General features: G+C 61.1%; 50 protein-coding genes (2 of these 50 cut by a window edge). 46 read left to right on the top strand and 4 right to left on the bottom strand.

Annotation, left to right across the window (positions count from 1 at the left end):
- From argJ to E4633_RS16660, 38 genes are all read left to right on the top strand, one after another.
- Nucleotides 1-723 carry the 3' portion of a bifunctional glutamate N-acetyltransferase/amino-acid acetyltransferase ArgJ gene (gene argJ / locus E4633_RS16845; protein WP_135871911.1) on the top strand. It extends 453 nt beyond the left edge of the window, so only the last 723 of its 1,176 coding nucleotides appear in the window; its start codon lies beyond the left edge, outside the window; the stop codon is at nt 721-723.
- A gap of 82 nt (nt 724-805) precedes the next feature.
- Nucleotides 806-1,210: a DUF2914 domain-containing protein gene (locus tag E4633_RS16840; protein ID WP_135871909.1), complete on the top strand. Its 405-nt coding sequence runs from the start codon at nt 806-808 to the stop codon at nt 1,208-1,210.
- A gap of 44 nt (nt 1,211-1,254) precedes the next feature.
- Nucleotides 1,255-2,433, top strand: coding sequence for a serine hydrolase domain-containing protein (locus E4633_RS16835; protein WP_407925463.1), 1,179 nt, complete (start codon nt 1,255-1,257; stop codon nt 2,431-2,433).
- Nucleotides 2,434-2,671: 238 nt separating this feature from the next.
- Entirely contained in the window at nt 2,672-3,985 is a 1,314-nt protein-coding gene (locus E4633_RS16830) for a response regulator (RefSeq protein WP_135871907.1), read from the top strand.
- A gap of 122 nt (nt 3,986-4,107) precedes the next feature.
- Entirely contained in the window at nt 4,108-6,774 is a 2,667-nt protein-coding gene (locus tag E4633_RS16825; RefSeq protein WP_135871905.1) for a valine--tRNA ligase, read from the top strand.
- Between the two features lie 135 nt (nt 6,775-6,909).
- Nucleotides 6,910-7,731: a prepilin peptidase gene (locus tag E4633_RS16820; RefSeq protein WP_135871904.1), complete on the top strand. Its 822-nt coding sequence runs from the start codon at nt 6,910-6,912 to the stop codon at nt 7,729-7,731.
- A 9-nt stretch (nt 7,732-7,740) separates the two neighbouring features.
- The gene (locus E4633_RS16815; protein WP_135871902.1) at nt 7,741-9,213 is read left to right on the top strand and encodes a sensor histidine kinase; all 1,473 of its coding nucleotides are present in this window, start codon (nt 7,741-7,743) and stop codon (nt 9,211-9,213) included.
- A 97-nt stretch (nt 9,214-9,310) separates the two neighbouring features.
- Nucleotides 9,311-10,681 (top strand): sigma-54-dependent transcriptional regulator, encoded by a 1,371-nt coding sequence (locus tag E4633_RS16810; protein WP_135871901.1) that lies wholly within the window; start codon nt 9,311-9,313, stop codon nt 10,679-10,681.
- Between the two features lie 202 nt (nt 10,682-10,883).
- A complete protein-coding gene (locus E4633_RS16805; RefSeq protein ID WP_135871899.1) occupies nt 10,884-11,663 on the top strand; it encodes a DsbC family protein in 780 nt (259 codons plus the stop codon).
- 55 nt (nt 11,664-11,718) lie between these two features.
- Nucleotides 11,719-16,833 (top strand): pilus assembly protein, encoded by a 5,115-nt coding sequence (locus E4633_RS16800; RefSeq protein ID WP_162605019.1) that lies wholly within the window; start codon nt 11,719-11,721, stop codon nt 16,831-16,833.
- Nucleotides 16,833-17,321 carry a pilus assembly FimT family protein gene (locus E4633_RS16795; RefSeq protein ID WP_135871895.1) on the top strand — a complete coding sequence of 163 codons (489 nt, stop codon included), beginning with the start codon at nt 16,833-16,835 and terminating at the stop codon, nt 17,319-17,321. Before E4633_RS16800 ends, E4633_RS16795 begins: the two co-directional genes overlap by 1 nt.
- A complete protein-coding gene (locus E4633_RS16790) occupies nt 17,293-17,706 on the top strand; it encodes a type IV pilus modification PilV family protein (RefSeq protein ID WP_135871893.1) in 414 nt (137 codons plus the stop codon). The genes E4633_RS16795 and E4633_RS16790 overlap by 29 nt, the downstream gene beginning before the upstream one ends.
- A gap of 20 nt (nt 17,707-17,726) precedes the next feature.
- Complete coding sequence (locus E4633_RS16785) at nt 17,727-18,932, top strand: prepilin-type N-terminal cleavage/methylation domain-containing protein (RefSeq protein WP_135871891.1); 1,206 nt, start codon at nt 17,727-17,729, stop codon at nt 18,930-18,932.
- A gap of 14 nt (nt 18,933-18,946) precedes the next feature.
- Nucleotides 18,947-19,570, top strand: coding sequence for a pilus assembly PilX N-terminal domain-containing protein (locus E4633_RS16780; RefSeq protein ID WP_135871889.1), 624 nt, complete (start codon nt 18,947-18,949; stop codon nt 19,568-19,570).
- 167 nt (nt 19,571-19,737) lie between these two features.
- Nucleotides 19,738-20,232, top strand: coding sequence for a pilus assembly FimT family protein (locus E4633_RS16775; protein ID WP_135871887.1), 495 nt, complete (start codon nt 19,738-19,740; stop codon nt 20,230-20,232).
- A complete protein-coding gene (locus E4633_RS16770; protein WP_135871886.1) occupies nt 20,198-20,617 on the top strand; it encodes a type IV pilus modification PilV family protein in 420 nt (139 codons plus the stop codon). Before E4633_RS16775 ends, E4633_RS16770 begins: the two co-directional genes overlap by 35 nt.
- The gene (locus E4633_RS16765) at nt 20,614-21,795 is read left to right on the top strand and encodes a PilW family protein (protein ID WP_135871884.1); all 1,182 of its coding nucleotides are present in this window, start codon (nt 20,614-20,616) and stop codon (nt 21,793-21,795) included. The genes E4633_RS16770 and E4633_RS16765 overlap by 4 nt, the downstream gene beginning before the upstream one ends.
- Nucleotides 21,796-21,807: 12 nt before the next feature.
- The gene (locus E4633_RS16760) at nt 21,808-22,425 is read left to right on the top strand and encodes a pilus assembly protein PilX (RefSeq protein WP_135871882.1); all 618 of its coding nucleotides are present in this window, start codon (nt 21,808-21,810) and stop codon (nt 22,423-22,425) included.
- Between the two features lie 281 nt (nt 22,426-22,706).
- Nucleotides 22,707-22,904, top strand: a complete 198-nt coding sequence (locus E4633_RS16755) for a helix-turn-helix transcriptional regulator (protein ID WP_129127701.1) — start codon at nt 22,707-22,709, stop codon at nt 22,902-22,904.
- 17 nt (nt 22,905-22,921) lie between these two features.
- The gene (pilM, locus tag E4633_RS16750) at nt 22,922-23,974 is read left to right on the top strand and encodes a type IV pilus biogenesis protein PilM (RefSeq protein WP_135871880.1); all 1,053 of its coding nucleotides are present in this window, start codon (nt 22,922-22,924) and stop codon (nt 23,972-23,974) included.
- Nucleotides 23,971-24,519: a PilN domain-containing protein gene (locus E4633_RS16745; protein WP_135871878.1), complete on the top strand. Its 549-nt coding sequence runs from the start codon at nt 23,971-23,973 to the stop codon at nt 24,517-24,519. The genes pilM and E4633_RS16745 overlap by 4 nt, the downstream gene beginning before the upstream one ends.
- Before the next feature lie 65 nt (nt 24,520-24,584).
- Nucleotides 24,585-25,196, top strand: coding sequence for a type IV pilus inner membrane component PilO (locus tag E4633_RS16740; RefSeq protein ID WP_135871876.1), 612 nt, complete (start codon nt 24,585-24,587; stop codon nt 25,194-25,196).
- Nucleotides 25,171-25,701: a pilus assembly protein PilP gene (locus E4633_RS16735; protein WP_198419464.1), complete on the top strand. Its 531-nt coding sequence runs from the start codon at nt 25,171-25,173 to the stop codon at nt 25,699-25,701. Before E4633_RS16740 ends, E4633_RS16735 begins: the two co-directional genes overlap by 26 nt.
- 12 nt (nt 25,702-25,713) lie before the next feature.
- Entirely contained in the window at nt 25,714-28,485 is a 2,772-nt protein-coding gene (gene pilQ, locus E4633_RS16730; protein WP_135871872.1) for a type IV pilus secretin family protein, read from the top strand.
- Between the two features lie 9 nt (nt 28,486-28,494).
- A complete protein-coding gene (locus tag E4633_RS16725; RefSeq protein ID WP_135871870.1) occupies nt 28,495-29,070 on the top strand; it encodes a hypothetical protein in 576 nt (191 codons plus the stop codon).
- Between the two features lie 41 nt (nt 29,071-29,111).
- Entirely contained in the window at nt 29,112-33,269 is a 4,158-nt protein-coding gene (locus tag E4633_RS16720) for a putative Ig domain-containing protein (RefSeq protein ID WP_135871868.1), read from the top strand.
- A gap of 40 nt (nt 33,270-33,309) precedes the next feature.
- On the top strand, nt 33,310-33,612 hold the full coding sequence (locus E4633_RS16715) for a disulfide isomerase DsbC N-terminal domain-containing protein (RefSeq protein ID WP_135871866.1): 303 nt from the start codon (nt 33,310-33,312) through the stop codon (nt 33,610-33,612).
- Between the two features lie 79 nt (nt 33,613-33,691).
- Complete coding sequence (gene aroC / locus E4633_RS16710; RefSeq protein WP_135871864.1) at nt 33,692-34,876, top strand: chorismate synthase; 1,185 nt, start codon at nt 33,692-33,694, stop codon at nt 34,874-34,876.
- A 108-nt stretch (nt 34,877-34,984) separates the two neighbouring features.
- On the top strand, nt 34,985-35,500 hold the full coding sequence (locus E4633_RS16705; protein WP_135871862.1) for a shikimate kinase: 516 nt from the start codon (nt 34,985-34,987) through the stop codon (nt 35,498-35,500).
- Nucleotides 35,497-36,585, top strand: a complete 1,089-nt coding sequence (gene aroB, locus E4633_RS16700) for a 3-dehydroquinate synthase (RefSeq protein ID WP_135871860.1) — start codon at nt 35,497-35,499, stop codon at nt 36,583-36,585. The genes E4633_RS16705 and aroB overlap by 4 nt, the downstream gene beginning before the upstream one ends.
- A 1-nt stretch (nt 36,586) precedes the next feature.
- Entirely contained in the window at nt 36,587-37,807 is a 1,221-nt protein-coding gene (locus E4633_RS16695; protein ID WP_135871858.1) for a tetratricopeptide repeat protein, read from the top strand.
- Nucleotides 37,797-38,159 (top strand): roadblock/LC7 domain-containing protein, encoded by a 363-nt coding sequence (locus tag E4633_RS16690; RefSeq protein WP_135871856.1) that lies wholly within the window; start codon nt 37,797-37,799, stop codon nt 38,157-38,159. The genes E4633_RS16695 and E4633_RS16690 overlap by 11 nt, the downstream gene beginning before the upstream one ends.
- An 11-nt stretch (nt 38,160-38,170) precedes the next feature.
- Nucleotides 38,171-38,605 (top strand): type II 3-dehydroquinate dehydratase, encoded by a 435-nt coding sequence (gene aroQ / locus E4633_RS16685; RefSeq protein ID WP_198419472.1) that lies wholly within the window; start codon nt 38,171-38,173, stop codon nt 38,603-38,605.
- A gap of 21 nt (nt 38,606-38,626) precedes the next feature.
- Entirely contained in the window at nt 38,627-39,694 is a 1,068-nt protein-coding gene (locus E4633_RS16680) for a M24 family metallopeptidase (protein WP_135871852.1), read from the top strand.
- A 206-nt stretch (nt 39,695-39,900) separates the two neighbouring features.
- Nucleotides 39,901-40,380 carry an acetyl-CoA carboxylase biotin carboxyl carrier protein gene (gene accB, locus E4633_RS16675; protein WP_135871850.1) on the top strand — a complete coding sequence of 160 codons (480 nt, stop codon included), beginning with the start codon at nt 39,901-39,903 and terminating at the stop codon, nt 40,378-40,380.
- 82 nt (nt 40,381-40,462) lie between these two features.
- Entirely contained in the window at nt 40,463-41,803 is a 1,341-nt protein-coding gene (gene accC, locus E4633_RS16670; protein WP_135871848.1) for an acetyl-CoA carboxylase biotin carboxylase subunit, read from the top strand.
- A 3-nt stretch (nt 41,804-41,806) separates the two neighbouring features.
- Entirely contained in the window at nt 41,807-42,196 is a 390-nt protein-coding gene (gene gcvH, locus E4633_RS16665; RefSeq protein ID WP_135871846.1) for a glycine cleavage system protein GcvH, read from the top strand.
- A gap of 88 nt (nt 42,197-42,284) precedes the next feature.
- Entirely contained in the window at nt 42,285-43,106 is an 822-nt protein-coding gene (locus tag E4633_RS16660; RefSeq protein ID WP_135871844.1) for a menaquinone biosynthetic enzyme MqnA/MqnD family protein, read from the top strand.
- A 545-nt stretch (nt 43,107-43,651) separates the two neighbouring features.
- Here the strand turns inward: E4633_RS16660 and E4633_RS16655 are convergent.
- A complete protein-coding gene (locus E4633_RS16655; protein WP_135871842.1) occupies nt 43,652-44,110 on the bottom strand; it encodes an NUDIX domain-containing protein in 459 nt (152 codons plus the stop codon).
- A gap of 86 nt (nt 44,111-44,196) precedes the next feature.
- Nucleotides 44,197-44,490 carry a PxxKW family cysteine-rich protein gene (locus E4633_RS16650; RefSeq protein ID WP_129127722.1) on the bottom strand — a complete coding sequence of 98 codons (294 nt, stop codon included), beginning with the start codon at nt 44,488-44,490 and terminating at the stop codon, nt 44,197-44,199.
- A gap of 237 nt (nt 44,491-44,727) precedes the next feature.
- Here E4633_RS16650 and E4633_RS16645 point away from each other — a divergent pair, with 237 nt between their 5' ends.
- The 4 genes from E4633_RS16645 (at nt 44,728) to modF (ending at nt 50,101) form a co-directional block, all read left to right on the top strand.
- Nucleotides 44,728-46,149 carry a phosphoglucomutase/phosphomannomutase family protein gene (locus E4633_RS16645; RefSeq protein WP_135871840.1) on the top strand — a complete coding sequence of 474 codons (1,422 nt, stop codon included), beginning with the start codon at nt 44,728-44,730 and terminating at the stop codon, nt 46,147-46,149.
- A gap of 370 nt (nt 46,150-46,519) precedes the next feature.
- Nucleotides 46,520-47,380, top strand: coding sequence for a Fe-S cluster assembly protein NifU (gene nifU / locus E4633_RS16640; RefSeq protein WP_135871838.1), 861 nt, complete (start codon nt 46,520-46,522; stop codon nt 47,378-47,380).
- A complete protein-coding gene (gene nifS / locus E4633_RS16635; RefSeq protein ID WP_135871836.1) occupies nt 47,377-48,549 on the top strand; it encodes a cysteine desulfurase NifS in 1,173 nt (390 codons plus the stop codon). Before nifU ends, nifS begins: the two co-directional genes overlap by 4 nt.
- A gap of 94 nt (nt 48,550-48,643) precedes the next feature.
- Entirely contained in the window at nt 48,644-50,101 is a 1,458-nt protein-coding gene (modF, locus tag E4633_RS16630; RefSeq protein WP_135871835.1) for a molybdate ABC transporter ATP-binding protein ModF, read from the top strand.
- A gap of 2 nt (nt 50,102-50,103) precedes the next feature.
- On the opposite strand, the gene E4633_RS16625 is transcribed toward modF, so the two are convergent.
- The gene (locus E4633_RS16625) at nt 50,104-54,570 is read right to left on the bottom strand and encodes a DEAD/DEAH box helicase (protein ID WP_135871833.1); all 4,467 of its coding nucleotides are present in this window, start codon (nt 54,568-54,570) and stop codon (nt 50,104-50,106) included.
- A 227-nt stretch (nt 54,571-54,797) separates the two neighbouring features.
- Between E4633_RS16625 and E4633_RS16620 the strand changes: the two genes are divergently transcribed.
- Nucleotides 54,798-55,013: a tetratricopeptide repeat protein gene (locus E4633_RS16620; RefSeq protein WP_135871831.1), complete on the top strand. Its 216-nt coding sequence runs from the start codon at nt 54,798-54,800 to the stop codon at nt 55,011-55,013.
- Nucleotides 55,014-55,102: 89 nt separating this feature from the next.
- Here the strand turns inward: E4633_RS16620 and E4633_RS16615 are convergent, their stop codons facing one another.
- A complete protein-coding gene (locus E4633_RS16615; RefSeq protein WP_135871829.1) occupies nt 55,103-55,510 on the bottom strand; it encodes a c-type cytochrome in 408 nt (135 codons plus the stop codon).
- 159 nt (nt 55,511-55,669) lie between these two features.
- Between E4633_RS16615 and E4633_RS20435 the strand changes: the two genes are divergently transcribed.
- The 3 genes from E4633_RS20435 to E4633_RS16605 all read left to right on the top strand — a co-directional run.
- Nucleotides 55,670-55,996 carry a hypothetical protein gene (locus E4633_RS20435; protein WP_162605017.1) on the top strand — a complete coding sequence of 109 codons (327 nt, stop codon included), beginning with the start codon at nt 55,670-55,672 and terminating at the stop codon, nt 55,994-55,996.
- A 68-nt stretch (nt 55,997-56,064) separates the two neighbouring features.
- The gene (locus E4633_RS16610; protein WP_162605016.1) at nt 56,065-56,955 is read left to right on the top strand and encodes a DUF4123 domain-containing protein; all 891 of its coding nucleotides are present in this window, start codon (nt 56,065-56,067) and stop codon (nt 56,953-56,955) included.
- Nucleotides 56,952-57,671, top strand: partial view of an alpha/beta hydrolase family protein gene (locus E4633_RS16605; protein WP_162605015.1) — the 5' portion only. 510 nt of this gene lie beyond the right edge of the window; the window shows 720 of its 1,230 coding nt (coding positions 1-720); it begins with the start codon at nt 56,952-56,954; the stop codon falls past the right edge of the window. Before E4633_RS16610 ends, E4633_RS16605 begins: the two co-directional genes overlap by 4 nt.

The raw sequence follows: 57,671 nt of genomic DNA, 5'->3' as shown, positions 1-57,671 counted from the left end.
GGCGAGGCCGGTGGGAAGCCGTACAGCATCAGGGGGATCGCAAAAGGGGCGGGGATGATCCATCCCAACATGGCCACCATGCTCTCTTTCCTGGTCACCGACGCGGAGGTCGACGGCGCCTTCCTGAAGAGCGCCTTCACCGAGGCGGTGGACGGCTCCTTCAACGCGATCACGGTCGACAACGACACCTCGACCAACGATACGGCTGTCATCTTCGCCAACGGCGCCGCGCAGAACCCGTCGATCAAGGCGGGTACGCCGGAAGGTGCCGCCTTCGCCGCTCTCCTGCACGACGTACTCCTCTCCCTGGCGAAGCTTATCGTCAAGGACGGCGAGGGTGCGACCAAGTTCGTCGAGATCAGGGTGAAAGGTGCGGCAAACCAGGCCGACGCCAAGAAGGCGGCGCTCGCCGTCGCAAACTCCATGCTGGTTAAGACCGCCTTCTTCGGGCAGGACGCCAACTGGGGCAGGATCATCGCCGCCATCGGCTACTCAGGTGCCGATGTGCAGCAGGATAGGGTGGAGATCCGCTTCGACGACGTGGTCATGGCAACCGGCGGCGTCTTCGCGGGAGGCGATGCCGAGGCGGCCGGGACCCGCGTCCTGCAGCAGAAGGAGTTCCGCGTCACCATCGATCTGAAACTCGGCGCCGGTGAGGCCGTCGTTTTTACGAGCGACCTCTCCTACGACTACGTCCGCATCAACGCGGATTACCGGACCTAGAAAGGCAAACGACGCCGCCTCACTGGGCGGCACCGGCGGCACGCCGGCATCCCACTCTCCGCCACACGCTGCTGGAGGAACAATGATCCGCACCAGGATGTTACCCGTCATCGCTGCATTGGCTGCCACCCTCGCCGCACCGGGCCTTTCGCGCGCGGGCGACTTGAAGATAACGGAGATGGCGGTCACCACGAAGATCGTCAAGGGAAATCCCATCGATTCGGTGCGGCGCATCTCCTCGACCTCGGTCAAGGCGCTTTACTGCTTCACCAGGTTCTCGGCGCCTGAGGATACCGACACCACGATCAAACAGGTGTGGTATCTGGACGACCAGGTGGTCGCCGAGTACGAACTCCCGGTCAAGGGGGCTCACTGGCGCACCTACAGCCGCAAGGCGGTGGAGAAGGGGAACTCGGGCGAGTGGCGCTGCGACGCCGTGGACATGGAAGGCAAAGTTCTCAAATCGGTCAGCTTCAGGATGAACTAGCTTAGAAACGGTCACGTTCGGGTAACGCAGCAAGAGAGTACACATTGAGATCAGTCACACGTTTCCGGGGGCGCCTGAGCCCCTTAATCAGAAGCATCTGCTTTATCCTGCTGGTCGTCGTCTTCGCCACCGATACCCATGCCGGCGATCAGCCCCGCATCGACTCGCTGATGAACGAGGCCATCTCGCGCAACCTCATTGCCGGTGGCGTCGTAGTCATCGGCAACAGGGACCGCATCCTCTTCGAGAAGCCCTACGGGCGCATCTCCCCGTTTCCCGACGCTCCTCCCATGGCCGTTTCCACCATCTTCGACATCGCCTCGCTCACCAAGGTGACCGCCACCACTCCGTCGGTGCTGAAACTCGCCGAGGAAGGGAGGATCTCCCTCCTGGACCCGGTCGTCAAGTGGTTCCCGGAGTTCGCCGGGAAGGGTAAGGACGCCATCTTAGTGATGAACCTCCTGACCCACACCTCGGGGCTCGATGACATACCCCTTTCCAGTGCCAACCCGATGCAGAGTGCCGTCGAAGGCGCCGCCGCGCAGAAGCTGAAGGGGGAGGTGGGGCACCGCTTCCGCTACGCGGACTTGAACTTCATCCTCCTGGCCGAGCTGGTGCGCCGCGCCACCGGTGCTCCCCTCGACCTCTTCGCCCAGGTCTCCTTCTACCGCCCTCTCGGCATGGTCGACACCTCCTTTCATCCCAGGGAGACGGGGCGCTGTTCCGGGACCATCAGCGACGAGCGGGTCCTTTTCGGGGAACCGCAGGACTACCTCTGCCGCCAGTTGGGCGGGGTCGCCGGTCACGCCGGGCTCTTCACCACTGCGGGCGACCTCGCCCGCTTCTGCCGCATGATGCTCGCCGGCGGGGTGCTCGACGGCAAGAGGGTGCTTGCCCAGCGCACCGTGGACCAGATGACCGCGCCTTATTTCTCGCGCGGCGGACTCGTCGTTCGCGGCCTCGGGTGGGACATCTCATCCCCCTTCTCGGCCCCACGCGGTCAGGGGTTCTCGAGGGTCTCCTTCGGGCATACCGGTTACTCGGGTTCCTCGATCTGGATCGACCCGGTATCGGATACCTTCGTCATCCTCCTCACCTCGCGGCTGGAGTATAAAAAGGTACATGATTTCAACAAGCTGCGCGGTGATCTCTCCACGCTCGCCTCGCAGATCTTCGGCATTCCGCCGGAGCTCGGCGAGATGGCCAGGTTCAATGACGAGTGATTAATAAGAAAGGGCAAAAACCTTGACACCCTTTGCCCTTTATGCTAGCTTTTTTTACCATTTTGGCTTGATACTGGATCTATTTGCGCTCACTTAGCAGACTGTCTTTTCTGTCAGACCAGACACAGAGAGAACCTTTGATCCTGCTTTGTTGTTCTCTATGTCTTAGCCGCGTGGCATGACATCTTCAGTGCAAGATAACTCCTATAGATAAGCTTCCTAGTTACAGGGGGAATCGATGGGCAACAGACTGCTCCTCGCCGATGACAGCATCACTATCCAGAAGGTCGTGGCGATCATCTTCGCCAATGAGGAGTTTGAACTTACCGTTGTAGATAACGGTACTGCTGCCCTTGAAAAGGCGCGGGAGATCAAACCCGACGTGATGCTCGTCGACGCGCTGATGCCGGGCAAGACAGGCTACGAGGTCTGCGCAGAGATCCGTCGTGATCCGGTGCTCGGTGCCGTTCCGGTCATCCTCCTGATCGGCGCCTTCGAACCGCTGGACGAAGAGAAATCCCGCCAGTGCGGTGCCGATGCCACCATCTCGAAACCGTTCGAGTCGCAGCAGCTGATCGATCGGGTGAAGGAGATGCTGGAACTCGGCAAGACCCGCAAGACCGCCCCCCCCGTTGCAGCCCAGCCCGCTCCCGCCGCGGAAGAGATCTGGGGTGACCTCTCCTCGTTTGATGCCATGGCACAATCGGCACCTGCTGCTGCAGCTCCAGTTGCGGCACCCGCTGCGGCGCCTGCTGCAGCACCCGCGGACGAGGACCTCTGGGAAGGTGTTACCGCCGCCGCGGAGCCCGCATGGGAACTCCCCGCGGTCGAGGAACCGGCATGGGAGGCGCCGTCGGCGCCGGCACAGCCCGCCGCTGCACCCGCCGCTGCCGTGGAGATGGTGGAGGCGACCATGGAAGACGACCTGTGGGGCGCCTTCGAACTGGAAGAGGAGGCCCCGGCCGCGCCTGCCGAATCCCCAGCCCAGCTTTTCGGGGTGGTTGAGCCGGAGGCCGAGTACGAGGCCGAGGAGATCTTCAGCTTCGACGAGGCGGAGGAAATCGAGGAGACCGGCCCGCCGCTCGACCTCGATGAGCCGGCCGCGGATTCCGCACTCACCGTTTCCGAGGAGGAGTTCTTCGCCTTTGCCGAGGAGCCCGAGGCGGCACCGGCGGTCCCCGCCGAGGCCGAAGCGGAAGCCGAGGCCGCGGCCTTCGGAGTTCCCGAGTACGAGCCGTTCGAGTTCGGACTTGAGGAGCCCGCATCCGAGGCAGCACCTGCCGCACCCGTTGCCGCCGCGCAGATGGCGCCGGTTGTCCCCGCCGCACCCGCTGCACCTGCCGCACCAGCGGTCGCCGCACAGGTCCAGGCGGCCCCCGCGGCCGCATCGCCCGCAGCGGTCCCTGAGTTGACCGAGGACCAACTGGTCGCCGCGCTCTCCAAGGTTTCCCGCGAGGTGATCGAGCGGATCGTGTGGGAAGTGGTGCCCGACCTGGCGGAAGTGATCATCAAGGAAGAGATCCGCAAGTTGAGGAGCGGCGTACGCGGTTAAAGCGGACGTCGTACGCGCATCCGCTTATGAAACAGGGGATTTCACGATCCCCTTTTTTCATTACTTAATACAAGCTGTGCGGGGTGAGCCCTGCTAGAGCATTTTCCTGAAGAGGTAATCAGATGGCAAACAAAGAGCTGGAAAAGGTTTACGAGCCGAAAAGCGTTGAGCAGAAGTGGTACCAGGAGTGGGAAGGGAAGGGATACTTCCATGCCACCGTCCCGTCGGACAAGCCGGGTTACTCCATCGTCATCCCCCCGCCGAACATCACCGGCGTCCTCCACATGGGGCACGCCCTGAACAATACCCTGCAGGACATCCTGTGCCGCTGGAAGAGGATGAGCGGCTACAACGTGCTCTGGATGCCGGGCACGGACCACGCCGGCATCGCCACCCAGAACGTGGTCGAGCGTCAGCTGGCCGCCGAGGGAAAGGATCGCTTCGAGCTTGGCCGCGAGGCCTTCATCGAGCGCGTCTGGCAATGGAAGGGTGAATCCGGCGGGCAGATCATCGGGCAGTTGAAGCGCCTGGGCGCCTCCTGCGATTGGGAGCGCGAGCGCTTCACCATGGATGCCGGTCTTTCCAAGGCGGTGCGCGAGGTCTTCGTGCGCCTGTACGAAGAGAAGCTCATCTACCGCGACAACCGCCTGATCAACTGGTGCCCGCGCTGCCACACCGCGCTTTCCGACATCGAGGTCGAGCACGAGGAGAAGGCGGGGCACCTGTGGCATCTGCGCTACCCGGTGGTGGGCACCGACGAGCATGTCATCGTCGCCACCACCCGTCCCGAAACCATGCTGGGCGACACCGCCGTCGCGGTACACCCGGAGGACGAGCGCTACAGCCACCTGATCGGCAAGATGGTCATGCTTCCGCTCGTGAACCGCGAAATCCCGGTCATCGCCGACGACTACGTCGACCGCGAGTTCGGCACCGGCGTCGTGAAGATCACCCCGGCCCACGACTTCAACGACTTCGAGATGGGCCTCCGGCACAACCTCGACCGCATCAACGTCTTCGACGAGTCCGGCGTGGTGAACGCCGCCGGCAAGCAGTACGAGGGGATGGACCGCTTCGCCGCGAGAAAGCAGGTTGTTGCGGACCTCGAGGCGGCCGGGCTCCTCGAAAAGATCCAGGACCACGGCCTCTCCGTGGGTGGCTGCTACCGCTGCAAGACCGTCGTCGAGCCGTACATGTCGCTGCAGTGGTACGTGAAGGTTGGACCGCTCGCGGAGCGTGCGCTTGGCGCCGTCAAGGACGGCCGCACCAAGATCGTGCCGCAGCAGTGGGAAAACACCTACTACGACTGGATGGAGAACATCCGCGACTGGTGCATCTCGCGCCAGATCTGGTGGGGGCACCGCATCCCGGCCTGGTACTGCGACCACTGCGGCCACATCACCGTGGCCAAGGAAGACCCGACTTCGTGCAGCCAGTGCGGCTCCGATGAGATCCGCCAGGAGACCGACGTGCTCGACACCTGGTTCTCCTCGGCGCTTTGGCCCTTCTCCACCATGGGATGGCCGGAGAAAACCCCGGAGCTCGCCGCCTTCTACCCGACCTCCTGCCTCGTCACAGGTTTCGACATCCTCTTCTTCTGGGTCGCCCGCATGATGATGATGGGGCTGCACTTCATGGACGAGGTCCCCTTCACCGACGTCTACATCCACGCCCTCGTGCGCGATGCGCAGGGGCAGAAGATGTCCAAGTCGAAAGGGAACGTCATCGACCCCCTGACCGTGATCGAGGCCTACGGCACCGACGCCTTCCGCTTTACCCTGGCCGCCTTCGCGGCGCAAGGGCGCGACATCAAGCTCGCCGAGGAGAGGATCGCCGGGTACCGCAACTTCGCCAACAAGATCTGGAACGCCTCGCGCTTCGCCATGATGAACCTGGAAGGGTTCGACCCGAATAAGGTGGACCCGGCATCCTTGAAGCTTTCCAACGCCGACCGCTGGATCCTTTTCCGCCTGAACGAGGCGGCCGCCTCGGTCGACTCCGCCCTCGAAGGGTTCCGCTTCAACGAGGCGGCGAACGAGCTGTACCGCTTCACCTGGAGTGAGTTCTGCGACTGGTACATCGAACTCGCCAAGGACGACCTCTACAAAGGGGACGCCGAGCGCCAGGCTGCGACCAGGTACGTGCTCTGGCTCGTGCTCGAGAACCTCCTGCGCCTTCTGCACCCGTTCATGCCGTTCATCACCGAGGAGATCTGGCAGGCGCTTCCGAAGAAGGACGGCGCGGCCGACTCCATCATGATCTCCGACTTCCCGACCCCGTGCGAGGAGTGGCAGGGTTACGCCGCGGCCGCCTCCGAGATGGAGCTGGTCATGGAAGTGATCAAGGGGATCAGGAACATCAGGGGCGAGATGGAAGTGGCCCCGAGCAAGCAGATCGCCGCCATACTCGACTGCAAGTCCGAGGCGAGCCTCGCGCTTTTGAAGAAGAACGAAGTCTACGTGATGAGCCTTGCGCGCCTTTCCGATCTCGCCATCGGTCAGGGGATCGAGCGTCCCGCCGAGGCCTCGCTGCAGGTGGCAGGTGACGTCGAGATCATCGTTCCGCTTAAAGGGCTCGTGAACGTCGAGGAAGAGGAGAAGCGCCTCGGCAAGGAGATCGCGAAGATCGAGAAGGACATCGAGTTCCTGTCCAAGAAGCTCACCAACCCGAGCTTTGTAGAGCGTGCACCGGCCGACGTGGTCGAGAAGGAGCGCGAGAAGATCGCCGAGTTCGAGAACAAGAAGAAGCTCCTCGAGGAGAGCCTGGAGAAGATCCAGAGGCTCAAATAGAAACAAAACGTTCTAAGTTCTATGTTCTACGTTCTACGTTGAATACGCATCTGCACGGTAAACAGCCGCTCAGGCCGTTCAGCTTTTAACGTAGAACGTAGAACGCAGAACGTAGAACTCAGTTAAGAGGTCGCATTGACTCCTTACATTCTCTACGCCTTATTCGCCTTCCTGCTGGGGGCAGTGGTCGGTTCCTTTCTGAACGTCTGCATCTGCCGGATGCCGCACGGCGAGTCGGTGGTGTCGCCGCCGTCGCACTGCCCTAAGTGCGACTACCAGATCCGCTGGTACGACAACATCCCGATCCTCAGCTACCTGGCACTCGGCGGTAAGTGCCGCTCGTGCGGGACGCGCATTTCCATTCAGTACCCGCTCGTCGAGGCTCTGAACGGGCTTTTATCGCTCGCCCTCTTCGTCAAGTTTTTCCCCCCCGCTTTCCTGGACATGGCGCCGCTGGAAGCGATGGGGCGGCCGGCCTTCTATTTCCTCGTCCTCTTCGTGTTCTGCTGCGCTCTCGTCGTGATAACCTTCATCGACCTCGAACACCAGATCATCCCCGATACGATCTCGCTTCCCGGCATCGTCGTCGGGTTCCTCGTCTCGTTCTTCATCCCGCACATCGGCTGGCTCAACTCGCTGATCGGCATCGTGGCCGGCGGCGGAAGCCTGCTCCTCATCGCCTGGGTCTACCAGGCCGTAGCCAAAAAGGACGGCATGGGCGGGGGCGATATTAAGCTTCTGGCCATGATGGGGGCGTTCCTCGGCTGGAAATCGATCCTCTTCATCATCTTCGTCTCGTCGCTGCTCGGCTCCGTCATCGGAGTTACCCTGATGGCGATAAGGAAGAAGGACTCCACCCTCGCCATACCCTTCGGCCCCTTCCTGGCTAGCGCCGCTGTCCTCTACATCTTCTACGGCCGACGCATCATCAACTGGTACCTGAACATGGGAGGGTGAGCGCGGGCCATGAAACCTCTCCGTTTCAGCCTCACCTTCTACATCCTCTCCGCCGTGAGCCTGCTGCTCGTGCTCGCATGGCTACTCCTCTCGCTGATCTCATTCAAGACCGCAGAAAAAGACCTGCTGACCCAGAAAGGGGAAGACACCCGGCTTCTTCTGGGTGCCATCGTCTCCGTCCTGCCGCGTCCCTTGGCCCCGCCCGACCCGGAAAGCCCCGTGGCGCGTTATCTGGCACAGCTGAGGCAGGATGGCAGCTTTGAGGGGCTGCTCGTGGTGGACGATACCGTGCGGCCGCTCTACGCGTATCCTGCCGGCAGTGCGGTGGACGACAGTCTTCTCAGCGTCTTGAACAACGGGCGCCCGCTTTTTCAAATCTCTGCCGATCATGCCACGTGCCGCTCATACTCAGCGATAGTGGAGCAGGGGAAGGTCATCGGGGCGGCCCGGCTCACGTTGTCGCTTCGCCCCGCACAGGAGCGGCTCCTATCGTCGCGCCGTCTTTTTCTCGCCTACTTCGCGCTCGATTTTCTGCTGCTGCTGGTGCTTGGATCCTATCTGCTTTCCCGCACCGTGGTCTCTCCGTTCAAGAAGCTACTCCAGGCCACGCGGAGGATCACCGCCGGGGACCTCGGCGTTTCCGTCAACGTGGCCGGGAGTGCCGAGGTCGCGGAGCTCTCCGAGGCATTCAACAGCATGCTGGTGGCGTTGAGGGAGAAGAGGGTGGAGGTCGAGGAGAAGGTAGCCGCGCTGACCTGGGCCAACAAGGAACTGGTCGAGGCGCGCAGCGAGGCGGTCCGATCCGAGAAGATGGCCTCTGTCGGGCTTTTGGCTGCGGGTATGGCGCACGAAATCGGCACCCCCCTTGCGGCGATCATGGGGTACAGTGCGATCCTCACCGAGGATCTTGCCGCGGACCCGGAAAAGACGGATTACCTGCGGCGGATCATCGAGGAATCGCAGCGCATCGACCGGATCGTCAGGGGGCTTTTGGATTACGCCCGCCCGAAGGACGCGCAACGCGAAGAGGTGGTGGTTCGCACTCTGCTGGAAAAGGTGGTTCAACTGCTTTCCCCCCAGGGGGTGTTGAAGCACCTGGAAGTGTCGATCGAGGTCGAGGCGGACCTCCCGTTGATCTTTGCCGATCCTTATCAGCTCGAGCAGTTGCTGATCAACCTGATTATGAACGCGAGAGACGCCATGCCGCGAGGTGGGAAACTGTGGCTAAAGGGAAGCAGTCGAGGAGCCGATGTGGTCGTCGAGGTGATCGACAGCGGCCACGGCATGCCGCCCGAACACATCGGGAAGGTGTTCGACCCGTTCTTCACCACGAAGGAGCCCGGGAAAGGAACGGGGCTAGGTTTGGCCATCGCCGCCCGGATCGCCGAATCCTGTGGCGGTAAGCTTGAGGCCCAGAGCGAGCAGGGTAAAGGAAGCCGCTTTATTCTGACCCTTCCGGCGAAGGCAGAGCGTAAAGGCTAGGCGGCGCGGGTGGTGCAGAGAGACGGTAGTTGGCGGGCTACCTGGGCGTCAGTCTGACCAGTCTGACCAGTCTGACAGAATACTGAAGGAGCTGCATTTGACCGAGAAGAAGAAAATCCTGGTTGTGGACGACGAGGAAAACCTGCGCCACATGCTGCAGGTTCTCCTCAAAAAGCAGGGCTACCTGGTGGAGCAGGCGCCGGACGGCGCCGAAGCCCTCACCAAGGCACGCGAGGGGAACTACTCCTTCATCCTCTGCGACATCCGCATGCCGGTCATGGATGGCAAAAGCTTTCTCACCGCCTGCACCAAAGCAGGCGTCGGCGCCACGGTGATCATGATGTCCGCCTATGGTACCGTCGATGACGCCATCGAGTGCATGAAGCTCGGGGCCTACGACTACATCTCCAAACCTTTCAACAGCGACGAGGTCGCCCTCGTCCTGAAAAAGGCCGAGGAACGTGAGCGCCTGAAGGATGAAAACCGCCGCCTGCGCGAGGAAGTGGGGCGCGGCAGCACCTTTTCGGAAATCATCACCCGCAACGCGAGGATGTCCGAGATCATGCAGCTCGTCAAAAAACTCTCGGAGCACAAAACCACCGTTCTTATCCAGGGGGAATCCGGTACCGGCAAGGAACTCATCGCCCGCGCCCTGCACAACTGCGGCTCGCGCAGGCAGGGCCCCTTCGTTGCCGTCAACTGTGGCGCCATACCGTCATCCCTTCTAGAGAGCGAACTCTTCGGCCACGTCAGGGGGGCCTTTACCGACGCGAGCTATGACAAGGTGGGGCTCTTCGAGGAGGCGAACGGGGGCACCCTTTTCCTGGACGAGATCGCCGAGCTGCCGCTGCCGTTGCAAGTGAAGCTGTTACGCGTACTCCAGGAAGGTGAAATCCGCCGGGTGGGCGGGGCGGCCGCTACGAAGGTCGACGTGCGGGTGGTGTCCGCCACGAGCCGCGACCTCGTTCAGGAGGTCGCAAACGGCAAGTTCCGGGAGGACCTCTACTTCCGGCTCAACGTCTTCGCCCTTTTCCTCCCGCCACTGCGTGCGCGCATCGAGGATGTGCCGCTTCTGGTCGAGCATTTCCTGCAGAAGTACGGCACGCTGATGGGAAAGCCGGGGGTGCGCCCCTCGCCCGAGGCCCTGCAGGCGCTGGTGCACTATCGCTGGCCAGGCAACGTACGGGAGCTTGAGAACTGTATAGAGCGCGGTCTCGTCCTTTGTGAAGGAACCGCTCTCGGACTGGCGGCCCTCCCCGAGGTGGTGCGCGAGGAAGCGGGTCTTGAACGGTCGCTGCCCGAGCTGCCCGATTCGCTCTCCATAAAGAAAGGGGCCGAGGCGCTGGAGCGCCGGCTCATAGTGCGCGCCCTCGAACAGACGGGAGGCAACCGCACTCATGCGGCGCGCCTGCTCGAGATCAGCCATCGCGCCCTTTTGTACAAGCTGAAGGAGTACGATCTCGGTTAACCGTCCGTACGGTGCCAATTTTTTGCGGAGTCCGTGGCTCTGCTATGAAAAAAATGCGTACATTTCCGGTTGCAGCCGTGGTATGGTATGGCGCAACTGTGCGGTTTGAGGCCGAAACGGTGACATGCCGATGTGCCGTAGTTCGAGGCATGGTTGTTGCTGCCACCCCCGGGGCAATAAAAATCACGTATGAGGTGTACTGATGTCGTTGTGGAAATTTCTCGCCACTCTTACCTTTGCAGCAGCCGTTTCCTTCTCCTCCCAAGCCTTCGCCATGTCGCAAGGTTGCACCGGTGAATGCGCATCATGCCATTCGATAACCCTCCAGGAGGCGAGCGGTCTCTTAAAGGAGATCGGCTCGGTCAAGGACGTTAAGCCGGCACCGGTGCGCGGGCTCTACGAGGTCACCTTCGAGCAGCAAGGGCAAACGGGAATCGCGTATCTCGACTACGGCAAAAAACACATCATAGCCGGCCAGGTCTTCGACATCGCCTCGCGGCAGCCGGTGGGAGGTTCGGCGCAGGCTGCGCGCCAGGAGCGCAAGGATCACCTGGACCCTGCCACGCTGACCACGGATAACGCCCTGGTGCTCGGCAACCCCAAGGGGAAGAAGAAGCTTTACGTCTTCACCGACCCGGAGTGCCCTTACTGCGCTAAGGCTCACGTAGAGCTGAAAAAACTGGCGGCCATGGAGCCAGATCTCGCCATCTACATCAAGCTCTTCCCGCTCAAGATGCACCCGAAGGCCTACGACAAGTCCCGCGTAATCCTGTCGCGCAATTCGATGGAACTCCTCGACCAGTCCTTCGCAGGCAAGCCGCTTCCCGCCGCGACGGACAAGGACGCCAGGAAGCCTGTGGACGACACGATAAGCTTCGCCGCTGCCAACGGCATCAACTCGACGCCGACGCTCGTGCTTCAGGACGGTCGCATCATCGTAGGTTACCAGGATGCGGCTGCCATCCAGCAGTTGCTGCGGTAGTTTTGACCTTCTCCCAACCGTCGGATTTCCTTTCGTGAGGTGCAAGGTGGAAAAAATGAAACCATCCCTTTTGATAACGGCCTCGAGCCTCGCGCTCGCCCTCGTACTGTCGCCGACGGTCTCGCACGCCGATCCCGGCGCCGATTACTGCGTGACGCCCGCTTTTGTTGCCGGGAACATCCCGCCCAACCTGCTGCTGTTGATCGACAACTCCGCCAGTATGTACGATCTGTTCTACCAGGACACGACCCATACCTATTGCGCCAACTCCACCACCACGGCGTGTACCTCAAACACCACCTGCGCCTCGCTACCGGCTACCTGCCGGCAAAGCGGTACCACGACGACCAGTACGGTCTATTCGGCCAAACCCTGCACCTCGAACAGCGACTGCACTGCCAGCGGCAGCAAGTGCAATTCCGGTTTCTGCACCAAGTGCAACGCGAATGGCGTCGGCGATTGCGTTTCTCAGAGCACGACGATTTTCACGCCGACCGCCTGCACCACGGACGCAACCTGCAGCGCCATCACAAGCGGCGATACCTGCGGCAACAAGTGCACCGTCCATCACGACTGCTACGACGCCACATACAACAACGCCACGCCTTACAGCGGCTATTTCGACTCCGACAAGACCTACTCCTACGATTTCACCAACAACAAATTCGTTGACGACGCCACCATGCCGGGGACTTGCAGCTATTCCGCCGGTACCACCAAGTACGTCTGCGTCAACACCACCGGCGCCGGCACCGTCTCCGAGGCCGTAGTACAAAACGCTACCGGTTTCGTCGCCAGCGGAAATTTCCTCAACTGGCTCACCGCTTCCAAGTTCGACATCGAGAAGGGGATCCTGACCGGCGGCAAGTACGAAGACAACACCCTGGTCGCTGAAACGCGCGGCTGCGCAGGGAGAAAGTTCGTCAAGAGCCTTCCCGCCGCGAGCCTCACCTTCGCGATACGCGGGGGGACTTCGGAGGGGATTTCCAAGACCACGAGCCAGGCGACCGAGTACGGTCAGACCTACATCGATATCTCCACCGGCACCTACAACGCCTCCGACTGTCTGGCAGCCATGGATGACTGGATGAACGTCACCACCACCAACCCGCCGCAACTGGGCGCGTTCCAGAACGACACCAAGGGATGCGTCGGCACCTCAACCACACTTGCGAATGCCGTGACCGCCTCTTCGGTTTGGAACCACATCCTGCACGACTGCTACCAGGGTTTGAGCGGTGGCGCCCAAAGCTACAGCACCAACCTCTCCGCCCTTGAGGGCGAGTGCAAAAACATCTACGCCAACCTGGCGCCCAACTTGATGACCGACCCCAACGCCGGTTACGCCGTATGTTCCAGCGTGCTGACCTACACGGTCGGCGGCACCAACTGGCAGGGGTACCTGGGCGCCTGCTGGAACAACACGCGGCAGGACTTCTCCAACTGCCCGCAAACCAGCGGAGATCCCAACGCCGACAGCCAGGTAAAGCGCATGGCTAACTACTGCAACGTGAACATCAACACGAACCCGGTCGCCGACCCATCTTCGACCTCGCTCACCACCGCCGGGCAGAGCGCACCAGGTTTCATCCTCGAACAGGGCCTTCTCAACACCCAGCCGGTGGGCACCTTCAGGGTCCGGGTCGCAACGGATTCCGCACCAATCGGGCTCCTGGATGATTTCAAGGACCGCATCCGCTTCGGGGTGCAGACCTTCCAGAACAACGGCGCGGGGAGTGAGTGCGGCAATACCGCCGGCATTCCCTGCGTCAAAACCTGCAGTGTGACTACGACGCGCATCTGCTACTTCGACACTGACTGCCCGATTACCAACGGCACCCAGGAGACCTGTGGCGCACTGACCAAGAGAGATGGCGGCCAATTGCTCACCTATGTCGGATCCGGGAATTGTTCCGTTTCCACCGGAACCGCGTGCACCGTCGACTCCGATTGCTCTTCGCTCACGCCGAGCGGCCAGTACTGCAAACCCAGCATAGGTGACCACAGCACCGGCATGATCCAGGCGATCGACGGCATCCCCGCCACCTCCTGGACGCCGTTTGCCGAGAGCTTCTACAATGCGCTCGGGTACTTCGCGCGCGACAACGCCTATACCGCGAACCCGCCGGTGAGCCGCAACCCAAGCAGCACGCATCCGTTCCCGGTGCTCGCTTCGCCCAATGCGGCCGGAAGCTACCTCACCGAGAAGAACCCGTCGCAGTTCCGTTGCCAGTCCAACAACATACTGCTGATAACGGACGGCATGTCCACGGCCGACCAGAACGGTTCCTCCGAGGCGCTCGCCTCCCTGTACGCATCCCAGGTTCCCAACAGCGTGAACGGCACCACGACCTACGGCATCAGCGGCTACGATACGGCCAACAGCTGCCCCCCTTACGCCGGCAGCCGCAGCATAAGCGACCTCACCTGGATCGCGAAGAACCGCGGCATAAAAACCCTCGCCACAAGCGGGACGGCAAGCACCACCGCTCCGGCTACACCAAGCGAATCGATCACCACCTTCGTCGTCTATTCGGGGCCCCAGACGAGCAACGAAGTCGGGCTTTGCGACCCGAAAACGCTGATGGATAACACCGCGAGAAACGGCGGCACCACGTTGCTGTCCGCCACGGACCGTGATGGACTGCGCGACCAGATACGGGCAGCCCTTTCCGCAGTCGCCGCCAAGGCCGCTTCCGGTACGGCGGCCTCCATTCTCAGCAACAGCGAGGGGAGCGGCGCCAACATCCTGCAAGCCGTTTTCTTCCCGAAGAAGGTTTTCGAAAACCAGACATGGACCTCATGGATCGGCGAGATGCAGAACCTTTGGTACTTCGTCGATCCGCTGATCAGCCGCTCCACCATCCGAGAAGATACCGACCAGAACAGGGCGATGGACCTGATTGCCGATTACGTGGCAAGCTTCCGCTTTGACAGCTCGGACAACACCACCTACGCCTATCTCTCTAAGGACACCAACGGGGACGGGGTGGGCGACACCACCGAGCTCAAGAAGGACAGCGACGATGTGTTGAGTATCTGGCGTGCCGGCCGCCAGCTTGCCCTGCGACCGCTTAGCGCCACCAGCATTCCCCCGGCCACCGTCAGCGACCCCGCACGTCCGCGCAGGATCCTGACGAGCCTGAACGGCACCAGCCTGACCGCGTTCTCTTCCACGAATTTTCCGAGCAGCGGGACCAGCAACGCCTCGACTTTGGCCCCGTATCTGAACGTGAGTGCCACTGAGGCGGAAAGGCTCATAGACTACACGCACGGCATCGACCAGGCCGATGCGGATGGTCTTGCCTCCTACCGCAAGCGAAAGGTGGACATCAAGGTGCCGACGGTGACCAACGCCGCCAACCGTACGCTAAGCTACACCACCAAGTCCGGCACCTGGCGCCTCGGGGATATCATCTCCTCGACGCCGCGCGTCCAGTCGACCGGCAAGCTCAACACCTACAACCTCGCTCCCACCAGCGGGTACAACGACGTCTCCTACGGCTCTTTCATCGGTTCCAGCGACTACAAGAACCGGGGGATGGTGTATGTCGGTGCGAACGACGGCATGATGCACGCATTCAAGCTAGGGCTTTTGGACGTCACCGCGAGCAACACCCAGAAGGCGACCCTGTCGGGAACCGGCCTGGGCGAGGAGCAGTGGGCGTACATCCCGAAGCAGGCGCTCCCGTATCTGCGTTACTACTCCGACCCTTACTACAATCACCTCTACTATGTGGACGGCTCGACCTTGCTTTTCGATGCGAGCATCGGCACCAGCACGGCGTGCTCTGATGCGGCCACTTATTACGATTGCGTGAAACCGAATGCCGTTACCACCGGTGCCGCCGGCACCGCACTCGATCCGGGCACCAACGTCTGGCGCACCATACTGATCGGCGGGATGGGGATTGGCGGCGCCACGGCCAAGACCTGCACCTCCGGGACCCCCTGCGTGGCGACCCCGGTCGCCGCCGATCCCGCCGACAACACCAAGGCACTTGGCTATTCAACCTACTACGCCCTCGACGTGACCGATCCGACCTCTCCCTCTTTGATGTGGGAATTCAACGACACGGCCATGGGGTACGCGACCACCGGGCCCGCCATCGTCAGGGTGGGGGACCGGGCCAAGAACGGGCACTGGTACGCCGTCTTCGGTTCCGGCCCCACCGGCCCGATCGATACCACGTATAACCAGTTCAAGGGACAGTCGAATCAGACACTTAAATTCTTTATCGTTGATCTGCGCACCGGTTTATTGGTGGATACCATCGACACCGGCATTGAAAACGCCTTCGCGGGGTCCATGCTGGGCGCCTCGATCGACGCGGACCGTTGGGACTCTTCCAGCAACGGTCATTACCAGGACGATGCCATCTACGTGGGGTACACCAAGAAAAATACCACCACCGGTACCTGGACCGACGGCGGCGTGATCAGGATCATGACCAAGGAGTCGAGCACCGTGACAAACTGGGCGTGGAGCGAGGTGGTCGGCGGCACGGGCCCGGTAGTGACATCGATCTCCAGGCTGCAGGACAGAAAGAACAAAAACCTCTGGCTCTACTTCGGTTCCGGCAGGTACTATTACCACTCCGGCAGCGAGATCGATGACAACAACGGACAGCGCCACATTTACGGCATAAAGGAGCCCTGCTACAACACGACTGCACATCCGGGGAACCTTCTGGACAAGACCTGCACGGCAACCGTGACCACGGGAATAACCGACCAGTCCACCAGCATCTCGACCACCATTGGCGCTGGGGGATGGAAGATCGACCTCGATCTCGCCAGCGGGGACTTCGGCGCCGAGCGCGTCGTTACCGACGCAGTCGCCCTCACCAACGGCACCGTGTTCCTCACCTCCTTCATGCCCAACGCCGACCCCTGCGGGTTCGGTGGCAACTCCTACCTCTGGGCCCTGGGCTATGACACCGGCGGCAGACCGAGCGACGCGGCGCTCAGCGGAAAGGCGCTCATCCAGCTTTCCACAGGGGAGTTCAAGGAGATCGACTTGTCGAGCGCCTTCGGCAGCGGAGCCGCACGGCTTCTGAGACGCACCAGCGCGGCGATGACGGGCAAGCCCCCGGCGGACGCCTTCCCGATCGTCAGCAAGAGCGGCAACAAGCCGGTGAAACGCATCATGCATATCCAGGAGCGGTGATGAGCAAAGAAAGCGGCTTCACCATCGTCGAACTGGTCGTCATTGTCTCCATCATGGCGATACTTCTGACCATCGGGAGCCTCAACTTCAGCCAGATGCAGAGGAAGAGCAAGGTCGAGGAACAGGTGCGCAACATCTACTCGACCCTAACCGATGTCAGGCTCCAGGCGATGTACACGAAGACGCCGCGCGCGGTAACGGTGGTTGGCAACTCCCTGCGCATCTATACGACCGACGACACCACGGTGGCCCCCTCTTCGGTGGTCAACCTCTCCTTCCCGATGGTGATCGGTCCGGGCGCCGGAGCCATCGTCTACGACGCGTCGGGGGTGGTCAACGATGTCGAACGCGCCATCTGCGTGGAACCCGGCAACGTGGCGGATAATCCCGGTAACATGGACAGCACCATCATCTCGACGGTGCGCACCTACCTCGGAAAACGAAGATCAGGAGGCGCCTGTGCCCCAAGCAGCATTGATCAAAAATAACGACGGCTTCACCCTCATCGAACTGATGGTTGCTGTGATCATCGTGGCCGTCGGCATGTTCGGCGTGCTGGAAACCGTGAACGTAACCCTGCAGCACAACCTGAAGAACGAGTTGCGCAACGAGGCGATCAAAGTCGGTGAACAGTACATGGCCGAATTCCGCGGCACGAACTTCGCCTCGATCACCGATTCCTACCCGAGCCTGAACATCGACAGGAAGGTGAGGGGGGTAAGCAAGCAGTACGTGGTGGAGCGCAGCTCCCAGGTGCTCGCCCGCGACGGCGCCCTGCAGCCGACCACCAAACAGGTGACCGTGGTGGTAAAGTGGGCCTTCCGCAACCTCACCTCGCAAAACCGGGTGGTTTCCGTGATGGCGCAGCCATGACCGGGGCCGAGGAGTTACCGATGCTGGAGCGCAACAAGGGATATACCCTGGTGGAACTCATCGTGGTCATGGCGATCTTCGTCACCGTGCTCATCGTGGTTTCCAGCGGTTTCAAGACCGTACTCACCCAGGTGGGACAGCAGAGCAAGCAGATGGAAACCGACATAGGCAACGTGGTCGGCCTCGAGATCTTCCGCTCCGACCTGCAAAACGCGGGGTACGGGCTCCCCTGGGCCTTCCAGTCGACCCCGGCCGCCGCCAAGTACACCGAGGCGACCAGCAGTGATGACGGGGGACCGGTCACCGCGGCCATCTGGTCCGCCGGTCAGAGCCCGCGCACCTACAACGACGCCGGCGTCGGCACCGGCATCCCGCGCGCGGTCCAAAGCGGCGCCACCACCTTTAACGGCGGCTCGCAATACCTGGTGATCAAGTCGCTGATCGCGGCGACATCCGCCGCAGGCACCCAGAAGAAATCGGTGAACGTCACCTACAACGACACCGGCAGGCACACGACGGTGTGGGGGGATGCAAGCCGCGATTTCAAGCCGGACAGCACCGCCACGGAGCGGATCATAGTGCTCAGGAACACCTTCATCGACCGTGTCCCGAGCCGGCAGTTGCAGGTCGACAGCACCGGCAACTTCTCCGCCTACTTCAAACAGAACCAGTACACGAGTCTCACCCTGCCGCACTCCTCCGGTGACGTCTTCGAGGTGTACGGGATTGACCCCGGGACGGAACCCAGGATGCCGTTCAACCGCGCCGACTACTACGTCGCGACGCCCGCCACCCCGCCGCCAGCATGCTCACCCCACACCGGCGTGCTGTACAAGGCGGTGCTCAACCAGGCGGCGAGCGGCGGCTTCAGCGCCATACCGCTGCTTGACTGCGTGGCCGACATGCAGGTGGTCTACGGTGTCGGAGACGTGGGCTCGAAGGAGGTCAACCTGCATCAGGCGGCCCTCCCGGGAACCGGCAGCGCGCAGGACATCCGCGAGAGGCTCAAGGAGATCAGGGTATACATCCTGGCGCACACTGGGAAGAAGGACTCGTTCTACACCTTCCCGAGCCAGACCGTCGACGTCGGGGAAAGGTTCGGCGGCGCCGCGAGCCCGCTGATCGGCAGAACCTTCGACCTCGACGCCAGGATCGGTGGCGACTGGCGGAATTACCGCTGGAAGCTTTACACCATCGTGGTTCGACCTCAGAACCTCATCCAGTAAGACACGGAACGCTTATGAAAAAGATCGGTAACGAAGACGGCATAGCACTGGTGACGGCACTTATGTTCACCCTGATCTGCCTTGGGATCGTGGCGGGGCTGATGCAGATGCTGCTTCTTGAGACCAAGGTCTCCGGGAGTCAGAAGGCCTACCGCAACGCGCTTGAGGCCTCCTACGGCGGCACCGAACTCATCACGCGGGAATTCATCCCGAGGCTCTTCGCCAACTACTCGACCAGCATCAACCCTTTGCTGAACGACTACGGCGCCGGTGGGCTTGGTGACATCAACCTGGTGGTGGACAAAGCGGCCTTGGGCACCAAGTTGGCAAAGGCGACCGAGGAGTGGGGAAGTCTCTCGAAGACGGTTAACGCGAAGGACATGCCCGACCTGCAGTTCACCCTGAGGGGGCTCTCCTCCAACACCAACTTCAAGGTCTATGCGAAGGTAGTCGACACGGTACCGGGGAACTCCGACCCGACCGGGGTCGATTACCTCGATTCCGGGGTGGGGGTCGCGGGGATCGGTTCCGGTATCGCCCCCAAGCACAACCCGGCGCTGTACAGCCTCGAGGTGCAGGGGGAACGGGCCTCCAGCCCGAAGGAAAAGGCGATCCTATCGGTTCTCTACGCCTACTGACATCGCCTCGCGCAAAAAGCCGCCCTCCCTCTACGGGGAGGGCTTTTTTTTTGCCCTCTGCCGCAGTTTTCCCGCCTTTTTTTTCTGGGGTCCTTTGCTAAGATTGGTGGGTTCAAATTTTGCCGGGCCTCCGCCAGCCGGTCGCCCGGCGTCTTCCGGGGGGAAAGATGCCTTCACGCGGTTTCTCACTCGTCGAGATGTTGACCATTATGGCAACCGTGGCACTTCTCATCGCCCTTGGCACAGTCATGTTCCAGCGCTATGACCGCAGCTTCAGGCGTGATGCGCAGACCCGCCTCATCCTCGCCGAACTGCTGAAAGCCCGCATGCAGGCGATCAGCCAGCACAGGGTGATCCGTGTGAAGCTGTACCCGGACCGCTTCGAGGTGTACTCCTCCGGGACCGATGACCGCAACGGGGCAAGTCCGCTCATGGCGCAACAACTCAGGTTTCCGCTGTCGAGCAACGCTGCTGGTTTCGGCGGCGGGGCGCATGTGGACTTCAAGGAAACCGGCCTCACCGACGACTGGTGTACCATCTGTGTCGATGCCGGCGCCCCGCTTCCAGGTCTTGACAGCATCGTCATCTCGGCCACCAGGATGAGCCCGGGCTCAAAGGACAAGGGAAATGAGTGCACCTCGGACAACATCACCATCAGGTAGCACGGGTTTCAGCCTCGTGGAGATGCTCATGGCCATGCTGGTCGCCACGGTCGGGCTTTTGGGGCTTTTGCAGTCGGTGATCGTCGCCTATCAGCATGCGGTGAAGACCCGCTGTCGCGGCGAAGCGGTGCAGGTGGCGGAAGAACGGCTGCATACGTTGAGCGGACTCCCTTTCGCCAAATTCACCGGGGGTACCGAAACGACAAGCGTCGAGACGAGAATGGTGGGGGGAGTCCCCTGGACCTACACGGTCACGAGCAAGGTGCAGCCGGCGGGCAGCACCAAAGCAGCCGTGAAGCTCACCGTTGCCATCACCTGGAGCGCCAGGGGCGAGGCGGCAAGCCATGAGATCTACACGCTGAGGACGAGGAGAGTCGGGGAATGAGGCCTAAGGAGACGGAACAGGGTTACACCCTGGTCGAGTTGCTGGTGTCGATGCTGATCTTCTCGGTGGTGATGACGCTCATCAGTGTCTCCTTCGGGAGGATCGTGAGGAGTTCAAGCCAGCTCGGCAGGTCTGCTGAGAGCGATATTGCCGGCCTGATCGGGCTCGAGGTGATGCGAAGTGACGTCGAACTGGCGGGCTTCGGTCTGCCGTGGAGCGTTCCCAGCGAAATAAATTACAGCGAGGCCGGGGTGGCGGAACAGTTCGTCAACAGCTGCAGTGACGGCTGCCCCGACGCGATGCCAAGCCGCTACAACGACCGTCCTTACATGGACGCCCCCCCCGCCTACCGGGTGGGGGACAATGTAGGCTTCAACGGCTCCGACTACCTCGTGCTAAAGGGGACAGCGCTCGGCACGAGCAGCGTCTGCCGCAGTTGGTGTTACCTCAAGAAGGGGGGGGTGACCAGACCGTCGCGCGTCAGCCCGGAACTCTCCAGGGGGAGCCGGGACCGCGTCATCGTGCTCAGAAACGAGATCGGCCCGGATGGGGCGAGCCGCTCCCTCGTAAGCAAAGGGAGCGACTTCACGGTCGCCCTGGACAACGACGGATTTCCCGAAGCGTTTACCCCGGCGGAAGCAACCGACACCTACCTCGTGTACGGGGTTGCAAACTACTACTCCGACGCGGAGCTCAGCTTTCCCTTCAACCGGTCCGACTACTACATAAACCGCAAAGTCGACAAGATGTCGAAATCCTGCAACGAAGGTACCGGCATGCTCTACAAGACGGTGGTCAATCACCAGGGGGATCCCACGAAATACCCGCTTCTCGATTGTGCCGCCGACATGCAGGTTGTTCTTTACCTGGACACCAACGGTGACGGTGAAATCGATTACCACCCCGTGCTCGCCAGAGAGATCCCCACCGCGCAGAAGCTGCGCGAGCAACTGAAGGAGATCAGGGTTTACGTCCTGGCCCAGCAGGGATTACCCGATCCCGCCTTCTTCTACCCGGTAGCGACCCCGTCACGCGCCATCGTGGTCGGGGACCCCGCCTTGTCGGACGAGCTTGGTCATGTCTGGAGCGAACGGGCGCTCGCCCAGAGGTTCGGGGAGAACTGGCGCAACTACCACTGGAAGGTGTACACCATCGTGGTGCAACCCAAAAACCTTTAGCAGGGAGGGGCGATGCGATACCTTGGCTCGCAACATGGTGCGGCTTTGGTGACGGCGCTGATGCTGACCGCGCTGTCGCTTGTCATAGCCGTCGCACTGCTCACCATGGTCACCACCGGGATCCAGACATCCGCAAGCCAAAAGCGCTACCGCAGCTCGCTGTCTGCGGCGCGGGGCGCCGTCGATCTCTTCACGCAGGAACTGATGCCCAGGCTGTTCCAGGCCGAAACCTCGGTCGGAAACCTGGAACACGAATTCTCTGGGATCGAGTTGCATGTGAATCTCGACACCTGCCTGAGGCAAAAGCTGACGCTTGCACCAGGATCCTGGACCGGCTGCAGCGCGGCGCAGGCCTCAAGCGATCCCGCGGCGGCGCCGGATGTCACCTTCCGGCTTGCCGGTCCCCCTGCCGCGCAGGGGTTCACGGTAAGCACCAAGATCGTCGACACCGTCCCCGGCAACACGGACCGAAGCGGCTACGACCTTCTGGATGCGGCAGGCGCGGTAGCAGCCCAGGATGAAGTCGTCCGTCCGCAGCACGTCCCGGCCATGTACCACCTCGCGGTGCAGGGGAGCAGGGACGGGCAGACTCGTGAAAGGGCGCGCCTGTCTGTCCTTTACGCCTACTGACGGATCATCGCGCAGGCGCCTGGCCGCGGCGCAAAAAGAGCTTAGGTGTTCTTGAAGGGCGGGTTGCGACAAATTGCAACTCGCCTTTTTATTGGTATCATCTCCCAAGCCCGCCCATTAGAATTCTGCCTGGGAACGGGAGGTTTTTAACCTCCGTTCATGGCAGCCATCTCTCTTTGGCATATAATTATGTATAATTTGAATTAAAATGTTGACTTTCGTGAAGTTTGGCGTATATGTATGCCAAAATTTCCTACGACTGTCTTAAGCGGTGCCAATCAATGATCATGAACAGCGTGAAGAAATTGCGGGAAGAGCGCCTGATGAGCAAGGCCGAGCTGGCGCGCCTGGCCGGGGTGTCACCGATAACCATCGACCGGATCGAACGGGGTGAGGAATGCAGGATGGAGACCAAGCGCAAGATCCTGCTTGCTCTTGGGTTTTCCCTCTCCGACAAGAACAAGGTATTCCAGGACTAGGGTAATAGGACCACGCGATGCTTTTCTCCAAGAAGAAGGACATAGTAGGGGTCGACATAGGCTCCAGTGCGGTGAAGCTGGTGCAATTGCGCCCGGCGAAGGGAGGTTACCATCTGGTGAAGATCGGGATCCTGCCGCTCCCCGCGGAGGCCATCGTCGACAACACCCTGATGGACAGCTCTTCCATCGTCGAAACCGTCCGCCAGCTGCTCACCACCCTCGGGGTGAAGGCCAAGGAGGCCGCCTGCTCCATCTCCGGAAACTCGGTCATCATCAGGAAGATCTCACTTCCGGTGATGCCGGTTGAAGAGCTCGAGGACCAGATCCACTGGGAAGCGGAGCAGTACATCCCCTTCGACATCAACGACGTGAACGTCGACTTCCAGATCCTCTCCCCCGACGAGCAGGATCTCTCCAAGATGAACGTCCTCCTGGTCGCCAGCAAGAAGGACATCATCAACGACTACCTCTCGGTGTTCGCCGAGGCCGGCCTCAAGCTGGTCGTGGTGGACGTCGACTCCTTCGCGGTACAAAACTCCTACGAGCTGAACTACCCCGCCGATCCCGAGCAGGTGGTGGCGCTCGTCAACATCGGGGCCAGCATCTTCAACCTGAACATCGTACGCGACGGCATCTCGCTTTTCACCCGTGACGTGCAGATGGGTGGCAACCTCTACACCGAGGAGATCCAGAAACAGTTCGGCATCAGCAGCGGTGAGGCCGAGGAGATGAAACTTGGTGCAGCCGACGCGGCGGACCCCCGGCTGAAGGAGGTGCTGCAGCGGGTGAACGACACCATCGCGCTCGAGATGCGACGCTCCCTTGACTTCTACAACTCCACCGCCGGCGAGGAGCGCATCACCAAGGTGTTTCTCTCCGGGGGGGGCGCGAAGACGCTGCAACTCGTGGAAGCGGTGCAGCAGCGCCTCTCGCTCCCGGTCGAGCTCATGAACCCGTTGGCCAACGTCACGGTGAACGAGAAGGAGTTTGATCCGAGGTACCTTGATGAAATCGCCCCCCTCATGTCTGTAGCGGTGGGCCTCGCAACGAGGAGGGCCGGAGACAAATGATAAGAATAAACCTCCTTCCCGTACGGGCGTCCAAAAAGAAAGAGACCATGCGGCAGCAGGTCGCCATCCTGGTGGTCGTCCTGGTGGGGCTTTTGGCCGTTGGTGTGGGCGCCTGGATCTACCTGCGCAGCCAGATAACCAGCCTCAACAACGAGATCGCCAGTTCCGAGACGGAACTTGCCGCGCTGAAGACGAAGATCGGGGCGATCGACAACCTGAAGAAGCTGCAGGCCGACGTGAAGAAGAAGCTGGACGTGCTGAACCGGCTGCGTCGCGACAAGAGCGGCCCGGCGTCACGGCTGTCCGCGCTTTCCGAGTCGGTGCCCGAAAAAGTGTGGCTCACCAAGTACACCGAGAACGCTGACAAGGTATCGGTAAGCGGAGGTGCTCTCAGCGAGGATCTCATCGCGGTTTTCATGAAGAGCCTGCAGGCCTCCGGCGCCTTCAAAAACGTGGAGCTGGCCGTATCGGAACAGTCGGAAATCGCCGGAGTGAAGTACAAACGCTTCGATCTCAATTTCCAGATCGCGGATCAGAAGCCGTAGGCCGGATTTCCGGCACAGGGAAGGCGCGCGGACGCCTACAAACACGCTGAAGCAGAGGCATTGCCATGGATCCACAGATAGAGAAATTGCTGAAGCTCCCGACCAAGGAGAAAGTCGCACTTTTGATTCTGCTCATGCTCCTCGAGGGGGCGGCCATGTACTACGGGCTGCACCGCCCCCGCTTGCAGGAGCTGGAGGGGCTGAAGAAGAAGCACGAGGATCTGCAGAAGCAGGTGACGGAGAACCGGCGCATCGCCAACAACCTCCCCCGCTTCAAGGCGGAGTACGAGCAGTTGAAGCGCGACCTGGACAACGCCCTGACCGAGCTGCCGAACCAGAAGGAGATACCGTCGCTTTTGACCAACATCTCCAACGTCGGCAAGAGCTCCGGGCTCGAATTCCTCCTCTTCAGGCCCAAGCCCGAAGTCCCCAAGGATTTCTACGCCGAGGTGCCGGTCGACATCGCCGTCTCCGGAACCTTCTACAACGTGGCGGACTTCTTCGTCGCGGTCAGCAAGCTGCCGCGCATCGTGAACATCACTAACGTGAGCTTTTCCGACATAAAGCCGGTAGGCGGCCGGACCAGCCTCAAGGTGAACTGCCTGGCCACCACCTTCCGTTTCCTCGACCCCAAAGAGGCACAGAATGCCAATGCTAAAGCCAATAAACCTAAATAGCGTCGTGCTGCTGCTTGCGCTGGCACTTGTGCCAGGTTGCAAGAAGGAAGAAGCCCCGGCGCCCGCTCCCGCACCAAACAAGCCGCACCCGGCTCCCGCTCCCAGCCCGGCACCGCCGGTGCAGCAGCAGCTGTCGTCTGCGGCGAAGGTTTCCGGGGTGCTCAGCTTCAGGAAAGATCCCTTCAAGCCGGTAATCGTACCGGTCACCCCTGCGCCGACCGCCTCAGCGGCGGGCCCAAGCGTATCCGCCGCCGACCTTCTCCCCATCCAGAGCTTCGAGGTGAGCAAGTTCAAGGTATCCGGCATCATCGCCGGGATGAGGGAGAATCGCGCGCTTTTGATCGATCCCAACGGCAAGGGGTACGTCGTGCAGGTGGGGATGCAGGTAGGAAACGCAAACGGCCGCGTCACCCGGATCACCCCATCGACGGTTGAGATTGTCGAGAAGGGCGCCGGGCGCGGCAAGGGTAGAACCATCGTGCTTACGCTGGCCAAGAAAAGGTAAGGAGCGTTTCAGATGACCATGTACCAGAGCAGAATTCTTTTCCATGCCATGGCCTTAATCGTCCTGCTGACGGTTTCCGCCGGCTGCGTCAAGAGGATGACCGCCGCGAACGAGCCTGCTCAGGCAAGGGCCACCGCTTTTGCCACGCTACGCTCCGTGACGGTCTCCCGTGACGGTTCCAGCGTCGAGCTGATCAGCGACAAGCCTCTCACCTACACCTCCTACAAAAGCGGCGAGCCGTCAAAGATCATCGTGGATATCTCCCAGACCGAACCTGGGGGCGTTTCCTCGCCGATCGAGGTGAACCGCGGCAGCGTGAAGCGGGTCGACGTGGAGCGCCAGCCGGTGGGAGGGAGCGTGCTGACCCGCGTGTCGGTGGTGCTCACCCACGACGTCGATTTCTTCGTCGCCACCGATCCCGCCGACAAGAGCAAGCTCATGATCACGCTGCCGCGCGAGGCTGAGGCCAAGCCCGAGCAGCCGGAGGTCAAGGAGGCTCCCATCGCGGAGCCGCGCATCGAAGAGAAAACGCTCGTAGCTGATGCCGCGGCAGCGACCCCGCCGGTGCACAAAAGCGACGCGCCGCCCGCTGCCGCGCCGGTTGCCGAGAAACCGGCAGCCAAGGCCCCCGCGGCCGACGCCGGCAACGGGCAGAAACTGAACGCCATCATGACCGTCGCCGACGGCGTCGAGCTCTCCGTCCAGGGTGGGGTGCAGACCTTCAACTCCTTCAAGCTCGCCAAGCCGGACCGCATCGTTCTCGACCTGTTCAAGGTCAAGAATGCCCTCGTGCAGAACGTGGTGCCCATAGGCGCCTTCGGTGTCGCCAACGCCCGCGTAGGCTCCACCCCGGACAAGGTACGCATCGTCCTTGACGCTGCAGGGGAGGACCTGCCCGCTTTCGAGGTGGTCAAGACCGATCTCGGCGTGAAGATCAAACTGAAAGCAAAGGGGCCTGCACAGGCCGAGGCAGCGGCACCGGTCCCCGCACCGGCAGCAGCACCGGCTGCTCCTGCCGAGCCCGCGGCGCCCGCAGCCGCACCGGCACCTAAACCGGCGGCTCCCGCTCCCGCTACCAGGATGAAGACGGATGTCCCCCCCAAAAAGAACGTGAAAGGGTCGCTCGAGGCTGTCGAGTTCAGGGTTGTGGACGGGGTATCCCGCATCACCATGAAACTGTACGGTACCTGCGAACCGGGTGAGCCCGTTCGCTCCGCACAGGGGCTCACCCTCACCATCAACGATTGTCAGGTACCGAAAAAACTGCAGCGCGCCATGGATACCTCCAAGTTCGGCACCCCGGTTCTCTCGGTTACCCCGTACCAGGTCAAAGGGAAGAAAGGGTACCTCACCAGGATCTCGGTGAAGCTGCACGGCAACCCCGAATACAGTACGAGCCGCAGGGGGGACGTCTACACCTGGGATATCGTGAACCCCGGCCCGGCAGTCCCGGCAAAGCTTCCCGCGGCACCCGCGCTGGTACACGGCGGCAACGACGCCGCTGCCGAACTCGCCGCTCCCCCCGCACCCGCACGCATCGAGGAGCCGATGACCGACATCTCCGCCTCGGCCGAAAAGCGTCCCGCGAAGAAGGTTTACAAGGGGAGAAGGGTAACCCTCGAGTTCTCCGACGCCGACATCAGGAAGATCTTCCAGTTGATCGCCGAGGTGAGTAACCTGAACTTCCTCATCGGCGACGATGTCACCGGGACCATCAGCATCAAGCTGGTCAACGTCCCCTGGGACCAGGCGCTCGACGTCATCCTCGACACCAAAGGGCTTGCCATGGTGCAGCAGGGTAACATCGTGCAGATCAAGCCGCGCAACAAGATGCAGAACCAGGCCGACGAGGAAGCAGCAGCGAAGAAAGCCGCCGAGCGCATGATGGAGCTTAAGACCGCGGTGTTCGAGGTGAACTACGCCTCGGTCTCCGACGTCTCCTCGCAGTTCGGCATGCTCAAAAGCGAGCGCGGCATCATCACCAAGGACGAGCGTACGAGCCGCGTCATCGTGCGGGACGTGCAGCCGGCCCTGGACGAGATGCGCGCCCTCCTGAAAAACCTCGACGCACCCGAGAAGCAGGTGATGATCGAGGCACGCATCGTCGAGGCTACCTCCACCTTCACCCGTGACCTCGGCGTGCAGTGGGGGCTCACCTACCGTGACGCTGCTGCTACTGTGGCCAACATCAACAACGTCGAGACGACCTTCGGCGGCGTCGTTTCCACCGCTGGCCCGGGGACGAGCGGCTCCGGCGGTCTCGGCCTCGGCATGTCATTCGGCAAACTGACCAGCAACGTGCAGCTCGACATGAGGCTCGCGGCGGCCGCCACCGTGGGGCAGGTGAAGATCATCTCCACTCCTAAAGTGGTGACGCTGAACAACAAGGCCGCCAAGATCTCGCAGGGGCAGTCGATCCCGTACCAGACCACCTCGGCCGAGGGGACCAAGACCGAGTTCGTCGAGGCGGCCCTCACCCTGGAGGTTACCCCGCACATCACCGCCGACGGCTCGGTAAGCATGAAGATCAAGGCGAGTAACAACTCCCCCGGCACCGGTTCCCCGCCGCCGATCAACAAGAAGGAAGCCACCACCGAACTCGTCGTCTCCAACGGCGACACCACCGTCATCGGCGGCATCTACGTCGACAGCGACACCGAGTCGGACACGGGCGTTCCGTTCCTCGCCGACATCCCGCTTCTCGGGTGGCTTTTCAAGTCAAACTCGAAGCAAAAGACCAAGACCGAACTGCTCATCTTCATTACGCCGAAGATTGTTATTTAAGGAGATCCTATGTTTAAACGGTTTGCTTTGTTGTTCTGTAACGCGTGCCTCGTCGCCGTCCTCAGCTCATGCGGGGCCGGTGACCTGGGTGGCGGGGTAGGGGAATTCACCACGGTGAACGCGACTGCAACGGCACTCACCAGCAGGCTCGAGTCCGACATCGTCAAAGGGAACAACTGTTCCGATTCCGTATCCACCGGTGGAACCGTGGTGACCGACAGCGTCAACGTAGCCTTCGCCTCAAAAGCGCTTTACACTACGGGCGCACTAGACCTCGTCATCAGCAAGATCACCATCCATTACACCCCTGTCAATTCGGCGACCACTCCGCCTATTCCGGACAGCTACGTGAACATATCCCAGACCGTTGTGCCGGGCGACACCCCGACCATCCCGGTTGCCGTCCTCACCGACGCCCAGAAGATCGCCCTCATGGAGCGTACCACGCTCCCCATGACCCTTTGCAGCTCCAGCGTCTTCGAATACTGGGTCGACATCGTCTTTGACGTCTCCGAGGTCGGGGGCAAAGGCGAGACCCACCCCGTCACCGCCAAAATGAATCTGGCCGTTGCAGACAGAATTTAAAACGACAAGGCTCCATGGATTGTTGGCAATAGGAGTGTGAAATGAATTTATCGAAAAAAATCTGCTGGGCGCTTTTGATGCTTTTCTGTGCCGTCATGCTCAGTTGTTCCGGTGACGGTGGAACGGGCGCGACCACTGCTGCCGGTGGGAAAAAATCGGCCAAGGTGCTTACCAGCGACTTCCAGGTGACCTCCGACCCAACGGACCAGTCCCAGCCCGCCATCGCCTACGACACGGTGAACCACAACCGTTACCTGAGCGTCTTCGTCGACAGCAGGAACGGTCAGCAAATCTACGGCGCCATCAGCGTCGGTTCCGACTCCCCGGGGCAGGGGCTGCCCGGCAACGTCACGTCCCTTGCCGCCAATCCGGTCAATTTCGCGATCACTAACATTACCGGCAACAAGTCCCAGCCTAAAGTCGCCTTCTACCATGACCCCAATGTAGAAAGCAACAGCATGTATCTGGTGGTTTGGACCGACTCCAGGGCAGGCTACGGCCAGATTTACGGCCAGTTTGTCAGCATGACCGGTACGCTGCTGGGAAGTAACTTCCAGATCTCCCCGCACGTCGCCAACGTAGACATAAACCAGAACGACCCCGATCTGATATACAACGAGGTGACCGGCAAGTTCGTCGTCGCCTGGGTCGATACGTCCACCTTTGACACGACCGCAAACCCCAACAACGACGTGACATACACAGCGGTGGGCGCGCAGAACTCCATCACGATCCGTCACATCCCGCTGCCGTATGCAGACAACAACATCGTGCGCACCATTGAGGTGGACCCGAACTATACCACCCACGCAACCGGAAATCTGCAGCACGTCTCTGCTAGTGTACGCGTAGGCGGCATCGTCGACACCGGGTCGGCAATTATCGATACCTGGAAGGTCCAGTTGAACGAGTCCCACCCGAGGATCGCCTACAGCCCGATCACCGGCGAGATCTTCACCAGCTGGAGCGGCTCCACCAGCACGGTGACCCTCACCATCATTTACTCGACGTCTACGACGACAACCCCCCCGTTGATCACCACGGCGATCTACAAAAGCTCTGTTTTCACCTCCATTAACGACGATGACGCCGCAACGAAGGTGAAACTGCGGAGAAACCAGGGGCTCGGCTTCATCAACGACTTCAGCTTCGGCACCGCCGGCTTCCCCGCAACGAATCCCTCGGTTTCCGTCGACCCCAACACGAACCGACTCCTCCTCGCCTGGGAAGACAACAACGGCGGCACGGAAACCGGCAAGAACATCGTAGGGCAGCTCGTCGATCTCTCTGGCTTCACCGCCTACGGCGACCCCATCCAGATCTCCAACGCCGTCGGCGACCAGACCGCTCCGGTTGCCGCCTTCGACAACGTCAACCAGCGCTTCTTCGTGGCGTGGGAAGATGCCAGGAACCAGAGCGCGAACCTGAGCAACATCGACCTTTACAGCCAGTTCGTCGACCCGCAGGGGAATCTCTCCGGCGGCAACTCCATCGTCACCGTGGCCACCGGTAACCAGCTCTCACCGGCGGTCGCCTTCGGGGACGTGAACTTCCGGAAATTCATGGTTGTGTGGAAGGACGGCCGCGCGCTTTCCAATTCGGACATCTTCGCCCAACTGCTGGAGTTCTCTTCCGCGCCGCAGCTCACCATCACCGACACGAAGGACGTGCCGATTCTGAGCGGCGCCATCGATTTCGGCAACGTCGATATCTCGTCCAGTACGCCGTACAAGGACGTCACCTTCCGTATCAGAAACGACGGTAACTCCGTTCTCACGATCAACTCGATCGTCGATCCCGCGGAGCCGTTCAAATTCACCACCCCGAAACCGACCACCATCAGCCCGGGTACCAACGCGGAAATGACGGTCCGTTTCGCCCCGACCGCGGCCGGTTCGTACTCGAACCCCGCCGAGGGGTACCGCATGATCTTCGACTCCAACGGCGGCCAGGCCGTGATCAACCTTTCCGGCGCCGGCATCGGCAACCTTCCCCTGTCCATCGCGACGTCGACGCTGCCTGACGGCACCGCCGGTTCGGTCTATCCCGGGGCGACGCTGACGGCTACCGGCGGCGTCAGGCCGTACGGTTCCTGGACCATCACTTCCGGTACGCTTCCTCCGGGGCTTACCCTTTCCGCAACCACCGGCGTGATCAGCGGAACGATCAGCCCGTCCGCCGCGTCTGCCTACACCTTCACGGTGGGCGTGACCGATTCCAACGGCGCTTCGACGACGAAGTCGCTTACCCTGAACATCACCGCCATGTCGATCACGACGTCATCGCTGCCGACATGGACCCAGCTTAAGACCGGCTACAGCGCTACGCTTGCCGCCTCCATTCCCGGCGTCACCATAAAGCCGGCAAACATGACCTGGACCGCGCAGGGGCTGCCGCAAGGGCTCCAGCTCACCTCCGCCGGTACCATCACCGACGTAAGCTCCGCCACCGGCCCGCTCATCCCAGGCTCCTACAACGTGACGGTCCAGGCCAGCTACCTCGACGATACCGTGACGCCCAACAGGACCTATTCGGCCTCGAAAAGCCTCACCCTCACCATCAACCCGGCACTTTTCATCACCACCACAAGCCTTCCCTCGGTGGTCGTCGGTGCCCCGTATAACCAGTCTCTCGTTATGCAGGGTGGGACACCCTCCTATCTCTGGCAGATCTCGGGCGGCAGTCTCCCCGCCGGACTCACCCTGAGCCCCAGCACAGGGACCATCAGCGGTGCGCCGTCGCAGACCGGCACTTTTTCCTTTACCGTGAAGGTGCTTGATTCTACCGGTGCCAGTACGACACGCGACCTTGCCATCAGGGTCAATCCGACGCTTTCCATCACCACCACCTCGCTCCCGTCCGTCGAAAACGGCGCAACCTACACGCAGGAGCTCGTAGCCGCCGGCGGCACCGAGCCGTATGTTTGGTCCATCTCCGGTAGTGGTACCCTCCCTCCAGGGCTCACACTTGACAGCGCGTCCGGTGTTATCAGCGGTAAGGCTTCCGGTTCCGGTAACTACAGTTTCAACATCAAGGTCACCGACGCCGACGGCAACTTCTACAGCAAGCTCTTCACAATCTCGGTGAGGGCCGCCGGCATCGTTTCCGGCAACCTCGTCTTCACCGATCTCGCCGGCACCGACCTCGGCGGGACCCAGAACTTCGGCGGCGTTCTCGTCAACAAGACGGCCGTTGCGACCGTGTGGGTGAAGAACACCACCACCTCCCGGATCACGGTGAGCAGTGTGGCCGCGACCGGCAACTCCAGTTTCGTGGCGAGCGGCGGCGGTAACGTCGACCCTGCGAAATCGATACCGATCAGCCTTTACTTCACCCCGAAGGCCGTATCCAGCTACAGTGGAACCCTTACCGTTACCGACTCCACGGGCTCGACTTACACGCTTGCCCTCGCCGGCAACGGTGCGAGCGCAGTTGCGGCCATTCAAGGGACCACCGGCGTCACCGACAGTACCGAGCTTTTCTTCTCTAATCCGGCTCTATCCGACTTCACTGCGAGCAAGCCGACCGAGCCGACCGAGCTGGCCAATTTCACCCCCCTTGGCGCCATCAGCCTTCGTGTGGAAAACGTGCTCGCGGAGAAGACCGTGAACGTAGCGGTCACTTTCCAGACCACGCTGAGCGACAGCAGCGTCTTCTACAAGGTGGTCAACAACCCGCTGACCAACCAGGTCACCTGGACCAAGATCGACCCGATCAGCCGCACCGGCAATACCGCGGTCTTTGCCGTTACAGACAACAACCCGCTGCACGACTCCGATCTCAACCCCGGGTACATCCAGGATCCTATCGTCGTGGGCGTCGTGGGAAGCGCTCCCGCTGGGGGCGGCACCGATACCGGCAGCACCCCGCCGTCTTCTTCCAGCGGCAAGAGCGGTTGCTTCATCGCCACCGCCGCTTACGGCAGCTACCTGGATCCGCAGGTCGTGGTGCTCAGGCACTTCCGCGACAACGTGCTCCTGAAATCGGCACCGGGTCGTGCTTTCGTCTCCTTCTACTACAAGCACAGCCCCCCGATCGCCGACTTCATCTACGAGCACGGCTTCCTGCGCCTGCTTACCCGCTGGGCGCTCACCCCGCTTATCTTCGCGGTGAAGTACCCGGTCACCATGCTGCTTCTTCCGCTGCTCTTCGCCTATAGCCGGTCCCGCAAACAAAAGATTGCGGTTCCGGCCCGGTAGGGGCGGCAGGTAGATGAAACAAACGTCAGGAGCTCTTTTCATGTTCAAACGCTTCATCGTTCTCTGTCTTGCGGTGCTCGTTCTTTCCGCATGCTCCAAGCCCCCCGCAAAGGAGCTGGTGCAGACGGCGGTCAAGAAGTTCATCCCGATGGACTTCGAGGTGCTGCAGGTCTCCGAGGTCAAGGGGATCGCGGGTCTCTATGAGGCCGCCATCAACGTCGGCGGGCACCCGGTGATTTTTTACGTCGACAAGAAGTGCGACTACATCTTCACCGGCAGCATGATGTCCACCCAGACCAAGGCCAACCTGACCAACGAGGCACAGAAGAAGTTCCAGAAGTAAGTAGTTCCGACAAAGACATCACCATCGATTCGAAAGCCAGGGAAGCTCCTGGCTTTCGTTTATCAAATAAGGAGCAGGCATGTTCAGATACCTTACCGCGGGCGAGTCGCACGGCCCGCAGTTGACCGCCATCGTCGAAGGGGCCCCCTCCGGGCTCAAGCTCACCGAGAGCGACATCAACGCGGACCTTGCGCGCAGGCAGGGGGGCTACGGGCGCGGCGGCCGCATGAAGATCGAGACGGACCGCGTGCGCATCCTCTCCGGTGTGCGCTGGGGCGAGACGCTTGGCTCCCCGATCACCCTGGTGGTGGAAAATTCGGACTGGGTGAACTGGGAACAGCGCATGTCCCCTTACGCCGAGTTTCGTGACGACAGCATCCGGGTCACCCGGGCCCGGCCCGGGCACGCCGACCTGCCGGGGGCGATGAAATACGCCCACAACGACGTGCGCAACATCCTCGAGCGCTCCAGCGCCCGCGAGACGGCGATCCGCGTGGCCGTCGGGGCGGTGGCGAAGGCTTATCTCAACCGCTTCGGCATCTCGGTCACCGGCTGCGTGACCGAACTTGGGGGCGTCAGGGCGGAGCGCCCCGCCGACGCCGGGGTGAAGGAGCTGCAGGAGAAAATCGCCAAGTCGCCTGTCTACACCTACGACGAGAAGGCCGAGGTGGAGATGATGGAGGCGATCGATCGGGCGAAGGAAGCGGGTGACACCCTGGGGGGCGTGGTCGAGGTGCGCGTGAACGGTCTCCCCGTGGGGCTTGGGAGCCACGTGCAATGGGACAGACGGCTCGACGCCCGTCTCGCTGCCGCGGTGATGAGCATCCAGGCTTTCAAGGGGGTTGAGGTAGGCGCCGGTTTCGAGACGGCCCGTCTGCCGGGCTCCAAGGTGCACGACGAGATCTTCTTCGACGAGCAGCGCGTCGCACGCGGCGAGAAGACCGGGTTCTACCGCAACACCAACCGTGCGGGAGGGCTCGAAGGAGGGATCACCAACGGCGAGGAGATCGTCATCTACGGTGCGATGAAGCCGATCCCGACCCTGTACACGCCGCTTAAGTCGGTGGACATGCTCTCCAAGGAGCCCTTCGAGGCGACCGTCGAGCGCTCCGACTGCTGCGCGGTTCCCGCCGCGTCGGTCGTCGCCGAGGCAGTAGTTGCGATCGAGATCGCAGGCGCCTTCAAGGAGAAGTTCGGCGGCGACTCCGTTTCCGAGACGGCGCGGAATTACTCGTCCTACATCGAGTACCTGCGGGAGTTTTAAGGCTTCAACGCAAAGACGCCACATCTTCTCTCCCGTGGGGAGGACACTTTATGTGTCAGTCCCTTTGCGTCTTAGCGGCTTTGCGTGTTTGCGTTAAAGGGTTTGTTTATGAATATCCGGAACATCTTTCTTACCGGCTTCATGGGGTGCGGCAAGACCACGGTCGGCCATGTGCTCGCGCAGAGGCTCGGCTGGGAGTTCGTGGACCTCGACCACGCCATCGTGGAAGAGGTGGGGATGAGCGTCAAGGAGATCTTCGCGGCACACGGCGAGCCGTACTTTCGAGAACTGGAGTCGCGCGTGCTGGTCAGAATCGCCGCCGGCAGCGGCCAGGTCATCTCGACCGGAGGTGGGGCGGTCATCGACCGCGGCAACCGCGCCGTCATGCGCCAGTACGGCCGCATTGTCAATCTGAAAGCCGATGTCCCGACCATTGTGGCGCGGGTGAGCGGCAACAGCGAACGACCCCTGCTCGCCGACGGTGCTTCCGTGGAAAAGATCCGCACCATGTTAAAGGCCCGCGAGGAGTTCTACGCCGATGCCGATCTGCGCATCGACACCACCGGCAAGGACGTCGCCGGGGTCGTGGACGAATTAATCGATTCTTTGAAGAGGTATCCGTGAACGTTCAGCATATCGAAGTGGCACTGGGAGAGCGCAGTTACGACATCGAACTCGGGGTAGGCATCCTGGGCGGTGTCGGCGCCCTCTGCCGTGCTCTCGGCCTCTCCGGTACCGCGGCCGTCGTCTCCAACACCACCGTGGCTCCGCTTTACTTCGAAACGGTGCGCGCTTCCCTCGAGGAGGCTGGCTACCGCGCGATAGAGGTCATCCTTCCGGACGGTGAAGCATACAAAAACAGCACGACCCTCAACCTCATCTACGACGGTCTGGTTGATGCGTCCTTGGACCGCGGCTCCTTCATCCTGGCCCTGGGCGGCGGGGTGATCGGGGACATGGCGGGCTTTGCCGCGGCAAGTTTTCTGCGCGGCATCCCCTTCATACAACTCCCCACCACGCTCCTTTCTCAGGTCGACTCGAGCGTCGGCGGCAAGACCGGCATCAACCACCCCCGCGGCAAGAACCTGATCGGCGCCTTCTACCAGCCTAAGGCGGTGCTGATCGACGTGAACACCCTGGACACGCTGCCTGAGCGGGAGTACCGAAGCGGCCTGGGCGAAATCGTGAAGTACGGCGCGGTGCTCGACGGCGACTTCTTCACCTTTCTCGAGCAAAACGTCGAGAAGCTCCTCGCCCGCGACAAGGAAGCGCTCATCCACGCCGTTGCGCGCAGTTGCGCCATCAAGGCGAAGGTGGTCGCTCTGGACGAGAGGGAAGGGGGGATACGTGCCGTGCTGAACTACGGTCACACGCTCGGCCACGCCGTGGAGACCCTCACCGAGTACACCGGCTACCTGCACGGCGAGGCGGTTGCCATCGGCATGGTACAGGCGGCCAAGATATCCCATCACTACGGTTACTGCAGCGATTCCGATCGCGGGCGCATCGACGCCCTTGTCGGAGCCCTCGGGCTGCCTGCCGAACTGCCCGCCTTCCCGGCCGAGCGTTACGCGGAGGCGCTTTCCCACGACAAGAAGGTGCGCGACAAGGGGCTGCTCTTCATCTGCAACCGGGGCATCGGCGCCTACAAGATGGAACGGGTCACCGACCTCAAAGCACTTCTGGAGATCTGCGGCATAGGAGAGTGACATGGTAGAGGACGCCTTATCGTTTTGGACGGAGATACAGCGCTACGAGGACCTGCTGGCCAAGGACGCCAAGTCGCTGTGTTTTGCACCGCTCTCCGAACTGTACCGGAAGCTCGGGCTTTTGGACGACGCCATCTCTGTTGCCCGTAAAGGGTGCGCCGCCCACCCCGAATACCCCCTCGGGTTTCTCGCCCTGGGCAACGCCTGCTACGCGAAGGGGGAGTCCGCGGATGCCTGCCAGGCACTGGAGAAGGCGGTAGAGCTCAAGCCGGACCACATCCAGGCCATGAAGCTTTTGAGCCAGATTTACGTCGAGCTGGGCCGGATCGACGCGGCACGCGACATCCTGGGCCGCGTCCTGCAGCGGGACCCCGAGGACCTCGAAAGCACCATGCTGCTGAACTCGATCGCATCGGCCGCTCCCGCCGCTTCCTCGGAAGAGGAGATCATTGAGGATGTAGAAATCATCGAGGATCTTGAAGAGGTGATCGAAGAGCCGCCCTACTTGGCTCCGGCGATGAGTGCGTCCCAGCCTGCTTCGGCATCGGTGCCCAAAGCGGCGGAACAGATACCGGTGCCCGAGCCCGAAGACGACGATCTTTGGGCCATCGAGGACCTTGAAGGGGAGCCTGAGTTGGCGGAAGCCCCCCCGGCTGCAGCGACCCGTCCGGGCGCACCGGACCCGCTTACGACCGCGACCCTTGCCGAACTCTACGTATCGCAGGGCTTTCTTGAGAAGGCGCAGAACATCTATCGCGAGCTCCTCACCGCCCATCCCGGCAACCAGCAGTACCGTTTAAGGCTCGAGGAACTGGCCGAACTGCAGGAACTGCAGCTTAGCCCGGCGGAACTCGCGTCGGGACAGCCGTTCGCTCAACAGCCGGCTGCAACGCCTCCTCCCGCGGCACCGGCAGCACCGCAAGCAGCGTCCGCGCCGGTGGCTGTTGCTCCGGAGCCTTTCGTCGAGCCGGCCGGTCTCGCCGAGGCGGCGGCAACGGTGGCGGCGCCCTTTGCACCTTCGTTGCCCACCGCCTCCGAAGAGATCCCCGCTGCCGCAGCAGGTTTATCCGCTTCCTTTGCCGGGATGGAATCACCTGCGGAACAGGAGGCCGCTCCGCTTGAACAACCTCGTCACGAAGACGCAGGTGGGACGGAAGGGGGCGTGGAAAGCGCCTTGGAGCGCTGGCTGGAAAACATAAGGAGAAGAAAAGATGGGGTTTAAGGCAATCCTGCGGGAGATCGTCGAGGAGAGCGGAGGGGGCCTGGGCGGGGTCATCATGGGTTATGACGGCATCGCCATCGAGGAGTACCTGCGAGAGGAGAGCGGCGTGGACGTGCAGACCATGACCATCGAATACGCCTCGGTGCTCAAGGAGATCAAAAGAACGGTCGGCGTGCTGAAGACCGGTGACCTTGAAGAGGTTTCCATCATCAGCGAGAGGTGCTGCGTCATCGTGCGCGGCATAAGCGATGAGTTCTTCGTGTCTTTGGTGCTTCCCGCCGACGGCAACTTCGGAAAGGCCCGCTACCTCTTGAAACGCGCCGCACCGGGGCTCAGGGAGGAACTCAAATGAGCGCTGCCAAGCTGAAGGTGCTCGTTTTACACGGGCCGAACCTGAACCTCCTTGGGGTCAGGGAGCCCGGTGTCTACGGCACCATGACCCTTGAGGGGATCAACAAGGAGCTTACCGCGCTGGCCGAAGAGTTGTCGCTTGACCTCAAAATTCTGCAAAGCAACAGCGAAGGCGATCTGGTGGACGCCATCCAGGGGGCCATGGCGGACTGCCGCGGCATCCTGATAAACCCCGCCGCTTATACCCACACGAGCGTCGCCATCCGCGACGCGATCGCTGCCACGGCGCTTCCGGCCGTGGAGGTGCACCTCTCCAACGTCCACGCCCGGGAAGCCTTCCGAAGCCACAGTTATATCGCCCCGGTGGCGGTCGGCCAGATCTGCGGTTTCGGCGCCGACAGCTACCTTTTGGGGCTCAGAGCCCTTGCCAAACGGCTGGGAAAATAAGATTGTCTTACGGACGGAATTATGATAGGTAACAGAATCCCCGCGGCCCGAGAGTGCCTGAAACGGTTCAACGCCGATCTGTTGCTGGTGACAAACCTCAGCAACATCAGGTATCTAACCGGTTTTACCGGCAGCGAGGCGCTGCTCATTCTCTCTCCAGAAGACGGGTGGTTTCTTACCGATTCCCGTTACACCTCACAGGCGGGCGCCGAGGTCACGGGCGCAAAGGTCATCGAGTTCTCGAGCCGTATGGACGGGCTGGTCGAGCGGCTGCTGGAGCTCCGTCCGGCCAGGGTCGCCTTCGAGGCCGGATCCACCACCGTCGCCTTCTACCAGGAACTCTGCGGCAAGACGCCGGGGATCGAATACCTTCCCGCCGATGCGGAGCTAGCCGGTCTGCGCACCGTCAAGGATGCCGGCGAACTTGCGATCCTGGAGCAGGTAGCCGCTATCGCCTCCGAGGCGCTCCTCGAGACGGTGGCGCGCCTGAAGCCGGGCATGACCGAAGCCGAGGTCGCCTGGATGCTCGAAGTGGCGATGCGTGAAAAGGGGGCTGAAGGGAAATCCTTCGATTTCATCGTGGCCTCCGGCGAGCGCGGCGCACTTCCGCACGGTCGGGCCTCGGAGAAGAAACTTGCCGCGGGAGAACTGGTCACCATAGACTTCGGTGCCATCTACCGGGGCTACTGCTCGGACGAGACGGTGACCGTCTGTCTGGGAGAACCCGACGCGAAGCAGCGCGAGGTGTACGAGACAGTTCTGGCGGCCCAGCGGGCGGCCATGTTCGCGGTGCATCCCGGCATGAGTTTCAAGGACCTGGACGCCAAGGCGCGCGACCTCATCGCGGGCAAAGGGTACGGGGCCTATTTCGGTCACGGCCTCGGGCACGGTGTCGGTATCGACATCCACGAACACCCGGCCGCGTCGCCGCGCAGCAAGCACGTCATCCAGGAGGGGATGGTCTTCACCATCGAGCCGGGGATTTACATCCCGGAATGGGGTGGGGTCCGTATCGAGGACACCGTGGTCGTCGAGAAAAACGGCTGCCGCCCGATCACCAGGGTCCCCAAGGACCTGATCATAGTTTGACTTTGAAGTCCCCCTTTGCGAAGGGGGATTTAGGGGGATTTCAGCTGGGTTGGCAGAGGCAAATCCCCCCCGGCCCCCCTTCGCAAAGGGGGGAGTTGAAAGTAGCCCATCACAAAGTGGGGAGCTTAAAGCGCAACGTTTGTTTTTAGGGGGGCTTCTCCGGCTGCAACGGGGCGGCCCACAACCATGCAATAAAGGAGAAAGATGTGGATATAAAAGACCTGAAGATGCTGATCAAGATGGTAACGGAGACCGACATCACCGAGTTCGAGCTGGAGAACACCGACGAGAAGGTGGTCATCAAGAGGGGCTGCGCCGCTCCGCAGTTCCAGATGCAGGCACCCGTCGCTTACCAGTACGCACCGGCCGCTCCCGTCGCTCCCGCCGCCCCCGCAGCTCCGGCTGCCGCTTCCGCAGCAGCTCCGGCCGCTGCCGAGAAAGAGCAGGGCGACGTGATCACTTCCCCCATCGTCGGCACCTTCTACCGCGCTCCCGCTCCGGAAGCCGCTGCCTACGTTGAAGTCGGCCAGATCGTGGAGAAGGGACAGGTGCTCTGCATCGTCGAGGCGATGAAGCTCATGAACGAGATCGAGGCGGAGTTCAAGTGCAAGATCCTCAAGATCTGCAAGGAGAACGCCCAGCCGGTCGAGTACGGCGACGCCCTGTTCGTGGTGGAGAAGCTGTAATCAAACAGATTTAGATGAAGATCGAGCCTTGGATTGCGTGCCGATCTGAATCTCGATCTTTATCTGTTTCCTGGAGACATCGATGTTCCATAAAATTCTTATCGCCAACCGGGGGGAGATTGCCCTCCGGATCATCAGGACCTGCAAGGAGATGGGGATCAAGACGGTTGCCGTCTACTCCTCTGCCGATGCAGAGTCGCTGCACGTAAAGCTCGCCGACGAGAGCGTCTGCATCGGACCGGCACCGAGCCTCTCCAGTTACCTGAACATCAACGCCATCATCTCCGCGGCGGAGCTGACCGACGCCGAGGCGATCCACCCCGGCTACGGCTTCCTCTCCGAAAACCCGCGCTTTGCCGAGATCTGCGAGAAGTGCGGCATCACCTTCATCGGCCCCACCGCCGAGAGCATGCGCATCATGGGTGACAAGATCTCCGCGCGTCAGGCCGTCATCAAGGTCGGCGTACCCATCCTCCCCGGCACCAAGGAGGGGGTGAACGACGTCAACGAGGCGATCAAAGTTGCCAAGGAGATCGGCTTCCCCGTCATCATCAAGGCGACGGCGGGAGGCGGCGGGCGCGGCATGAAGATCGTGCACTCGCCGGCGGCTCTTCCGAACGCCTTCATGACCGCAAGGTCCGAGGCGCAGACCGGCTTCGGCAACCCCGAGGTCTACATCGAGCGCTACTGCGAAAACCCGCGCCACGTCGAGATCCAGGTGCTTGCCGACAAGCACGGCAACGTCATCCATCTTGGGGAGCGTGACTGCTCGATTCAGCGCCGTCACCAGAAGGTGATCGAGGAGGCCCCCTCCACCGTCACCACTCCCGAGCTCAGGAAAAAGATGGGCGAGGCCGCGGTTGCGGCAGCGAAGGCCGTCAACTACTCGAGCGTCGGCACCATGGAGTTCCTGGTCGACAAGAAGAACAACTTCTACTTCATGGAAATGAACACCCGCGTCCAGGTGGAGCATCCGGTAACCGAGATGATCACCGGCGTCGACATCGTGAAGGAGCAGATCCGCTCCGCCTACGGCGAGAAACTCCGCTACACCCAGGCAGACATCAAGATCAAGGGGCACGCCATAGAGTGCCGCATCAACGCCGAGGACTCGGTGAAGTTCACCCCGTGCCCCGGCAAGATCACCGATCACCACACCCCGGGGGGACTCGGCGTCCGTGTCGACTCCTTCGTCTACACCAACTACACCGTCGTTCCGCACTACGACTCGCTCATCGCGAAGCTCATCGTACATGCCGACACCAGGGACGAGGCGATCAAGCGTATGGCCCGCGCCCTCGACGAGTACATCGTCGACGGGATCAAGACCACCATCCCGTTCCACAAGCGGATCATGGCGAACAAGGACTTCATTGAAGGGAACATAGATACCGGTTTCATTGAAAGGCTGGTGCTGGAGTAAACTATGGACTTTCCCGAAGAACTCAAATACAGCAAGGAACATCTCTGGGTGCGCGTCGAGGGTGACCGGGCCGTCATCGGCATCACCGATTACGCGCAGGCGGAGCTTGGCAACGTAACCTCGGTAGAGCTGCCGGAGCCGGGCGACGAACTGGAGCAGGACGACTCCTTCGGCTCCATCGAGGCGAGAAAGACGGTCGCCGACCTCTACGCGCCGCTTTCCGGGACCGTGCTCGAGTCCAACTCCGAGCTCGGAACCGCACCGGAGTTCGTGAACGATGACCCTTATGACGGCGGCTGGCTGGTCGTCATCGAGATGGCCGACCCTGAGGAACTGAACCTCCTCATGTCCGCCGAGCTTTACGAGGACACCGTCTCGGTCTCAGAAGAATAACAAGAAGTTGCACCCGATATACCAGAAAAGGCGAGAGATACTCTCGCCTTTTCGTTTTGTTTCTTAAGCCTTATCCTGGAGCTTTGCCGTGACCATCAATATCGGACACATCAAGTACGCGAACTGCACCCCCATCTTCACCGCCCTCGAATCCCATTTCGACTGCACCGGCTACCGTTTCGTGGACGGAGTCCCGGCACAACTGAACGCGATGCTTAGGGCAGGCGGCATAGACTTAAGCCCTTCCTCGTCCATTGAATACGCCATGGCGCACGAGCAGTACTGCCTGTTGCCGGAGCTCTCCATCAGCGCCATAGGGCCGGTGAAGAGCGTCTTCATGTTCTCGCGCGTGCCGATCGAGGAGTTGGACGGCGCCGCCATCGGCCTCACCGCCGAATCGGACACCTCGGTCAACCTTCTGAAGGTGCTACTCGCCCGCAAGTACGGCTTCACTAACACCTTCGAACGCACCACGCTACCCCTTGCCGAGGCCCTGGAGCGCTTCCCCGGCCTGCTCCTCATCGGCGACTTGGCGCTCAAAGGCGCCGCCTCCGGTTCCGGCTTCTTTTGCTACGACTTGGGGCAGCTCTGGCACGAGTTTACCGGGCTCCCCTTCGTGTTCGCGCTCTGGATCGTGCGGCGCGACGCGGCGCGCGAAAAGCACGCGGAGCTCAAGGCGCTCGCCAGGGACCTGGTGGCCGCCAAAAAGCTCGCGTATGACAGCTACGCCGAGATTGCTGCGGGGAGCGAGGAGCGCGCCTGGCTCAGCGAGGAGGCACTGGTGGATTACTGGCAGACCATCTCGTACGAGCTGACCGAGGCCCATCTGGAAGGGGCACGCCTTTTCTTCCGGTATGCTTTCGAGATGAGGCTGATCCCGAGCCTGCCGGAGTTGCGTTTTCTGGAATAGGGGGGAAGAACCGGTTCAATTCCGGTTCCCGAGTTTTGAACCGCGGCTACGTGAATTCAAAAGGCCCTTCGGACGTTTGAAAAAAAATTTCCGGATTTCAAACGTGCGGCCCTCGTGTTGATTTTCGTTTTTGAAGTTTCTCACCGCGTCTTGATGCGTTGAAAAAATTTTCCGCCGTTTGAATTTTATTTTTTGAAGTTCAAACGAGCGGCCCTCGTGTTGAATTTTTTTTTTGGAGTTTCAAACCGTCTCTTGGCGAGTTGAAAAAATTTTCTGCCGTTTGAATTTTATTTTTTGAAGTTCAAACGTGCGGCCCTCGTGTTGAATTTTTTTTTTGGAGTTTCAAACCGCGTCTTGGCGAGTTGAAAAAAATTTCCGCCGTTTGAATTTTATTTTTTGAAGTTTAAACGCGCGTCCATCGATTTGAATTTCCGTTTTGAAATTTCAAACCGCGTCTTAACGAGTTGAAAAAAAATTCTGTCATTTGAAATTCACTTTTTTGATTTCAAACGCACGTCGGGCTCGTTCGTTTTAAACCAGCGCTTCTATAACTCTCCTGCCGCTTTTTTACTGCGATAGTCTGAAAGAATCCGTGCGTGGTCGAAACAGAGTGGTTCGGGGAGTGCGTCGATGGGGAAGATGCCGAATGCTGCCGCATCGTCGCCCGCGTTGGGGGTGCCGGTGGCCGTGGCTACGTACACGGTCGAGATGTTGTGGCTGCGCTTATCGCGGGCCGGGTCCGAGTAGCATCCCAGCAGCCGCAACTGTTCTTCTTCCAGCTCGAGGCCGATCTCTTCCTGCATCTCCCGCACGGCCGCATGCTCCAGCGTTTCGCCGTAGTCGACAAACCCGCCCGGGATGGCCCAACCCAAGGGCTCGTTCTTGCGCTCGATGAGCACGACCCCTTCGGGGAGTTCTACGATCACGTCCACGGTCGGCAGAGGGTTCCGGTACTGTTTGACCTTGGCACCGCACGCGGGGCAGGCGAGGAAGTCAAAAGGCATCACTAGCCTCCAGTTCAATAGTTGATACAAAAAAAGGGAGGACGTTTCGGTCCTCCCTTTTATGGTACAGCAGATTGTTCTGGGTACTACTTCTTCTTCTTGGCGCCCGCAGCTTTCTTGGAAGCTTTGAGCGGGTTGATCTTGGCGTCGTCGGTCTTGATCTCGACCTTGACGTGGGTAGCGAAGTTGCAGATACCGCCGACCCACTTCTTCTCGGGGGCCGGGTATGCGCTGCAAACCTTCCCGATGGAGCCATCGACTACCCTGTCGCAACCTTCGCAGTTCTCTACGATAAGCTGGCAGGAACCTTCGGTAAATACACAACCCTGTTTACCCCAGAAAGTGCACTCGGCACCAGGAAGTACGGTTTGACATTGCATGTTTTAAGCCTCCTCAATTGCTTCGTAATCGTTGATAAAAGACACTCTACCAATTTCGAAAGAAAAATGTCAACCCACTTTTTTCCCGAAAACTTGACTCTCCTACCGCATTGAATTAATCTCTAGTAATTATTCTATCGGGTCGCTTGGCGCTCCTGTTTTCGATGTGTTATACAATTCGATACTGGACGTTTTGCCACAGCAGGTGGCCTTACTATCAATTGTCCTGGAGGGTTTATGCAGCGAATCACTTTCGGCACTTCCGGCTGGCGCGGCATCATGTGTGAGGACTTCATCTTTGAGAATGTTAAGGTAGTGACCCAGGCCATTGCCGATCACGTTAAGAGTACCGGCGAAGCGAATAAAGGCATCATCGTCGGCTACGATTCAAGGTTCATGGGGGAAGCGTTCGCAAAGGAGTCCGCACGCGTCTTGACCGGCGCCGGTATCCCCACCTTTTTGTGTGTCCGCGATACTCCCACCCCGGTCATCTCGTTCGAGATCCTGAGAAGGGGCGCCGCCGGCGCCATCAACTTTACCGCAAGCCATAATCCTCCGGAGTATAACGGCATCAAGTTTTCTCCCTCCTGGGGCGGCCCCGCACTTCCCGAAACCACCAACGACATCGAGCGCCGCGCCAACGAGATGTCCGGCGAGATCTGCTACAACGAGTGTCCTCTTGACGAGGCGGCCCGGAAGGGACTCCTTGAGGAGATCGACCCGATGCAGGACTACCTTGCCGATCTCGCCAAGAAGGTCGACTTCGCCGCCATCGCCAAACTCGGCACCGTCGCGGTCAACCCGCTCTACGGCACGGCGCGCGGCTACCTCGCCGAACCGCTCAAGGCGCACGGCGTGAAGGTGGTTCAGATGAATGCGAACCGCGATCCGTATTTCGGCGGCTTTCCCCCCGAGCCCAGCGAGAAGTATATCCACGATTTCATAAAACTTGTGCAGCAGGACCCGGAAATTTCTCTCGGCATCGCAACCGACGGCGACGCGGACCGCTTCGGCATCGTCGACGGAGACGGGAGCTTCATCGAACCGAACTACATCATCGCCCTTCTTCTGGATTACCTGGTCCGGGTGAAGGGGATGACCGGCGGGGTCGGTCGCTCGGTCGCCACCTCCCATCTCGTCGACGCCGTGGCGAAGATGCACGGCATCAAGGTGTACGAAACGCCCGTCGGCTTCAAGTTCGTCGGCGAACTGATCAGCCAGGGGAAAATTATCATCGGCGGCGAGGAAAGCGCCGGTTTGTCCATCAAGGGGCACGTGCCCGAGAAGGACGGCATTCTGGCCTGCTTGCTGGTAGCGGAGATGGTTGCGCACGAGGGGATGCCGGTCAAGGCGCTTTTGGAGCGGCTCTACAGCAAGGTTGGGCGCTATCTCACCAAGCGGGTGAACATCACGCTCTCCCCCGAACTGGAGGAGTCTTTCCCGCAGACCATCGCAGCCACTCCGGCGAGCTTCGCCGGAGAGGCGGTGCGGGAAAAGATCACCGTGGACGGGAACAAGTTCCTTCTCGAAGACGGCAGCTGGCTTTTGTTCCGGAAGTCGGGCACCGAGCCGGTGGTGCGTCTTTACTGCGAGGCCTCCAGCGAAGATCGTCTCCAGGCGCTCGTGGAAGCAGGCCGGGCATTCATCCTGGGCAAATAGGAAAACCTCATCGCACAAGGGACGCAGACGCCAAAAGGGAACCGTTCTTTCCCGGGCGCTCTGCGTTCCCTTTTTCAGTTGCCGCTTTTTTGCGCGGCAGCAGACTGCATCGCAGGCAGGGCCTCGAAAGCAACGACGATACCCGTTCACGATCGTGGTACAACTTCCTTCGCACATTCCCCCACTTACCGCTTCGTGATTGGTTTCTTTCCCGCCGCTGCCGCATGGGGAGCGGGAATTGCAATTCCTGCCGTAAACTCTGGATAAAAAAAGTACCTGACCACTTTGCTGTTGTTTCGGGGTCGTTTAGGGGTTGTTCTTTCCACGAGCTTTGCGCTATGATGACGGGACTAATTAGAAGGGAGGGTCTATGTGGGACTACACCGATAAAGTAAAAGAACATTTCCTCAACCCCAGGAACGTGGGCGAGATAACGGATGCTGATGCGGTCGGCGAGGTGGGAAGCCTGGCCTGCGGCGATGCCCTTAAACTCTTTATAAAGCTGGACGAAAATAAGGAACGCATCGTCGACGCGAAATTCCAGACCTTCGGCTGCGGCAGCGCCATCGCCTCCTCCTCCGCCCTCACCGAGATGGTGAAGGGGAAGACCCTTGACGAGGCGCTGGAGATCACCAACCAGCAGATCGCCGATTTCTTGGGCGGGCTTCCGGAAGAGAAGATGCACTGCTCGGTCATGGGGCAGGAAGCTCTGGAAGCCGCCATCGCCAAGTACCGCGGCGTCGAGGCCCCGGCTCACGGCCACGGTCATGACCACGTCGAGACCGAGGGCGAACTGGTCTGCAAATGCTTCGGGCTGACCGACGTCTTCCTGAAGAAGGTCATCGCCTCCAACAAGCTGCACACCGCCGAGCAGGTCACCCATTTCACCAAGGCGGGGGGCGCCTGCGGCGGCTGCATCCCGAAGATCAAGGAACTGATCGCCGAGGTGATGGGCGAAGAGAAGAAGGTGGCGGCCGAGAAGCCCTCCAAGCTCACCAACTTAAGGAAGATGCAGCTCATCCAGGAAACCCTGGAAAACGAGGTACGTCCGCAGCTTTGGGCTGACGGCGGCGACCTCGAGTTGATCGACATCGACGGCTCCAACGTCCAGGTCGCCTTCAGGAAGGCGTGTGCCGGGTGCGCCTCCTCCGGTTACACCGCAAGATTCGTCGAGCAGAAGCTGCGCGAACTCGTTTCCCCCGACATCACCGTGCAGGAGGTACAGGGATGAGAGAGATCTATCTTGATAACAACGCCACCACCAAGGTGGACGAGCGCGTTTTCGAGGAGATGCGTCCCTATTTCTGCGAGCTGTACGGCAACCCGAGCTCCATGCACTTCTTCGGCGGACAGGTGCAGAAAAAGGTGGACGAGGCGCGTGCCCGCGTCGCCTCTCTTCTCGGCGCCCTGCCGGACGAGATCGTTTTCACCGCATGCGGCACCGAGAGCGACAACGCCGCGATCCGCTCGGCGCTCGAGGTCTTCCCGGAGAAGCGTCACATCATCACGAGCCGCGTCGAGCACCCGGCCGTGCTAACCCAGTGCCGCAACCTCACGAAGCGCGGCTACCGCGTCACCGAGTTGAACGTCGACGGCAATGGCCAGCTCGACCTGAACGAGCTCGAAAGGGCGCTGGACGAAGACACCGCCATCGTCTCCCTCATGTACGCGAACAACGAAACCGGCGTCATCTTCCCGATCGAGGAAGCCGCCAGGATCGTGAAGAAGAAGGGCGCCATCTTCCACACCGACGCTGTGCAGGCGGTAGGGAAGATCCCGCTGAACATGGCGGAGTCCGCCATCGACATGCTCTCCCTTTCCGGGCACAAGCTGCACGCCCCGAAAGGCGTCGGCGTCCTGTACGTGCGCCGGGGTACCCCGTTCCGCCCGATGCTGGTCGGCGGGCACCAGGAGCGCGGCCGCAGGGCCGGCACCGAGAACACCGCATCCATCATCGCGATGGGTAAGGCGTGCGAGCTTGCCGAGCAGTACATGGCTGACGAGGCGGGGCGCGTGCGCGAACTGCGCGATCGTCTCGAGCGCGAGCTGACCGCGCTGATTCCGAACACCCGTATCAACGGCGGCGGTACCGACCGTCTCCCCAACACCCTCTCCATCGCCATGGAGTTCGTGGAAGGGGAGGGGATCCTGCTCCTTCTTTCCGATAAGGGTATCTGTGCCTCCTCCGGCAGCGCCTGCACCTCCGGCTCCCTTGAGCCCTCCCACGTGCTGCGTGCCATGGGCGTTCCTTTCACCTGCGCCCACGGTTCCATCCGCTTCTCGCTTTCCAGGTTCACCACCGACGACGATATCGACGCGGTGATCAAGGAACTGCCGCCGATCATCTCCCGTCTGCGCGAGATGTCGCCGTTCGGGCGCGAGTATCTGGTTCAGAAGTAAATCCGCGGTCCGAAGGACAACAGACGGAGCAAAATAAAAGGGGTGAGCATGTCAATGCTCACCCCTTGTTTCATCGTGCGAAAGGAAGAAATCATTGGTTGAGATCCGTCTGGAAAAGGTAAAAGCCAGGATAACGGAAGGGAAGTTCCTGGAAGACATAACGCTCGAGATTGCCCGCGACCAGCATTGGGCCGTGGTCGGCGCAAACGGTTCCGGCAAATCGGCGATGGGAAAGCTACTTTGCAACGGACTTCCCGTGCTGTCCGGTACGAGCCGCGTTCCGGTCCGCTCCGCCTACGTCTCGTTCGAAAAGATCGACGAGATACTGGAAGTGGAACGCTACAACGACGACTCCGATTTCCTGGGCTACGTGACGGAAGGGACGCGCGTGGACCGCTTCATTCTCGCCGGCACCGATGCGGACGAGGCGAGGCTCGCGGAACTGGCACAGGAACTTGGCTTCACCAAGATCCTGGAGCGCGGCATCAAGTTCCTCTCCACCGGTGAGATGCGCAAGGCCCTCATCTGCAAGGCGCTGTTGCAGGATCCAGAGCTACTGGTGCTCGACGAGCCTTTCGACGGCCTGGATCGGGACTCGAGCGCGGTGCTCAAACAGCTGATCAGTAGCTGCATCGAGCGCGGCACCCAGGTGGTGCTCCTTTTGAACCGCTTCAGCGAGATCGTGGCGGAGACGACCCACATCGCCTACATAAAGGAGTGCCGCATTTTCATGTCGGGGGAAAGGGAAGAGATGCTGGCGTCGGAGGCGCTGCGCCGCTTCCATGCCTTCCACTACACCCTCCCGGCCGTCTTGCCCGAGGTCGACACGGCGCGCAGCGTGCCGCCCCTTGTGCCGGGCGAGCCGCTCATCGACATGAAAAACGTCTCGGTGCGCTACGGGGAGAAGCAGATTCTGCGCGGGGTCACCTGGACCGTGCGGGAAGGGGAGCACTGGAAGATCAGCGGGCCGAACGGCTCGGGTAAATCCACCCTTTTGAGCCTCATAAGCGGCGACAACCCGCAGGCCTACGCCAACGACATAAGCCTCTTCGGCCGTAAAAAGGGGAGCGGGGAAAGTGTGTGGGACATCAAGAAGCGGATCGGTCTCGTCTCCACCTCGCTGCAGCAGGAGTACCGCGTGGCCGGGACGGTGAAGGTGGCCGTCATCTCCGGGATGTACGATTCCATCGGCATGTATTCTCAATACACGCTGCGCCAGCAGGAGATCGCGCTCGAGTGGCTCGACATCCTGCACATGGGGCACCGCAGGGACCACGCCTTCCGTGATCTCTCCTACGGCGAGCAGCGTCTCGTTCTTCTCGCCCGCGCCATGGTGAAGCAGCCGGATCTTTTGATCCTGGACGAGCCGTGCCAGGGGCTGGACGACGTGAACCGCGAGATGGTGCTGAAGCTGATCGACCACCTGGGGCGCACCGGCGATACGCAGATCCTCTACGTGAACCATAACTTCGATGACCGCATACCCTGCATCACCAACAGCATGGAACTGGTGCCGGCCGCCGGGGGCGGCTACACCGCCGCCATCGGATAGCGCTACGGGTATTGTCGCCAGTACTCAAGGCCTGCGTAGGCCTCCTGGAAGCCGAAGCGCTTTAGCCCGTCCGCGTAGGGGGAAGATTGCGCCGGGTCCCCGTTGATCCGCTCCACGGTCACCCGCTTGAGCGGGTTGAAGTCCCGACTTACCAGGATGGTGAAGAAGGACAAGTAGCGCTCCAAAAGCGGATGATCCGGTTCCGCTGCAAACTCCAGTTCTTTCCCGTAACGCCTGGAAACCAGGACGAGACGCGGCCCGTGGTAAACCAGATGCGTGGAGGGAACGCGGGAGGGGAGCGTCTCGTGCAGCCCCGCGATGCCGCTGCCGCAAAGCGATGCCGGGTCAGTGGCGTTCAGCCAGTAGATCGCGTCTCCCGGCAGTCCCTTTTGCAGCAGCCGGTAGGCCTGCGGCGAAATGAACTGCAACCCATGGATCCCCTCGAAGAACTGCCCGGAGAGTACCTCGCCAGACATCTCCATGATGCGCAGCGTCCTGAAGAGCCTTCCCCACTGCAAAAGCGGCATTTCCCGCGTTAGCAACTCCCTGAAGAGAATCCCGTAGCGCTCCAGCAGCACGCGGACGCGGTCCTTGTTGCGCTCCTCCTGCTCGAGGACATCTCCCGCCTCGGTCGAACGAGGCAGGAGGTACCAGTTGCCGGGTCCTTCCTGCACCCGGCTCCAGCGTGTTCCGAGCGGGCGCCGCAGTTGGCGCGCATGTCCCGGCTCCGCGTGGGGGAGCTCGAAACGGTTCAGGATGCCACGGCGCACCGCGGCGAAGGTGTCGTTGCTCAATTCGCCGCCCCAGGCACCTTGCCAGAGCTCGCCGTTGATCTCGCCAGCCGGTCTTCCCGAGATGGAGCAGATCGAGGAGAGGCTGTAACGCCCCATGGGGTCTTGGATGAGCCGGGCAGGGATGTCCGCCTCCTTCCCGTATTCCTCCACATCGCGAAAGAGATCGAGGTCTTCGGGGAAAGCGAAGGAGAGCCTGCGCTCGCCGCAGCCGAACCAGAGGAGGTCGCTCGTCTGCATGAGACTGTCGAGCCAGGCCCCGAAATACGGCGCAAGGCGCGCGGGCAGGACTTCCTCCTCCCAGGTGGGCGCGGCAAGCGGGGTGCCGAGCAACTGCTCCAGCCGGGTCCTCAGGTCGTCCGGCTTATCTCCCGTAGCTGTTAATCCCTGGAAGTGGGCGAGGAACAGGGGAAGCTGGGCGACCTCGAGGGCTTCGAAAACCGGCTTTCGCGATCGGCGCAGCATGCGCAGCAGTGCCTCGAGGTTCACCGCGTCGCAAACCTCGGGCTCGATGCTCTCCTCGGTGAACCGATCAAGGATGATGGCTTCCGTCTCCTCCAGGGTCGCGAGGGCATCGCGCAACTGTTGCTCCCTCAACCCGAGCCTTGCCTGCAACCGTGCGACCGGCACCGGTCCGTAATAGCTCAACCACCGGCCGATCACCCTTGTCGCCCACGGTTCCTCTTCCTCCGCTTCCTCCTCGCTGGAACGCTCCCTATCCCAGAGTTTCCGCAGCGCTTTATGCAGCCGGTCTCGAAGCGCCGCATCGTCGACGAGCGGCTCGAAGGCCACCTCCTGTTTCGAAAGGGAAAGCCCCCGCGCGATCTCGGGAACCATCTCCAGTGCGACAAAGAACGGGGCTGCCGTGCGCGGCGGCCTCAGCAGGACGATCCGCTCCGCCAACTGCGGGAGCAATTCCTCGTTGGAGCCGCCCTCGCGCCGCACCGCCTCCAGAAGGAGAGGCCACTCTTCTTCCGGGATCAAAAGCCGCTCCTTAACCCAGTCGATCAGCTCACGTGCCGATTCCGGGGCATACCCTTGGGCGGTGCGCTGCCGTTTTTCCTCGAAGAGCCTGAGCAGTTCCCTGGGCAGGCGCGGGCGCAGGTGCGGCGAGAGCGCCATCTCCTTGAGCAGCTCGCCCCCAAGCGACGATCTGCGCCCGCCTCCCAAAGAGTCGTCCTCGTAGACGTACTTGTTGGTCTGCTGCCAGATGAGCCCGCGGGCAAACGGAGAGGCCTTGGCGGTGCGGACCTGCGTGACGGCGATGGTGCCGTCCTGGATCTCCTCGAGGAGCCGCTTCAGGTTCACCAGGTCGAAGTCGTCCTTTAGGGCGGAACGCCAGGTCTCGAGCAGCACCGGGAAGTCGCGGTACTTGAGCACCGAGGCGAGAAGCCGCTTGGAGCGGAGCCGGTTCAGCCACAGCGGCATCCTTCTCTTGAAGCTGCTGCGCGACAGGAGAAGGGCGCGCCCGGCGTTCTCGCGAAAGCGCGCCCCGAAGTAACCGCTCGCCTCCAGCGATTCCCTGAGGAGCGTCTCGACGTTCTCCGGCGTCACCAGTTCCAGGATCCCTTCCGCCTGTTCCAGTTCGTCTGGGAGCAAAAGCGCTACGCCGTCGTTATTGTAGAAGGCCTGCAGCGGGTAGCCGTAGCGCCTCTCAAAAGCAGCGGTGAGGGCGAAGGTGAAGGGGCGGTTTACGGCGTTGCCCCAGAGGGTGTGCAGGATGATCTGCTGCGTCTCGGCCCCTCCCACGCGGTCCCGGAACTGCTCGATCAGCACGTGATGTCGGTGGGGTAGGGGGGCGCGCGTCGCTTCCCTTTGCTGCTTGAGATAACCCTCAAGCGCCTCGGCGGCGCCGGCATCCATGTAGTGACGTTCCATGAGCCGCGCGGCGAGTGCCGGTTTCCCGAGCTGTTCCTCGCTCTGCTCCAGAAAACCGGCGATCCTCTCCGAGAGGAAAAAGTCGCGGTCCAGTTCCTCGGCGCGCCAGAACGGTATGATCTGCTGGGACTTCCGGGCCGGGACGACCAGCACGGTGCTGTGCGTGATCTCGGTGATCTGCCAGACCTGTGCCCCCAGTGCGAAGGTGTCGCCGAGCCTTCTCTCCCAGACGAACTCCTCGTCCAACTCACCGATCTTGGCGCCGCTTTCCTTCAGGCGCAGCTCGAAATAGCCGCGCTCGGGGATGGTTCCCCCTTCCAGGTAGACCAGCATGGAGAGCTCCGGTCGCGCGGCGATGGTCTCCTCGATACGGTCCACGGTGACCCGTGGGCGCAGCTCAGGAACGCGGGTGTCGGCGTACTTTCCCTCCAGCATGCCGACGACTATGTCGAACTGCTGTCTGGTCAGGTTGCGGTACGGGTAGCAACTCTTCAGGAAGTCGAAGAGCTCTTCCAGGTGCCACTTCTCCGGCAGGGTCATGGCTAGGACGATCTGTGCGAGGAGATCGAGCGGCGCATCGACCGGATGCAGTTCCTCGATCTCGCCGTCTGCTATGGCGCGCGCGATGACCGCGGCGCAGACAAAATCCATCCCGAAGGTGGGAAAGAGCGTTCCGCTGCTCACCTCTCCCACGCCGTGCCCGGAGCGCCCGATGCGCTGGATGGCGGAGGAAATGGAACGAGGCGTCTGGATCAGGACCACGCTGTCGAGGCGCCCTATGTCGATGCCGAGTTCAAGGGAGTTGGTGGCGACGATCGCCTTAAGCTCGCCTCTTTTCAGCCGCTCCTCCACGGCGAGCCTGATCTCCCGCGATAATGAGCCGTGGTGCGAGTAGGCGAGTTCCTCGCCTGACAACTCGTTGATGAGCCGGGTGACCCTTTCCGTGGTCCGGCGGCTGTTCGCGAAGAAAAGCGTCGAGCGGTGCCGGGCGATGATGTCGATGAAGCGTTCCACGAGCGCTGGCCAGAACTCTTCCTCGGCCGGGCTGTGTGCAGCGTTCGGCGCGCTGATTCCGATGCTGAAGCGTTTTTCCTGCTCGCCGCGCACCAGCGCCACCGGACGGGGCTGGTAGCGCTCTCCCACCTGACGGAAACCGCCCACGAAGTCCGCCACCGTTTCCAGGGGGCGAACCGTCGCTGAAAGGGCGATGCGCTGGAACTCGCCGCTCAAAAGGGTCAGCCGCTCGACGGCGGTGATGAGATGGGTGCCGCGCTTGTCCCCGGCGACGGCGTGGATCTCGTCGAGGATGACGGTGGCAACACCGGTGAGCGCGGCGCGGCTCCCCTTCGAGGTGAGGAGGATGTTGAGGCTTTCCGGTGTGGTGATGAGGATCTCGGGTGGGTGACGCAGCATGCGGCGACGCTCCGAGCCCGGAGTGTCGCCGCTTCTCGTCTGGACGCCGATGGCGGGAAAAGGCTCCCCCTCATTTTCGAACACCCGGCGCAACTGGTCGAGCGGTGCGAGCAGGTTGCGCCGCACGTCGTTGTTGAGCGCCTTCAGCGGTGACACGTAGATGACTCTTGTTTCCCCGGCGGACCAGGCCCCGGTGATCAGCTGGTTCAGCGCCCAGAGAAACGCGGCAAGGGTCTTGCCGCTGCCGGTCGGCGCCGTCACCAGGACGTGGCGCTCCTGGCTGATCTCGTCCCAGGCCCGCAACTGGACGTCGGTTGGCTGACCGAGAGTCTCGGCGAACCATTTCTGTACCAAGGGATGAAAGTGTCTGAGGATGGTCGAGGACATAGCTATGACTTTAGGCGAAGGTGAAGCCCTCTTCAAGTAGCGCGTCTCTTTTGTGGTGCTATTGTCCCAAGTGAGGGGGGCTACAAGCCGACTGTTATAGGTAAATGGAAACGGTGGGACTGAGGAAAGATATTTACATTGCGGGCCTCCAATGGTAATGGATGCCTCAGTTTCCCAATTATTTCGCGTCCCGCGGCGTTCGCCGGTGGGAGCCGACGGAGGTTCGTATGAAGAGACTGTTACTCGTGGCTATGCTGGTATTGGCGGCAGCCGGGTGTTCCGGGGATAAAAGCAAGGAGCTTTACGACACCGCGCAGTTCGAGGAGAAACAGAACAACCGCGAACATGCGAAGCAGCTTTACCAGGAGATCGTGGACAAGCACCCGGACAGTCCGGTCGCAAAGCAGGCTAAGGAGCGGCTTACGGCGCTGGGAGGGAAGTAGCGCCAGATTCGTAGACAGAGGGACGCAAGGGAAGGGGCTTTTATCGACTAGCGGCGGGGAGAAAACACCCCGCCGCTTTTTTTTGTGCATCAGGGGAAGGTGGCGAGGATGTATTGGCCGATCTTCTTGGCGTCGTCGTTGGAGATCATTCCCTCGTCGAACTTGGTCATGCCCGGACCGGGGGTGCGCATCACCTTCACGATATCCTCAGGCTTGGTGATCTTGCTGCGCTCAGCCATCGCCTTAGCTCCCAGAGGCTTCGCCGGAGTGATGGTGTTGCCGCCGTTGGGGTGGCAGACGGCACAGTGTTGCTTGAAGAGCTGCTCGCCGGTGAGCCCGGTCGCTGAAGGAGCGGGTTCCTTGGCCGCCGGTGAGGTCGCTGAGCTTACCTTGCTTTGCGGCGGCGTGACCTGCTCTTCGCTCTTCTTTTTGCATCCTGTTACTGCGGTGGAAGCGATAGCCAGAATTGCCAGGGTTACCACCAAACGCCTCTGCATGTGACACCTCCTGTTAGGTTTTTTTCATCCGGCGAGTATACCAGACAACATTTATCCTGCTGTGCCAAGAGCTTCTTTTTTTAACGCGGGATGTCCGTTTGACAACTTATTGGTGAATGCTAATCTATGGCGTCTGCCACGGTCAAAGGAGGTTCCACCATGAAGAGAATGGTCATGCTGGTCGTGCTGGCGTTTTCATGTCAGGTGTCCCTTTGCTGTGCGGCCGGAAATGAGGTCGTCCACCGCGCCAACGGCAAGTTCATCCCGGACCAGAGGGATATCGAAAGCAGTCCCACCCAGGAAAATGCCTGCGAATGCTGCCAGAAGTGCAAGGCAGCGCAGAAACAGCCGACAAAGCCTCCCACCGAGCGAGAGGAGGCGACCACGACCGGTTGCGAAGACTGCTGCCAGCGCTGCGGCAGGCCCGTGCAGCCCCTTCCCGAAGACGTTCCCCCCGAGATCATCAACAAACCCAGGCAAAAGTGATATCTGCGGCAGACATTAGGCCCCTGAAGCGACTGCTCCTCTGCACGGAAGGGGCGAGGGCGTTCGCCATGCTGGACGGCGCAGCCCAGCCGGACCTCCTTGCGACCCTCGCGCATTACCAACCCGAACGCTACTGCCTGTTACGGGGAGCGCTGGAGCCGGGCTTGGCGGCAGTCGCTCCGTATCTCGTGGCGCTTGAGCACGAGGCGCCTTTCACCGACTGGGTCATGTCCCTATGGGGGCTTAGCAGCGGTGTCTTAGGCGTCTCGCGCTGCGACCTTCATGGGCTGAACAGGCATTTCAGAAGCCTTATCCTCATCGAGCACGCGGACCGGCAGGCTTATTTTCGCTATTACGACCCTGTCGTCCTGCGCAATTACCTTCCAACTTGTACCGAGGTGGAACTGAGGGCTTTCTTTGGTGAGGTGGAATTCTTCATCGTGGAAGACGAGGAACCTGGCGTCGCCTTGATTTTCGGGTTCGATGGAGATGTGCTTCGTCAGCACACGGTGGCACTAGGGGAAGGCGCCCCTTTGGACACTCTTCATGGGCTGGTTGAGCGGAACAGATTGAGACCGCAAGGTGAAGCAGGGAAGCTGAACGTACGACCGGAACAGCTCCAGCAACTGGGGATGAGCATCTACCTGGAGCGTATGCGACTTTATTTGAACGAGGTCTTTCCCGAAAGCAGAAGGGTGCCGAGAACCACCCTCGAGCGGATGATCATGGAGCTTACCGAACGCGCGGCAGGGTACAAACTGGTACTGGAAAATCATATCGCCGCCTTCCTCGCCGCAGCCTGGATTCTTGGGATGAACTTCGATGAGTCGTACCCCGCCGCGCGGGAAGTTTTGCTGGATTACGAGATGGACTGCGGTAGGAAAGCGGAATGGCTGTGGGATTTCATCGATGCGACGGCAGCATCTCTCGGGACCGGCGACGACGGGAGGGGACTGTGAACGGGCAAGGCGATATCTTATCGGAACTTGCGCACCGTGCAGGCGATGCGGTCAGAAGCGGTGCTGAGTTCGTCGCGCACGCGGCAGAGACGGCAAAAAAAAGGGTGGAAACTGTCTCTAGAAAGGCGAAAGCGTACGTGGCGAAGAGAATTAATCCGCAGCCGGCCGGGGCGGTCATCGAACCCTGTCCGAAGAACAGGAAGGCAGAGCGCGTCGCTGAACGGAAGGCCAAGCTTTTGTCGAGCAGGGAACGGTTGGAGAACATGCCCGCCGGACCCAAGCGGGAGGCCTTGGCACACGCGACAGAGCGCTTCGAACGCAACAACGTAGCCGTCGAGCGCGCCCGTCTTGCCGAGGACACCTACAAAGTAGGGCAGGGCGACCCGCCGGATGGGTGGGTAAGAGTCAGGGGGGAGGAATTGAGACAAATGGGAATGAATCAAGAAGATTTTCCACAACTAGATCGCAGATTCTCTCCAGAAGGTTATAAAGATGGCTATTACGCGGAACTTTACAAATCAAAACCTGATGTTTTTGATCATGAGCAGTACGTGTTGTCCTTTCGTGGCACGCAAGGGAAAAAAGATGGAATTACCGATCTGGTCCAAGCCTTCGGAGGGGAAACGGACCATTATTCTCGTGCCATAGCAGCCGCTCGGAAGCTGAAGCGATTCTTGGGCAATAAGCTTGAGGTTACTGGTCATTCAATGGGAGGT

Source organism: Geomonas terrae (assembly GCF_004791675.1).
GTDB classification, from domain to species: domain Bacteria; phylum Desulfobacterota; class Desulfuromonadia; order Geobacterales; family Geobacteraceae; genus Geomonas; species Geomonas edaphica.
Note: the sequence above shows the minus strand (reverse complement) of the source record. Positions and strands in the feature narration are given on the sequence as shown.

Coding starts and splice junctions, on each gene's coding strand:
- E4633_RS16780 (WP_135871889.1), top strand. CDS start 18,947: ATGAAAAAGATCGGTAACGAAGACGGCATAGCACTGGTGACGGCACTT.
- E4633_RS16715 (WP_135871866.1), top strand. CDS start 33,310: ATGTTCAAACGCTTCATCGTTCTCTGTCTTGCGGTGCTCGTTCTTTCC.
- E4633_RS16760 (WP_135871882.1), top strand. CDS start 21,808: ATGCGATACCTTGGCTCGCAACATGGTGCGGCTTTGGTGACGGCGCTG.
- nifS (WP_135871836.1), top strand. CDS start 47,377: ATGAGAGAGATCTATCTTGATAACAACGCCACCACCAAGGTGGACGAG.
- E4633_RS16840 (WP_135871909.1), top strand. CDS start 806: ATGATCCGCACCAGGATGTTACCCGTCATCGCTGCATTGGCTGCCACC.
- E4633_RS16735 (WP_198419464.1), top strand. CDS start 25,171: ATGCTAAAGCCAATAAACCTAAATAGCGTCGTGCTGCTGCTTGCGCTG.
- E4633_RS16775 (WP_135871887.1), top strand. CDS start 19,738: ATGCCTTCACGCGGTTTCTCACTCGTCGAGATGTTGACCATTATGGCA.
- E4633_RS16825 (WP_135871905.1), top strand. CDS start 4,108: ATGGCAAACAAAGAGCTGGAAAAGGTTTACGAGCCGAAAAGCGTTGAG.
- E4633_RS16720 (WP_135871868.1), top strand. CDS start 29,112: ATGAATTTATCGAAAAAAATCTGCTGGGCGCTTTTGATGCTTTTCTGT.
- E4633_RS16755 (WP_129127701.1), top strand. CDS start 22,707: ATGATCATGAACAGCGTGAAGAAATTGCGGGAAGAGCGCCTGATGAGC.
- E4633_RS16740 (WP_135871876.1), top strand. CDS start 24,585: ATGGATCCACAGATAGAGAAATTGCTGAAGCTCCCGACCAAGGAGAAA.
- E4633_RS20435 (WP_162605017.1), top strand. CDS start 55,670: ATGAAGAGAATGGTCATGCTGGTCGTGCTGGCGTTTTCATGTCAGGTG.
- E4633_RS16650 (WP_129127722.1), bottom strand. CDS start 44,490: ATGCAATGTCAAACCGTACTTCCTGGTGCCGAGTGCACTTTCTGGGGT.
- E4633_RS16815 (WP_135871902.1), top strand. CDS start 7,741: ATGAAACCTCTCCGTTTCAGCCTCACCTTCTACATCCTCTCCGCCGTG.
- E4633_RS16655 (WP_135871842.1), bottom strand. CDS start 44,110: ATGCCTTTTGACTTCCTCGCCTGCCCCGCGTGCGGTGCCAAGGTCAAA.
- E4633_RS16690 (WP_135871856.1), top strand. CDS start 37,797: ATGGGGTTTAAGGCAATCCTGCGGGAGATCGTCGAGGAGAGCGGAGGG.
- E4633_RS16795 (WP_135871895.1), top strand. CDS start 16,833: ATGAGCAAAGAAAGCGGCTTCACCATCGTCGAACTGGTCGTCATTGTC.
- E4633_RS16705 (WP_135871862.1), top strand. CDS start 34,985: ATGAATATCCGGAACATCTTTCTTACCGGCTTCATGGGGTGCGGCAAG.
- E4633_RS16770 (WP_135871886.1), top strand. CDS start 20,198: ATGAGTGCACCTCGGACAACATCACCATCAGGTAGCACGGGTTTCAGC.
- E4633_RS16725 (WP_135871870.1), top strand. CDS start 28,495: ATGTTTAAACGGTTTGCTTTGTTGTTCTGTAACGCGTGCCTCGTCGCC.
- gcvH (WP_135871846.1), top strand. CDS start 41,807: ATGGACTTTCCCGAAGAACTCAAATACAGCAAGGAACATCTCTGGGTG.
- E4633_RS16680 (WP_135871852.1), top strand. CDS start 38,627: ATGATAGGTAACAGAATCCCCGCGGCCCGAGAGTGCCTGAAACGGTTC.
- E4633_RS16805 (WP_135871899.1), top strand. CDS start 10,884: ATGTCGTTGTGGAAATTTCTCGCCACTCTTACCTTTGCAGCAGCCGTT.
- accC (WP_135871848.1), top strand. CDS start 40,463: ATGTTCCATAAAATTCTTATCGCCAACCGGGGGGAGATTGCCCTCCGG.
- E4633_RS16625 (WP_135871833.1), bottom strand. CDS start 54,570: ATGTCCTCGACCATCCTCAGACACTTTCATCCCTTGGTACAGAAATGG.
- E4633_RS16830 (WP_135871907.1), top strand. CDS start 2,672: ATGGGCAACAGACTGCTCCTCGCCGATGACAGCATCACTATCCAGAAG.
- pilM (WP_135871880.1), top strand. CDS start 22,922: ATGCTTTTCTCCAAGAAGAAGGACATAGTAGGGGTCGACATAGGCTCC.
- E4633_RS16800 (WP_162605019.1), top strand. CDS start 11,719: ATGAAACCATCCCTTTTGATAACGGCCTCGAGCCTCGCGCTCGCCCTC.
- aroC (WP_135871864.1), top strand. CDS start 33,692: ATGTTCAGATACCTTACCGCGGGCGAGTCGCACGGCCCGCAGTTGACC.
- E4633_RS16695 (WP_135871858.1), top strand. CDS start 36,587: ATGGTAGAGGACGCCTTATCGTTTTGGACGGAGATACAGCGCTACGAG.
- E4633_RS16765 (WP_135871884.1), top strand. CDS start 20,614: ATGAGGCCTAAGGAGACGGAACAGGGTTACACCCTGGTCGAGTTGCTG.
- E4633_RS16615 (WP_135871829.1), bottom strand. CDS start 55,510: ATGCAGAGGCGTTTGGTGGTAACCCTGGCAATTCTGGCTATCGCTTCC.
- E4633_RS16785 (WP_135871891.1), top strand. CDS start 17,727: ATGCTGGAGCGCAACAAGGGATATACCCTGGTGGAACTCATCGTGGTC.
- E4633_RS16610 (WP_162605016.1), top strand. CDS start 56,065: ATGCTGGACGGCGCAGCCCAGCCGGACCTCCTTGCGACCCTCGCGCAT.
- E4633_RS16620 (WP_135871831.1), top strand. CDS start 54,798: ATGAAGAGACTGTTACTCGTGGCTATGCTGGTATTGGCGGCAGCCGGG.
- pilQ (WP_135871872.1), top strand. CDS start 25,714: ATGACCATGTACCAGAGCAGAATTCTTTTCCATGCCATGGCCTTAATC.
- nifU (WP_135871838.1), top strand. CDS start 46,520: ATGTGGGACTACACCGATAAAGTAAAAGAACATTTCCTCAACCCCAGG.
- E4633_RS16745 (WP_135871878.1), top strand. CDS start 23,971: ATGATAAGAATAAACCTCCTTCCCGTACGGGCGTCCAAAAAGAAAGAG.
- E4633_RS16645 (WP_135871840.1), top strand. CDS start 44,728: ATGCAGCGAATCACTTTCGGCACTTCCGGCTGGCGCGGCATCATGTGT.